This window comes from Paraburkholderia sp. DD10 (assembly GCF_049177125.1).
GTDB lineage: Bacteria > Pseudomonadota > Gammaproteobacteria > Burkholderiales > Burkholderiaceae > Paraburkholderia > Paraburkholderia terricola.
In genome coordinates, this window is the sequence record NZ_CP185393.1 from 1,375,372 (window position 1) to 1,432,454 (window position 57,083).

General features: G+C 65.0%; 48 protein-coding genes and 1 pseudogene (2 of these 49 only partly in view). 21 read left to right on the forward strand and 28 right to left on the reverse strand.

Going from position 1 to position 57,083, the window contains the following annotated elements:
• On the forward strand, positions 1-149 hold the final stretch of the coding sequence (locus tag ACOCG7_RS21570; protein WP_244744040.1) for a PGDYG domain-containing protein. It extends 289 nt beyond the left edge of the window; only the last 149 of its 438 coding nucleotides appear in the window; its start codon lies off the left edge, out of view; its stop codon occupies positions 147-149.
• A 32-nt stretch (positions 150-181) separates the two neighbouring features.
• Here the strand turns inward: ACOCG7_RS21570 and ACOCG7_RS21575 are convergent, their stop codons facing one another.
• The 8 genes from ACOCG7_RS21575 to ACOCG7_RS21610 form a co-directional block, all read right to left on the reverse strand.
• On the reverse strand, positions 182-547 hold the full coding sequence (locus ACOCG7_RS21575) for a DUF3022 domain-containing protein (protein WP_154873975.1): 366 nt from the start codon (positions 545-547) through the stop codon (positions 182-184).
• A gap of 76 nt (positions 548-623) precedes the next feature.
• The gene (locus ACOCG7_RS21580; protein WP_073431054.1) at positions 624-1,433 is read right to left on the reverse strand and encodes a YhfC family intramembrane metalloprotease; all 810 of its coding nucleotides are present in this window, start codon (positions 1,431-1,433) and stop codon (positions 624-626) included.
• Positions 1,434-1,548: 115 nt separating this feature from the next.
• Positions 1,549-2,721, reverse strand: a complete 1,173-nt coding sequence (locus ACOCG7_RS21585; RefSeq protein WP_244744039.1) for a LacI family DNA-binding transcriptional regulator — start codon at positions 2,719-2,721, stop codon at positions 1,549-1,551.
• 11 nt (positions 2,722-2,732) lie between these two features.
• Positions 2,733-3,698 (reverse strand): 2-hydroxyacid dehydrogenase, encoded by a 966-nt coding sequence (locus ACOCG7_RS21590; RefSeq protein ID WP_244744038.1) that lies wholly within the window; start codon positions 3,696-3,698, stop codon positions 2,733-2,735.
• Between the two features lie 4 nt (positions 3,699-3,702).
• Positions 3,703-4,986 (reverse strand): MFS transporter, encoded by a 1,284-nt coding sequence (locus ACOCG7_RS21595; RefSeq protein ID WP_073431051.1) that lies wholly within the window; start codon positions 4,984-4,986, stop codon positions 3,703-3,705.
• An 88-nt stretch (positions 4,987-5,074) separates the two neighbouring features.
• A complete protein-coding gene (locus ACOCG7_RS21600) occupies positions 5,075-6,073 on the reverse strand; it encodes a sugar kinase (protein WP_244744037.1) in 999 nt (332 codons plus the stop codon).
• Positions 6,074-6,565: 492 nt separating this feature from the next.
• Positions 6,566-7,339 carry a sugar phosphate isomerase/epimerase family protein gene (locus ACOCG7_RS21605; RefSeq protein ID WP_244744036.1) on the reverse strand — a complete coding sequence of 258 codons (774 nt, stop codon included), beginning with the start codon at positions 7,337-7,339 and terminating at the stop codon, positions 6,566-6,568.
• Between the two features lie 310 nt (positions 7,340-7,649).
• Complete coding sequence (locus ACOCG7_RS21610) at positions 7,650-8,552, reverse strand: LysR family transcriptional regulator (protein WP_073431049.1); 903 nt, start codon at positions 8,550-8,552, stop codon at positions 7,650-7,652.
• Positions 8,553-8,668: 116 nt separating this feature from the next.
• Between ACOCG7_RS21610 and ACOCG7_RS21615 the strand changes: the two genes are divergently transcribed.
• The 5 genes and pseudogenes from ACOCG7_RS21615 (at position 8,669) to ACOCG7_RS21635 (ending at position 14,434) form a co-directional block, all read left to right on the forward strand.
• On the forward strand, positions 8,669-9,748 hold the full coding sequence (locus ACOCG7_RS21615) for a YeiH family protein (RefSeq protein WP_244744035.1): 1,080 nt from the start codon (positions 8,669-8,671) through the stop codon (positions 9,746-9,748).
• A gap of 144 nt (positions 9,749-9,892) precedes the next feature.
• Positions 9,893-10,630 carry a glutathione S-transferase family protein gene (locus ACOCG7_RS21620; protein WP_114162552.1) on the forward strand — a complete coding sequence of 246 codons (738 nt, stop codon included), beginning with the start codon at positions 9,893-9,895 and terminating at the stop codon, positions 10,628-10,630.
• A 112-nt stretch (positions 10,631-10,742) separates the two neighbouring features.
• Positions 10,743-12,475: pseudogene (locus ACOCG7_RS21625) on the forward strand (ClcB-like voltage-gated chloride channel protein).
• Between the two features lie 127 nt (positions 12,476-12,602).
• Positions 12,603-13,949 carry a C45 family autoproteolytic acyltransferase/hydolase gene (locus tag ACOCG7_RS21630; RefSeq protein ID WP_154873985.1) on the forward strand — a complete coding sequence of 449 codons (1,347 nt, stop codon included), beginning with the start codon at positions 12,603-12,605 and terminating at the stop codon, positions 13,947-13,949.
• Positions 13,950-14,179: 230 nt separating this feature from the next.
• Positions 14,180-14,434 carry a hypothetical protein gene (locus tag ACOCG7_RS21635; protein ID WP_073431045.1) on the forward strand — a complete coding sequence of 85 codons (255 nt, stop codon included), beginning with the start codon at positions 14,180-14,182 and terminating at the stop codon, positions 14,432-14,434.
• Positions 14,435-14,471: 37 nt separating this feature from the next.
• On the opposite strand, the gene ACOCG7_RS21640 is transcribed toward ACOCG7_RS21635, so the two are convergent.
• Positions 14,472-14,687, reverse strand: a complete 216-nt coding sequence (locus ACOCG7_RS21640; protein ID WP_244744034.1) for a hypothetical protein — start codon at positions 14,685-14,687, stop codon at positions 14,472-14,474.
• Here ACOCG7_RS21640 and ACOCG7_RS21645 point away from each other — a divergent pair.
• Entirely contained in the window at positions 14,686-14,916 is a 231-nt protein-coding gene (locus tag ACOCG7_RS21645; RefSeq protein ID WP_073431044.1) for a DUF2795 domain-containing protein, read from the forward strand. The genes ACOCG7_RS21640 and ACOCG7_RS21645 overlap by 2 nt on opposite strands.
• Before the next feature lie 288 nt (positions 14,917-15,204).
• Here ACOCG7_RS21645 and ACOCG7_RS21650 read toward each other — a convergent pair whose 3' ends face one another.
• Positions 15,205-16,263, reverse strand: a complete 1,059-nt coding sequence (locus ACOCG7_RS21650; protein WP_244744033.1) for a LysR family transcriptional regulator — start codon at positions 16,261-16,263, stop codon at positions 15,205-15,207.
• A gap of 256 nt (positions 16,264-16,519) precedes the next feature.
• On the opposite strand from ACOCG7_RS21650, the gene ACOCG7_RS21655 reads away from it, so the two are divergent.
• Entirely contained in the window at positions 16,520-16,732 is a 213-nt protein-coding gene (locus tag ACOCG7_RS21655) for a hypothetical protein (protein ID WP_073431042.1), read from the forward strand.
• 52 nt (positions 16,733-16,784) lie between these two features.
• Here ACOCG7_RS21655 and ACOCG7_RS21660 read toward each other — a convergent pair whose 3' ends face one another.
• Entirely contained in the window at positions 16,785-17,402 is a 618-nt protein-coding gene (locus ACOCG7_RS21660; protein WP_073431041.1) for a TetR/AcrR family transcriptional regulator, read from the reverse strand.
• A gap of 220 nt (positions 17,403-17,622) precedes the next feature.
• Between ACOCG7_RS21660 and ACOCG7_RS21665 the strand changes: the two genes are divergently transcribed.
• The 3 genes from ACOCG7_RS21665 to ACOCG7_RS21675 are packed head-to-tail and all read left to right on the forward strand — an operon-like array spanning position 17,623 to position 23,416.
• Positions 17,623-18,777: an efflux RND transporter periplasmic adaptor subunit gene (locus tag ACOCG7_RS21665; RefSeq protein ID WP_347142925.1), complete on the forward strand. Its 1,155-nt coding sequence runs from the start codon at positions 17,623-17,625 to the stop codon at positions 18,775-18,777.
• Entirely contained in the window at positions 18,774-21,902 is a 3,129-nt protein-coding gene (locus tag ACOCG7_RS21670; RefSeq protein ID WP_244744029.1) for an efflux RND transporter permease subunit, read from the forward strand. Before ACOCG7_RS21665 ends, ACOCG7_RS21670 begins: the two co-directional genes overlap by 4 nt.
• A 2-nt stretch (positions 21,903-21,904) precedes the next feature.
• Complete coding sequence (locus ACOCG7_RS21675; protein WP_244744027.1) at positions 21,905-23,416, forward strand: efflux transporter outer membrane subunit; 1,512 nt, start codon at positions 21,905-21,907, stop codon at positions 23,414-23,416.
• Here ACOCG7_RS21675 and ACOCG7_RS21680 read toward each other — a convergent pair.
• Both ACOCG7_RS21680 and ACOCG7_RS21685 read right to left on the reverse strand, forming a co-directional pair.
• Positions 23,410-24,288, reverse strand: coding sequence for a lipid A biosynthesis lauroyl acyltransferase (locus ACOCG7_RS21680; protein ID WP_114162558.1), 879 nt, complete (start codon positions 24,286-24,288; stop codon positions 23,410-23,412). The genes ACOCG7_RS21675 and ACOCG7_RS21680 overlap by 7 nt on opposite strands.
• Positions 24,289-24,715: 427 nt before the next feature.
• On the reverse strand, positions 24,716-27,217 hold the full coding sequence (locus ACOCG7_RS21685) for a penicillin-binding protein 1A (RefSeq protein ID WP_244744025.1): 2,502 nt from the start codon (positions 27,215-27,217) through the stop codon (positions 24,716-24,718).
• A 518-nt stretch (positions 27,218-27,735) separates the two neighbouring features.
• Between ACOCG7_RS21685 and ACOCG7_RS21690 the strand changes: the two genes are divergently transcribed.
• The 3 genes from ACOCG7_RS21690 to ACOCG7_RS21700 all read left to right on the forward strand — a co-directional run bounded on the left by ACOCG7_RS21690 (position 27,736) and on the right by ACOCG7_RS21700 (position 30,758).
• On the forward strand, positions 27,736-28,374 hold the full coding sequence (locus ACOCG7_RS21690) for a hypothetical protein (RefSeq protein WP_244744023.1): 639 nt from the start codon (positions 27,736-27,738) through the stop codon (positions 28,372-28,374).
• A 441-nt stretch (positions 28,375-28,815) separates the two neighbouring features.
• Positions 28,816-29,496, forward strand: coding sequence for a PspA/IM30 family protein (locus ACOCG7_RS21695; protein ID WP_073431034.1), 681 nt, complete (start codon positions 28,816-28,818; stop codon positions 29,494-29,496).
• A gap of 65 nt (positions 29,497-29,561) precedes the next feature.
• Positions 29,562-30,758, forward strand: coding sequence for a tetratricopeptide repeat protein (locus tag ACOCG7_RS21700; RefSeq protein WP_244744021.1), 1,197 nt, complete (start codon positions 29,562-29,564; stop codon positions 30,756-30,758).
• 84 nt (positions 30,759-30,842) lie between these two features.
• Here the strand turns inward: ACOCG7_RS21700 and ACOCG7_RS21705 are convergent, their stop codons facing one another.
• Positions 30,843-31,511: a TetR family transcriptional regulator gene (locus ACOCG7_RS21705; protein ID WP_244744019.1), complete on the reverse strand. Its 669-nt coding sequence runs from the start codon at positions 31,509-31,511 to the stop codon at positions 30,843-30,845.
• A 144-nt stretch (positions 31,512-31,655) separates the two neighbouring features.
• Here ACOCG7_RS21705 and ACOCG7_RS21710 point away from each other — a divergent pair, with 144 nt between their 5' ends.
• Complete coding sequence (locus ACOCG7_RS21710) at positions 31,656-33,146, forward strand: flavin-containing monooxygenase (RefSeq protein ID WP_244744018.1); 1,491 nt, start codon at positions 31,656-31,658, stop codon at positions 33,144-33,146.
• Between the two features lie 164 nt (positions 33,147-33,310).
• Here the strand turns inward: ACOCG7_RS21710 and ACOCG7_RS21715 are convergent, their stop codons facing one another.
• Positions 33,311-33,622, reverse strand: coding sequence for a hypothetical protein (locus tag ACOCG7_RS21715; RefSeq protein ID WP_154874005.1), 312 nt, complete (start codon positions 33,620-33,622; stop codon positions 33,311-33,313).
• Here ACOCG7_RS21715 and ACOCG7_RS21720 point away from each other — a divergent pair.
• The gene (locus ACOCG7_RS21720) at positions 33,621-35,024 is read left to right on the forward strand and encodes a methyl-accepting chemotaxis protein (RefSeq protein WP_244744017.1); all 1,404 of its coding nucleotides are present in this window, start codon (positions 33,621-33,623) and stop codon (positions 35,022-35,024) included. The genes ACOCG7_RS21715 and ACOCG7_RS21720 overlap by 2 nt on opposite strands.
• A 966-nt stretch (positions 35,025-35,990) precedes the next feature.
• Here ACOCG7_RS21720 and ACOCG7_RS21725 read toward each other — a convergent pair.
• The 4 genes from ACOCG7_RS21725 to ACOCG7_RS21740 form a co-directional block, all read right to left on the reverse strand.
• Positions 35,991-36,806, reverse strand: a complete 816-nt coding sequence (locus ACOCG7_RS21725) for an ABC transporter permease subunit (RefSeq protein ID WP_114162564.1) — start codon at positions 36,804-36,806, stop codon at positions 35,991-35,993.
• Positions 36,806-37,735, reverse strand: a complete 930-nt coding sequence (locus tag ACOCG7_RS21730) for an ABC transporter permease subunit (protein ID WP_073428100.1) — start codon at positions 37,733-37,735, stop codon at positions 36,806-36,808. The genes ACOCG7_RS21725 and ACOCG7_RS21730 overlap by 1 nt, the downstream gene beginning before the upstream one ends.
• Positions 37,732-38,898 (reverse strand): ABC transporter ATP-binding protein, encoded by a 1,167-nt coding sequence (locus ACOCG7_RS21735; RefSeq protein WP_167449651.1) that lies wholly within the window; start codon positions 38,896-38,898, stop codon positions 37,732-37,734. Before ACOCG7_RS21735 ends, ACOCG7_RS21730 begins: the two co-directional genes overlap by 4 nt.
• 92 nt (positions 38,899-38,990) lie before the next feature.
• Positions 38,991-40,091: a polyamine ABC transporter substrate-binding protein gene (locus ACOCG7_RS21740; RefSeq protein WP_073428098.1), complete on the reverse strand. Its 1,101-nt coding sequence runs from the start codon at positions 40,089-40,091 to the stop codon at positions 38,991-38,993.
• 659 nt (positions 40,092-40,750) lie between these two features.
• Here ACOCG7_RS21740 and ACOCG7_RS21745 point away from each other — a divergent pair.
• From ACOCG7_RS21745 to ACOCG7_RS21755, 3 genes are all read left to right on the forward strand, one after another.
• Complete coding sequence (locus ACOCG7_RS21745; protein WP_244744016.1) at positions 40,751-42,055, forward strand: Nramp family divalent metal transporter; 1,305 nt, start codon at positions 40,751-40,753, stop codon at positions 42,053-42,055.
• A 537-nt stretch (positions 42,056-42,592) separates the two neighbouring features.
• Entirely contained in the window at positions 42,593-43,963 is a 1,371-nt protein-coding gene (locus ACOCG7_RS21750) for a phospholipase A (RefSeq protein ID WP_083083785.1), read from the forward strand.
• A gap of 71 nt (positions 43,964-44,034) precedes the next feature.
• Complete coding sequence (locus tag ACOCG7_RS21755; RefSeq protein WP_073428095.1) at positions 44,035-44,238, forward strand: DUF1289 domain-containing protein; 204 nt, start codon at positions 44,035-44,037, stop codon at positions 44,236-44,238.
• 34 nt (positions 44,239-44,272) lie between these two features.
• On the opposite strand, the gene ACOCG7_RS21760 is transcribed toward ACOCG7_RS21755, so the two are convergent.
• The 4 genes from ACOCG7_RS21760 to ACOCG7_RS21775 all read right to left on the reverse strand — a co-directional run bounded on the left by ACOCG7_RS21760 (position 44,273) and on the right by ACOCG7_RS21775 (position 49,500).
• A complete protein-coding gene (locus ACOCG7_RS21760; RefSeq protein ID WP_154873811.1) occupies positions 44,273-44,941 on the reverse strand; it encodes an OmpW/AlkL family protein in 669 nt (222 codons plus the stop codon).
• A 70-nt stretch (positions 44,942-45,011) separates the two neighbouring features.
• Positions 45,012-46,202, reverse strand: a complete 1,191-nt coding sequence (locus tag ACOCG7_RS21765; RefSeq protein WP_244744015.1) for an NAD(P)H-dependent flavin oxidoreductase — start codon at positions 46,200-46,202, stop codon at positions 45,012-45,014.
• 128 nt (positions 46,203-46,330) lie between these two features.
• Positions 46,331-47,755, reverse strand: coding sequence for an aldehyde dehydrogenase family protein (locus tag ACOCG7_RS21770; RefSeq protein WP_114162570.1), 1,425 nt, complete (start codon positions 47,753-47,755; stop codon positions 46,331-46,333).
• 152 nt (positions 47,756-47,907) lie between these two features.
• Complete coding sequence (locus ACOCG7_RS21775) at positions 47,908-49,500, reverse strand: ABC-F family ATPase (protein WP_073428091.1); 1,593 nt, start codon at positions 49,498-49,500, stop codon at positions 47,908-47,910.
• 289 nt (positions 49,501-49,789) lie between these two features.
• Between ACOCG7_RS21775 and ACOCG7_RS21780 the strand changes: the two genes are divergently transcribed.
• Positions 49,790-49,996 carry a dodecin gene (locus ACOCG7_RS21780; protein ID WP_073428090.1) on the forward strand — a complete coding sequence of 69 codons (207 nt, stop codon included), beginning with the start codon at positions 49,790-49,792 and terminating at the stop codon, positions 49,994-49,996.
• Between the two features lie 143 nt (positions 49,997-50,139).
• Here the strand turns inward: ACOCG7_RS21780 and ACOCG7_RS21785 are convergent, their stop codons facing one another.
• The 4 genes from ACOCG7_RS21785 to ACOCG7_RS21800 form a co-directional block, all read right to left on the reverse strand.
• On the reverse strand, positions 50,140-51,246 hold the full coding sequence (locus ACOCG7_RS21785) for a BMP family ABC transporter substrate-binding protein (RefSeq protein WP_244744014.1): 1,107 nt from the start codon (positions 51,244-51,246) through the stop codon (positions 50,140-50,142).
• 68 nt (positions 51,247-51,314) lie between these two features.
• A complete protein-coding gene (locus ACOCG7_RS21790; RefSeq protein WP_114162571.1) occupies positions 51,315-52,244 on the reverse strand; it encodes an ABC transporter permease in 930 nt (309 codons plus the stop codon).
• 78 nt (positions 52,245-52,322) lie between these two features.
• Positions 52,323-53,429, reverse strand: a complete 1,107-nt coding sequence (locus ACOCG7_RS21795; RefSeq protein WP_244744013.1) for an ABC transporter permease — start codon at positions 53,427-53,429, stop codon at positions 52,323-52,325.
• Between the two features lie 45 nt (positions 53,430-53,474).
• Positions 53,475-55,076 carry an ABC transporter ATP-binding protein gene (locus ACOCG7_RS21800; RefSeq protein WP_244744012.1) on the reverse strand — a complete coding sequence of 534 codons (1,602 nt, stop codon included), beginning with the start codon at positions 55,074-55,076 and terminating at the stop codon, positions 53,475-53,477.
• A 250-nt stretch (positions 55,077-55,326) separates the two neighbouring features.
• Here ACOCG7_RS21800 and ACOCG7_RS21805 point away from each other — a divergent pair, with 250 nt between their 5' ends.
• The gene (locus tag ACOCG7_RS21805; protein ID WP_073428085.1) at positions 55,327-56,259 is read left to right on the forward strand and encodes a LysR substrate-binding domain-containing protein; all 933 of its coding nucleotides are present in this window, start codon (positions 55,327-55,329) and stop codon (positions 56,257-56,259) included.
• 71 nt (positions 56,260-56,330) lie between these two features.
• Here ACOCG7_RS21805 and ACOCG7_RS21810 read toward each other — a convergent pair whose 3' ends face one another.
• A protein-coding gene (locus ACOCG7_RS21810) for an 8-oxoguanine deaminase (protein WP_244744011.1) crosses the window boundary here: on the reverse strand, positions 56,331-57,083 show its 3' portion. Its footprint extends 636 nt past the window's final position; the window shows 753 of its 1,389 coding nt (coding positions 637-1,389); its start codon lies off the right edge, out of view — the gene reads right to left on this strand; it ends in the stop codon at positions 56,331-56,333.

A 57,083-nucleotide genomic window follows, 5' to 3' on the forward strand; every position in this document is an offset into this window, starting at 1 on the left:
TGAACGAAGCGTTCTCGCTCGCCCGCTCGGCGGACGGCGGCGACGTGCTGCACGGCGTGGCCGGCGACTGGATCATGCAGTACGCGCCGGGCGACTACGGCGTCGTCCAGGCCGCGCGCTTCGCGAAGGTCTATCGGCTCGCGGATTGATTCGCTTCAGGCAAAACCGTCGGGCAAATCCGTCAGGCAAACTCGTCGCCCAGATTGACGGTGACGTCGCGCGGCACCGCCTCGCCGTTCGCATACTGCTCTTCGAGCGAGCCGATGCTCGCTTCGACATACGCGCGCAGCACCGCGAAACTGCGGCCGCGCAGCCGCGCCGGCAACGCGCGATAACGCGCCCACGCGGCCGGCGCGATCACCACGCTCATCACGATGCGGCGCGCGGCCGCGCCGAAACGCATCGCCACCCAGTGAATCGCCAGCGTCGGCGTGCCGTCCTCAGCCGCGCGCTGGATGAACTGCGTCTGCTCGGGGAACAGATCGCTGATGACGCGCGCCAATTCCTCGAACTCGGGATTCGCGCAGTCGTATTGGTAAGCTTCCATGAGATGTGCCGAAAGTGGTCTGGAGAGTCCGCGGATATCGCAAGGATGGGCCGACGGTTCAACGCGCCGGCATGGCTCATGCGGGCACCGGCGCACGCCGGAACGTCCTGAACAACAGACCCGCGACGAGCAGCGCCGCCAGCGCATAAATACCGTCCACCGCCGCGAGCGGCACGAGTTGCGCCTGGAACAGCGCGGCGGGCACGTCCACCAGCGCGTGCAGCACGATGGCGAGCGGCAGGATGCCGCGCCAGCCCGCCCGCAAGCCGCGCCACATCAGCACCGACAAGCCGATCTGGAACACCAGCGCGGCCACGCGTTCGAGCGCGAAGATGCCGGCCGTCTGCGGCGTCAGGCTTGCGAGAATCACGTGGATGCGCATCAACGAATCGGCCGGCAGGTTGCTTAGATAGCCGTCCAGTTCGCCACGGTTTTCGAGCACCGCGAACAGGATCCATTGAATCTGCACCAGCACGCCGACGAGCCACGCTTCGGCGCCGCCGTGGCCAAGGCCGTACGTGAGCGCGGTGCCGTCGCCGGCGGCCGCCGTGGAGGCCGGCTTCGCCGCGGCGCGCTTAAGCAGCAGGCGCATGCCGATGAAGCGCCCCACTTCCTCGCAGATTCCGGCAACGAGCGCGCCGTACACCACGAAGGCGAGCGGATTCGACAGGAAAGTGGCCGTCGCCTCGTTCCGATGCAGCACGTAATCGTTCAGCGCGCGCTCGATCACCATCGCGAAGAGCGCGAACACGGCGATGCCGATGATCGCATCGCGCGGCTTGAGCGCGAGCGGCCGGCGCAGACGACGGTAGATCAGGAACGGTAAAGCGGCGACCAGCAGCGTCGCGACGGCGAGGCTCGACAGGGTAAGCGGTGCAACAACCATGAGTTTCCTTGCGATGACCGGCGCGCACCCGCTGCGCGCCGCAGCCCGAATGATCGCAGATCAGCGCGGAGTCAGCGCGAAGTCAGCGCGGAGTCAGCGCGAAGTCGGCGGGAAATCAGCGCAAGGTCGAGGCGCGGACGATCAATTCGCCCGGCAAAAGGCAGTCGCGCGCACTGGTTTGAACGCCTTCGATGCGCTCGTGCAGGAACTCGACCGCGCGGTAGCCGATCTCGTAGGTAGGCTGGCGGATGGTCGTGACGCCGGTCAATTCGGCCCAGTCGGGGTCGTCGATGGAGAGGAGCGCGACGCGTGATTGCCAGGCGGCGCCGTAACGCGCCTTCAGGTGCAATGCGAGGCAGAGCGCGACCGGCGCGTTCGCGGCGAAGAGGGCGATGCGTGCGGCGTTGGTTGGGGCGTTGGTCGAGGCATTGCTTGCATCGCCAGCCGCATCGATCGCGCGGTCGAGTTCGGCGAGGCCGCGTGCGACCGCGGCGCTGTCGGCAAGATCGAGCACCAGCGTATGCCCGCGCACGCGACCATTGGCGCCTGCACGACTTACTCCGCTTACTCCACTTACTCCCGACGCACCCCAACCGCCCTCCCCTCGACCACCCACCGCACTCGCACTCCACTCGCCCTGCGCGCTCATCACCTCGCGAAACGCCGCCTCGCGCAACCGCCGCGAACTGACCTGCTCGAACGGCTGCACGACGAACCAGATCTCGTCGAAGCCGTTATCCAGCAGATGCCGCGTGCCGAGTTCGGCCGCCGCCCGGTTGTCCAGGCCGACCATATCGGCGACGAGCCCTTCCACCGAACGGTCCACCAGCACCGCCGGAATCCCGCCGCCGCCCACCGGCCGCAGCGTTTCCTCGCGCACGCCGAGCGCGTTGACGATCACGCCTTCCACCCGATAGGTAGTGAGCAGTTGCAGATAGCGCCGCTCCATCTCCACTTCGTTCGCCGCGTGGCAGATCAGCGGCATCAGGCCGAGCGCGTGACAGGCCGCCTCCGCGCCTTGCAGCACCTCGACGGTGTACGGATTGGTCAGGTCGGCGAGCAGCATGCCGATCAACCGGTTGCGGCCACGCTTGAGCCCACGCGCCATCTGGTTCGGCTGATAGTCGAGCCGTTCGATCGCCGCCTCGATGCGCGCGCGCAACTCGGGCGACAACGCGCTCATCTCGCCGTTCAGATAGCGCGAGATGCTGGTCTTGCCGGTGCCGGCTTCGCGCGCGACGTCGGTGATCGTCGCGCGGCGCGGCGTGGCGGGCGGCATCGGGTTCATTGGCGCATGGCTCACCGACGCAAGACTTCGCGATTGACGATGTTGGCGGTGAGCGTGCCGTCGAGCGCGGCGACCAGGTTTTCCGCCGCGTTGCGCGCCATCGCGTGACGCGTCTCGTGAGTCGCCGAGCCGATGTGCGGCAACGCGACCACGTTCGGCATCGTCAGCAAAGGCGAATCGGCCGGCAGCGGTTCGGTCTCGAACACGTCGAGACCGGCGCCGTGAATCGTGCCGTTGCGCAGCGCCTCGATCAACGCGTTTTCGTCGACGGTCGCGCCGCGCGAGGCGTTGATCAGAATCGCGCTGCGCTTCATCGACCCGAGTTCGGCCGCGCCGATCAGGTGCTTCGTCTCGGGCGTCAAGGGCACTTGCAGGCAGACGAAATCGGCGCTGGCAAGCAGCTCCGCCAACTCGACGCACCGCGCGCCGTACGCCTGTTCCGCCTGCGGATTCGCGCTGCGGTTCGTGTACAGCACCTTCATGCCGAAGCCGAGCGCCGCGCGCCGCGCGACCGCGCCGCCAATGCGCCCCAGCCCGACGATGCCGAGCGTCTTGCCCTGCACGTCCACGCCGAAATGCGCCGGCCCGATGCTTTGCCGCCACTGCCCGGCCTTGACCCAGTTCGCGAGTTCGACCACCCGGCGCGCCGACGCCAGAATCAGCGAGAACACGGTGTCGGCGGTCGATTCGGTCAGCACGTCCGGCGTGTGCGCGAGCACGATGCCGCGCCGCGTGAGATCGGCGACATCGAACTGGTCGAAGCCCACCGAGATGGTCGACAAGGCCGTCAGCCGGCTCGCGCCTTCGAGCATCGCCGGCGTGATCCTCACGCTGGCGCCGATGCCGCCGTCCGCGTCGCGCAGCGCGGCAACCAGCGCGTCGTGCCGCGCGGGATCGACCTGCACGACTTGCGCATGCTGTTGCAGATAGGCGAGCACGTCCTCGGGCAACGATTTCCAGGCGACGATTTTCTTCATCAGCTTATTTTCCTTGCAACGGTGTGGCGAGCGTGGGGGCCTTGGTCAGCGGCTGCGGCTTGACGGCCAGCGTCAGGATCACCGCGGCGATCAACGCCACGCTCATGAACGCATACGATGCCGCGGGCGAGCCGGTCGCGCCGTTCAGATAGCCGACCACGTACGAGCCGACGAACGAACCCAGCGCGCCCATGCTGTTGATCAGCGCCATCGCGCCGCCCGCGACGTTCTTCGGCAGCAGTTCCGGCACGATCGCGAAGAACGGGCCATAAGGCGCGTACATCGCGGCGCCGGCGATCACCAGCAGCGCGTACGACAGCCAGAAGTGCGTGGAGCCGATCGCATACGACGCCGCGAAGGCCACCGCGCCGATCAGCAAAAACGGCCACACGAACACCTTGCGGCGGTTGAGTTTATCGGATGCCCACGAAGCCGCAAGCATCGCGATCGTCGCGGCCAGATACGGCAGCGCGGACAGCCAGCCGGTTTCCACCATGCCGAGCGTCGAGCCGTTCTTCAGGATCGACGGCAGCCACAGCACGAAACCGTACACGCCGATGCTCCAGCAGAAATATTGCGCGCACAGCTTGATCACCGCCGGCGAGCGGAAAGCCTCGCCGTAATTGCGCACGGGTTTGATCGCGGCCTGCTCGGCGCGCAGCGTTTCGGCGAGATCGGCCTTCTGTTGCGCCGTGAGCCACGAGACCTGCTGCGGCTTGTCCTGCACGATGAACCACCAGCACACGGCCCATAGAATCGCCGGCACGCCTTCGGCGACGAACATGTGACGCCAGCCGAACGAATGCACCAGATAGCCGGACACCACCGACATCCACAGCACCGTCACCGGATTGCCGAGAATCAGGAAGGTGTTGGCGCGCGAGCGCTCGCGCTTCGTGAACCAGTTGCTGATGAAGATCAGCATCGCCGGCATCACGGCGGCTTCGACCACGCCGAGCATGAAGCGGATCACCATCAGCGAGGGAATGTTGCTGACCATGCCGGTCAGCGCCGCGCAGCCGCCCCACAAAACGAGGCTCCAGAACACGAGCTTCTTGACGCTGCGGCGTTCCGCGTAGATCGCGCCCGGAATCTGGAAGAAGAAATAGCCGAGGAAGAACAACGCGCCGATCAGCGACGACAGTCCCTTGCTGATGCCCAGGTCCTGGTTGATGCCGGCGGCGGCCGCGAAACCGTAGTTCGCGCGGTCGAGATAAGCGAGGCTGTAGGTGATGAAAACGATCGGCATGATCGTCCACCAACGGCGGATCGCAAGCGATGAAGTCATGAGTGTCTCCTTTGACGGCTTTCCGAAACAATGATGAACGGTTGTCATGCGGCGCCGTGCGGGCGCTCTTGTTGTTATCGAACGGCGTTCACGCGGCGTTGGCGATGCGCGGCGCGGCAGTGAGGTCGAGCGTATCGAGTTCGAGCGCGTCGAGTTCGGCGCGCGTCGGCAGGCCCTCGGAATCGCCGATCACCTGGATCGCCAGCGCGCCGATGCGATTGCCGCGCGCCACCGCTTGCGGCAGCGGCTTGCCTTCGAGCAACGCGCTGATCACGCCGACCGCGAAACCGTCGCCCGCGCCGACCGTGTCCACCACGTTCGCGACGGGTTCACAGGCGATCACGGCGGCATCGTCGGCGCTGCGGAAGTACGCGCCTTGCGCGCCGAGCTTGACGATCACGGCGCGCGCGCCGCGGTCGAGATAGAACTTCGCGATGTCCTCGGGCTGCGTGTAGCCGGTCAGGATCTCGCCCTCGCCGATGCCGGGCAGCACCCAGTCGGCCAGGGCCGCGAGCGCGTTCAAGCCTTCGACCATCGCCGCGCGCGAGGGCCACAGCGTCGGACGCAAGTTCGGGTCGAAGGAAATCGTCTTGCCGGCCGCACGCATTTCATGCGCCAGATGGAAGGCGAGTTCGCGCGAACTCGCGGAGATCGCCGGCGCGACGCCGGTCAGATGCAGATGACGGGCGGAGAGTACATATTCCGCCGCGTAGTCGTCCAGCGACAGGTGGCTCGCCGCCGATCCCTTGCGGAAGTATTCGATCGCGGGATCGCTGCCGTCGTCGGCTTTCGACTTCAGCTGGAAGCCGGTGGGGTAGCGCTCGTCGGTGGTGACGCGGCGTTGGTCGATGCCTTCCTTCGTCAGCGTGTCGCGCACGTACTGGCCGAACGAATCGTGGCCGACGCGGCTCATCCAGCCGACGTTGAAGCCGAGCCTGGCAAGACCGATCGCCACGTTCAGATCGGCGCCCGCGACGCGTTTGGTGAACCGTCCGACGCCCGCGAGCGGGCCGGTTTCGGCGGCCACGAACATGGCCATTGCTTCGCCGTAGGTGATGACGTCGAGTGCTGCGCCTGGGTTGCTCATGCTTCGCTCCTGCGGGGTTCTTTGGGTGGTGGGTCGCGGTGGTGCCGGTTTACGGGTTGCGTGTGCTGGTGCGCTTTTTTGCGTGGCCTCTTTGCGTGGGCCTCTTTGCGTGGGCCTCTTTGCGTGGGCCTCTTTGCGTGGGCTTCTTTGCGTGTGCTTCTTTGCGTGTGCTTCTTTGCGTGTGCTTCTTTGCGTGTGCTTCTTTGCGTGTGCTTCTTTACGGCGTTTGCTTCTTTACGGCGTTTGCTTCTTTACGGCGTGTGCTTCTTTACGGCGTGTGTCTCTTTACGGCGTGTGCCTCTTTACGGCGTGTGCCTCTTTACGGCGTGTGTCTCTTTACGGCGTGTGCCTCTTTACGGCGTTTGCCTCTTTACGGCGTGCGCTTCCCCGCACGCGCCTCTTTGACTCCGCTAACACTGCTCACGCCTCGCCGCCTACTTTCCGCCACGCGTCTTTTTACCTGTCGCTGCTCTCTCAGGTCCTGCTTGCCGCTCACGCGGCGGCCAGCCACGCGACGTAGTGCGCCGCGTCCGCCTCGATACGGCTCGCATCGAACGGAAATTCGATGCCGCGCGGCACGTGGCGCGGCAGGTTGTCGAGCACCGCGGCGAACTGCGCGTCGCCGGCGGCCGGAGCAGCGGGAAAGCGCCGCGCGCCTTCGCCCACCGCCGTCTTGCAATGGATGTATTCGACGTGCGCCGCAAGCGGCCCGGCCGCGTCGAGCGGCGCGACGCCGCGCCATGCCCAGTTGCCGATGTCGAAGGTCATGCCCAGCACGTCCGTATGCCCTTCACGCGCCAACGCGTCGAACAACCCGACGAATTGCGCGAGCGACCCGCCTTCGGCCAATTGCCCGTTTTCGACGACGAGCCGGACATCCGCGCAACGCATATGCTCGGCGATCACCGCGGCATTGGCCTCGGCGGCGAAACCGCCGAGTTGTAACTTGACGAAGCGCGCGCCGAGCGCGATCGCTTCTTCGACGGAGACGCGCAGCGCGTCGGCGTTCAGCTTGCCGTCCGTTGTGTAAAGCGAAGCCGGCGTCGAGTAGACCGACCACAGGCCCAGTTCGGTAATCCGCTTGCCGAGCGCGCGCAACGCGGGCGGCGCCGCGTCGGCCTCGTCGGAAAACAGTTCGCGGCGCACCTCGAAGCCCGCCGCGCCGGCTCGCCCCGTCGCCTCGGCCCATTTCAGATGGCCGCCCGCGCGGACCGCCTCCATGCCGAAAGCGCTTGCGACGATCACTACGTCAACTGCTTCTGTCATGTTGAATCCGCTCGAATTCTGCGTTGTATCAGCGCTTGGAACCGGTTCCAACGCCGTTTCGAAAAAAAGCGCCGAGGCGCTTGGACGACCGAATAGTGCGCCGTGGCCGGGGTGACGCACCATAGAGGAAATCCCCAGGGGAAGCGTGGCATGGTAAGTGTGTCGAGCGTGTCTGCTGGCGGCAAGGATGCCCGGAGCCGCCCGCCGGGATCCCACGGTCCGCAGCCTTGGCGCCGGCAACCGGTCCGCCAGTTTTGCGCTAATTCGCTTCACATCGCGCGTCGCATCGCGCGTCACATTGCACGCCACTTCACGCGCCATCCGCGAGACACAGGGCGAGAAACTGTTCGACCACCCGCGACGGCGCGCTCGCATGCGGCACGAGGATCGACAGACGCCGCGTCAGCGGCTCCGGGCTTAGCGAGAACAGACGCAACGCGCCGTTCTCATGGCGCATCGACATGGCCGAGACAAAGCCGATGCCCATGCCGGCCCGCACCGCCTCCTTCACGCCCTCGACACCGGCGATTTCCAGGGCGACCCGCATCGGCACGCCCGCGCGCGCGAACGCCCGCTCGACGACCTGCCGCACGCCCGATCCGGCCTCGCGCAAAACCAGCGGATGCGCGCCGAAATCCGCCAGTTCCGCCCGCCCGCTTTCGAGACCCGCGCCGCCCGCCTGCGCCAACGGATGCGAGCGCGGCATGATCGCGACGATCTCATCCTCACGCCAGGCGTGCACCGCGGTGTCGGGCGGCAGATCCGCGCCGACCGGCCCCTCGACCAACGCGATGTCCACCGAGCCGAGCGCGCCGACGATCTCGGTGGTGTTGCCGTCCGCGGTATGCAGCGTGACGTCCGGATGGCGGCGATGGAAGTCGGCGATCAGATACGGCAGCAGATAACTCGCCGGCGTGGTGCTCGCGCCGATCCGCAACGTGCCTTGCTCCAGGCCGCGCAAGGCGTCGCGGTATGCGTGCGCTTGCCGCCAGGTGTCGCGCAGCCGCGCGGCGTAGCTCGCCAGTTGCTCGCCGGCGGGCGTGAGGCGCACCCCGCGGCCGTCGCGCTGGTAAAGCGGTTCGCCGAATTCGTCCTGCAACTGCCGCAATTGCCCGGACACCGCCGGCTGCGACAAATGCAATGCAACAGCCGCGCGACTGATGTTGCGATGCTCGGCGACGGCGGCGAAAGTTATAAGCTGGTCGGGGGTCATGATGATACAAATATCGGTTTAGTCGATACTTTACATCCCAAATCACGATTTTTCATATCGTTATATTCAATTTAGGATTAGGGCCATTGAATCAGCCAGCCAATAAGGACTGCGCCATGACCACTGCCCATCTCATCGCTGCAACCACACCGGCCGGATCGTCCACTCGTGGCCTGCTCAACGGCATTCTTTTCGTCGCGCTTTTCGCGGCTGCCGTGACCCACATCGCGTCGATTCCGGCCATCGCCGGACTGGGGCTGAGCCCGCTGATCGTCGGCATCGTGGCGGGCGCGGTTTACGGCAACGCGCTGCGCGACGGCATGCCGGAAAGCTGGGCGGCCGGCGTCAACTTTTCGGCGCGCAAGCTTCTGCGCATCGCGGTGGCGTTCTTCGGGCTGCGCGTGAGTCTGCAGGAAATCGCTCAGGTCGGCTTGCCGGGGCTCGCGGAATCGGTACTGATCGTCGTGAGCACGCTCGTGCTCGGCACGTGGGCCGGCATGAAAATCATGAAACTCGACCGCGACACGGCATTGCTGACGGCCGCGGGCAGCGCGATCTGCGGCGCGGCCGCCGTGCTCGCCTTCGAGTCGACGTTGCAATCGAAGCCGCACAAGAGCGCGATGGCGGTGGGCAGCGTCGTGCTGTTCGGCACGCTTTCGATGTTCCTCTACCCGGCGCTGTTCAAGGCGGGCTGGCTGCATCTGGACACGGTCGGCGCGGGGCTTTTCTTCGGCGGCACCATTCACGAGGTGGCGCAAGTGGTCGGCGCGGCCAGCAACGTGAGCCCGGAAGCGACGCACATCGCCACCATCGTCAAGATGACTCGCGTGATGCTGCTGGTGCCGGTGCTGCTGATGGTCGGCATGTGGGCGAACCGCACGGCGCGCGGCGCGGCGGCGCACGACGGCAAGCACCATGCTCCGCGCAAGCTGGCGATTCCGTGGTTCGCGCTCGGCTTTCTCGCCTTCGTCGTGATCAACTCGCTGCATGTGCTGCCGGCAACCGCGACCAGCACGCTCAACACGCTCGACACCTTCGCACTGACGATGGCCATGACCGCGCTCGGCATCGAGACGCGCCTCTCGCAGATCCGTCAGGCCGGCCCGCGCGCGCTGACCACCGGTTTCATCCTGTACGTGTGGCTGACTCTGGGCGGACTGGGAATCACATGGACTGTCCAGCACCTGCTCGGCTAAGCCGCCCTCGCCTTCGAACCCACCCCGCCGCGCGCGGGGTTTCGCGCATTCTGGAGAACATCCGGCGCGCTCGCACGGCATACTGGTTGCTCACGTTACCTACTCATGCAACCCGTTCACCGCAACCCGAATGAGGATCGATCGATGAGCCTGGAACTTTACTATTGGGACGGCCTGCAAGGCCGCGGCGAATTCGTGCGGCTCGCGCTGGAAGAAGCCGGCGCCGACTACGTGGAAGTGGCGCGCGGCGAGCCCGCCGAGGGCCTCGGCACGAGCGCGATGATGGCCGTCATGAAGAGCAGGGACGAACCGTATCCGCCCTTCGCGCCGCCGTTCCTGAAGGACGGCGATCTGGTGATTTCGCAGACCGCCAACATCCTGTTCTACCTCGGCCCGCGGCTCAACCTCGCGCCTTCGGTGGAGAGCCTGCGCTACGTCGCCAACGGCCTGCAACTGACGATCGCCGACGTGGTCACCGAGGCGCACGACACGCATCACCCGCTCGCCAGCGCGCTCTATTACGAGGATCAGAAAGACGCGGCCAAGGCGCGCGCGCACGACTTCATCGACAACCGCATTCCGAAGTTCATGAATTATTTCGAGCGCGTGCTGAAGCAGAATCCGGCCGGCGATACGTTCATGGTGGGCGACGCGCTCACCTACGTCGACCTGTCGATGTTCCAGTTGATCGACGGTCTGCTATACGCGTTTCCGCGCGCGCTCAAGCGTTTCGGCGAACACTATCCGCGGCTCGCCGCGCTGCACGACGCCGTGATCGAGCGGCCGAACATCGCCGCGTATCTGCAGTCGGAACGGCGCATCGAGCATAACGAAGCGTGCATCTTCCGGCACTATCCCGAACTCGACAAGGCGGCGGCTTGACCCGCGCCGCTCTTCCCCGCTCACCCGCCGCCGCGCGCCCGCTTTCGAGAGCGGGCGCGCTGCTGTTGCCGTGCGCGTTTTTCCACTCCCTCTCACGCCCTGTCCCGCCGACGTGCTTTCGTTCCTGCTGAAGCTGCGCACCCGCGCCCAAAATCTCTTCCGTCTCTCAGAAGCCCATACGATGCTGGTCTGGTCGGTGGTGGTCGGCGTCGCCGGCGCCTTCGCGACGATCGCTTTTCGCGAGGGCATCGCGCTGCTGCAATTCGCGGTGGCCGGCAAGTCCGGCAGTTTCGTCGAAATGGCGCGCAGCCTGCCGTGGACGGTGCGGATCTGGCTGCCCGCCGCGGGCGGTCTGATCGCCGGTTTCTTTCTGCTGATCGCGCAGCGTCACGCGGACAAATGCAACCACATCGACTACATGGAAGCGGTCGCGATCGGCGACGGCGTGGTGCCGGTGAAGCTGAGCCTGTGGCGCAGCGTGTCGTCGCTGTTCACGATTTCGAGCGGCGGCTCGATCGGCCGCGAAGGACCGATGGTGCAACTGGCGGCGCTCGCCGCATCGCTGATCGGACGCTGGGTGCATTTCGATCCGGCGCGGCTGCGTCTGCTGGTGGCCTGCGGCGCGGCGGCGGGGATCACGTCCGCGTATAACGCGCCGATCGCCGGCGCGTTTTTCGTCACCGAGATCGTGCTCGGCTCGATCGCGATGGAAAGCTTCGGCCCGTGGTGGTCGCCGCCGTGGTCGCCAACATCACGATGCGCGAATTCGCCGGCTACAAGCCGCCGTACGAGATGCCGGTGTTTCCGCCGGTCACGGGCGTCGAGGTGATGCTGTTCGTCGCGCTCGGCGTGCTGTGCGGCGCGGCCGCGCCGCAGTTTCTGCGGCTGCTCGACGCGTCGAAGGCGGGCTTTCGCAAGCTGCCCTTGCCGCTGCCCGCGCGGCTCGCGCTCGGCGGCCTGGTGGTCGGCATTCTGTCGGTGTGGACGCCCGAGGTCTGGGGCAACGGCTACAGCGTGGTCAACTCGATCCTGCATTCGTCGTGGACGTGGGGCGCACTCGTCGTCGTGCTGCTGTTCAAGCTGATCGCGACGGCGGCCACCGCCGGTTCGGGCGCGATCGGCGGGGTCTTCACGCCGACGCTCTTCGTCGGCGCGGTGGTCGGCTCGCTGTTCGGCCAGGGCATGCATACGCTGTGGCCGCATGGCACGTCGGCGCCGTTCGCCTACGCGATGGTCGGCATGGGCGCGTTTCTGGCGGGCGCGACCCAGGCGCCGCTGATGGCGATCCTGATGATCTTCGAGATGACGCTCAGCTATCAGGTGGTGTTGCCGCTGATGCTGTCATGCGTGGTCGCGTATTTCGTGTCGCGCGCGATCGGCAAGACCTCGATGTACGAAATCACGCTGCGCCGCAATCAGCAGGAACAGGAACGCATCCGCCTGCGCGCCACGCAGATGCGCGAACTGATCCGCCCGGCCGAAACCGTCGTGCCGCCGAACGCGACCGTGCACGACATGACGCGCGTGTTCCTCGAATATCCGGTGAAGTATCTGTACGTCGCCAATGAGTCGGGGGCGTTTCTCGGCGTGGTCGCGTTGAAGGACATCACCTCGGATCTGCTCGACAAGCGCGATACCTCCACCAAGACCGCCGCGGATTATCTGCAACCGCATTTCGACGTGCTCACGCCCGACATGCCGCTCGGCGTCGCGTTGCAGCACTTCCTCGCGTTCCAGGGCGAACGGCTGCCGGTGATCGAAAGCGCCGCGCATCCGACGCTCGCGGGCGTGGTCTACAAGACCTCGCTGCTCGACGCTTATTTCCGCATGAATCCGGCTCGTTAGGCAGGCGCCCGCCGTGCAAAGCCCGGCGGATTCCCTACAATAAGAAAGACGCCGCGCCGAAATGCGAGCCGCGCGCGTGACGCCACGACGGGCGCATCGAGACGCCCGGCCTTCGATCGGAGCGAAGATGAGCGAACCGTCCCTCGATGCCGTGCGCCGCGACCAGGCGGGCTGGATTTTCCTGCATATCGAAGGCGAGCCCTACGACCGCGGCGAGCAGCACGGCCAGTTGCTCGCCGCCGAAATCCGCAACGCGATCCACACCGCCCGCTATCTCGCGAAGTGGGACACCGGCGAAGACTTCGACACCTTCGTCGACGCGGCGACCTCGCAGTTCGCCAACCAGCTCGACACCGAATTCAGCGACGAAATCCAGGGCATCGCCGACGGCGCGCAGTTGCCGTTCGCCGAAGTGCTGGCGTGGAATGGCTACATGGATCTGCTGCAAAGCTGGTGGCCGACGCACGCGGCGCAGCGGGAGCCGCGCCTTGGCCTCAAGCCGTGGCGCGGACGGCGCGGCCACCACTGCAGCGCGTTCATCGCGACCGGCAAGGCCACCCGCGACGGCCGCATCGTGATGGCGCACAACTCATGGGACCGCTATGCCGCGGGCGACGCGTTCAATGTGGTGTTCGACATCGTGCCGGACCGAGGCAACCGCATTCTGATGCAGGGCTTGCCCGGCTGCATCTCCAGCCTCACCGATTTCTGGATTACCGCCGCCGGGCTGATGGTGACCGAAACCACCATCTCCAACTTCGTCGGCTACAACGCGGCGGGCGCGCCGGAGTTCTATCGCTCGCGGCGCGCATCGCAGTACGCGAACAGCATCGGCGAATGGTGCGAGATGTTCGCGGTCGCCAACAACGGCGGCTACGCGAATAGCTGGTTGCTCGGCGACGTCAAGACCGGCGAGATCGCGCGTTACGAACTCGGGCTGCACTATTCCGGTTTCGAGAGCACGAAGGACGGCTTCTACAGCGGCTATAACACCGCCACCGACCTGAAGATCCGCAATCAGGAATGTCTCGGGGAAGGCGAGGACTATACCGACGTGCGCAAGAACGGCGCGCGGCGGCTGCGCTTCATGCAACTCGAGGACATGCATCGCGGCAAGATCGACGTCGAGCTGGCCAAGCAAATGATCGCCGACCATCACGACGTCTATCTCGACCGCAACGACAACCCCTGCTCGCGCACCATCTGCGGGCATCTGGAACTGGACGACGCGCGCTTCGGCGGCAGCGATCACGGACCGTTCAATCCGTGGGGCGCCAACGACGGCAAGGTCGCCGACAGCGAAATGGCGCGCGAGATGGCGTTCGCCGCGCGCTGGGGGCATCCCTGCGGGCGGCCGTTCGACGCCCAGGCGTTCATGAAACGGCATCCGCAATGGAACTGGCTGAACGGCTATATGCGCGACCGGCCGTCGTGGCCGTGGACGCGGTTCGAGGTATTGCGTGAGGGAAACTGAACGCGGAACGACCGTCCGCGACAGCCCGGTCCCTTCCTGCCATCATCCGCGCTACGCGACGGCGTTTTTATTGGCGTTCGGGGCGCGTTGCGGAATTTGACCAACTAAGATGGTAAGTGCGCGTGGCCGCGAATCGCGGCGCCGCGTGCGGCTGGCGCCCTCCTTTCGACGCGGGGACGGCACAGCGCTTGCTGACTCGTTAGCGCCGCATGAGCTTAGGAGGTCGGGTGATGAAAACCTCGACGCTGTTGATCATGGTGACGCTGTCAGCCTCGTGTTTCGCCGCGCCAGTGCATACCGCGACGGACACCAGCAACGCCGGCATCCTTGCCGAACGCGCCAATGCGGCACCTGTCGCGCCGCCGGCGCCGGATGTCGCCGCCACGGACGACAATCGTCCGGACCGATGGAAACACATCGCCTTGCCCAGGTCACGGCACCTCGGGCGCGGCTTCATCGGACGAAACGAGCGTTTGCAGACTTGATAGCGCTGGTTTGGTTGGCCGTGTTGGGTTCGCGCGTTCAGTCGGCGTTTTCGTTCGGCGTTTTCGTTCGGCCCTGAACCGGTGCGCGCCGACGAGCGCCGGTTCGCGCGACAATGGAGTCCGATGGCGCGATCAAGATGGCTCGGCGAATCGCGGTGGCGTCTGAAGAAGCGGCGGCCGGTCTTGTCCATTGCTTAGCGGCGCCATCATTCCCGTCCAGCAGCACGGCAACAACAACCAGGAGCGCTTGCATGACCGCATCGGCTATTCCCGGCGAATCAATCGATCTTCAGATCGCCGATCTTTTGAGCGAAGTCCAGTTTCCGACCAATAAGGACGCGCTGGTCGACGCCGCGCGCGAAGCCGGCGCGAGCAACGAGGTGCTGTCGATGCTCGACGGCATGCCGGAACAGGATTACGTCGACATTGCGTCGGTCACGCGGCTCCTCGGCAGCAACTACGGACCAGGGCTCGCCGGATAAGCGACGTTGGGCGGGAGCGGCTGCGGGCGCTGACGGCACGGCGCTTGGAGGGGCTTGTATGGCTGCAAGCGCGGTGACTAGCAGCACCGGACTGACCGGCACGGCTAAACGCGCGTTGGCGCACGACGCCCGCGGACCGGCACGGCCGTAAGCGCTCTGACGAGCGGCTACCCGACTGACCGGCACAGCTAAACGCGCACTGACGAACGACGCCCGGCGGACCGGCACGGCTAACGCACCCACGAGCTGCGCCGACTCACACCAACGCCCCGCCATCCCCCGCCCCCATCAAACCGCCGACGGCGCCGCCACACCTCGCGCGCGCGAAGCCTTGAGCAACGGCCGCGGCCGCACCTCTTCTCCCCGCAACGCAGACGCCGGCAGGCCGTCGTCATAATCCGGCGAACCCGCAACCGCACGCCGCGGCGCCAGCATCCGCGAACCGCGCGGGTGCTGCCCGTCCTGCTGGAAATGCTCGACGAGATGATCGATGAAGGTCCGCACCTTCGCCGGCAAGTGAAAGCGGCTCGGATACGCAATCGCGATTTCGACCGGCGGCAGACGATACGCGTCCAGCAGCGGCACGAGCCGCCCGGACGCCAGATCCCGGCCGATCAGATAGCTCGGCAGAATCGCCACGCCCATGCCCAGCAGCGCGAACTGCCGCAGCATCTCCGTATTGTTCGCGGCGATCGCGTTGGTGGGCCGCACGCGGATTTCGCCGTCCGGCCCGCTGAACACGCGCTCGTCGCCGCCCTGCTCCTGCGGCCGGCTCAAACAGGGATGTTCCAGCAGATGCTCCGGGCGCGTGGGCGTACCGTGCCGCGCCAGATAGGCGGGCGTCGCGCAGACCGTCATGTGGCCCGTGGTCAGCCGCCGCGTGACGATGCTCGCGCTGCGCATGGGCCGCGCGACTAGAATGCCGACGTCGAAACCCTCTTCGACCAGATCGACGTGACGATCCGCGAGCGTGACGTCCGGCACCACGTCGGGATAGCGCGCCGCATAGGACTGCACCACCGGCGCGAGACTATGCAGCCCGAACACCACCGGCGCGACGATGCGCAAGGTGCCGACCGGTTCGTGATTGCGCGCCACCACCATCTGCTCGACGCCGTCGAGGTCGTCGAGAATGGAACGCACGCGCTCCAGATAAGCCGCACCGGACTCGGTCAGCGCGAGCCGCCGCGTGGTGCGATTGATCAGGCGCGTGGCGAGACGCGCTTCCAGATCGGCGACATGACGGGTGACGACGGCGGTGGAAAGCTCCAGCGCGCCGGCCGCGCGGACGAAACTGCCCAGGTCGGCGACCTTGACGAACACGCGCATCGATTGCAGTTGATTCATGGGACGACTCCTGCCTCGGTAACGCCGGGCCGGCGCGACGCTGCCGCCTCTATCGACCCGTGCGGCAAGGCGCGCGCGGGTTTGCCCAACGAATCGATTGTATCGATCGAGCCTGTCCCAACCCTGACCCGTACATGACAATCCGGTCAGATTTCCGACGCGCTTGCAGCCGCGCTGCGAGGCTCGTCGCGAACTTTGAACTAGGTATAAACCCTTAGATGCTGGTAACATAGCGCCCGAAAGGAAACTAACCGCTATGCCACATCGTTTTCAGCTTTTCGAAAAAATCGCGTTTTCGCTGGTCTGCTGGTCCGCCGCGGCCTGTTCGGCCTTCATCGCCTATGAGCGCTGCCCGGACATCCGGGTCGTACTGCACGCGAGTAAGGAAGTGCTGCGCTACAGCGGTGAGTATTCGTTCATTTGCGCCACGCCGGTCGCGGACGCTTGCGCGCAATTGCCGACCAACTGATCCGCCTGATTCGTCCGGATTCGTCGCTCATTCCACACGCGGGCCGCGCGGATCACGCGTCGCGCCCGAACACCACGCGCGCGAAAAATTGCGCCAGCACCGTCTCGGCCATCTCCGCCGACACGTTTTGCGGATCGACCGTGTAGAAGAACTGCACGCCGTCGCATAAGCCCATCAGGCCCACCGCCAACCCCTCCGCGGGCAGCAGGAGCGGCGTGCCCACGCGTGCCGAAAATTCGCGGATGTACGCGCCCAGTTGTTCGAGCTTCTCGTGCATGAACGCGTTGAAGCGCAGCCGGAAGCGGCCGTCGCGCACGGCCAGCAGCTTGGCCTCCACCCACAGCAGGAAGCACTTGTTCTCGCGATGCAGATTGCTGTAGTAGCGCAGCACGCGCGCTTCCATTTCCTCGCGCGAGGCCGAGTTTTCGAAGATCGCCTGCAAGCCGGCCTGCATCGTCTCGTGATCGCGCCGCAGTAGTTCGAGAAACAATTCGCTCTTGCTGCGGAAGTTCGAATAGAACGCACCGCGCGTATAGCCCGCTGCCGCCGCAATGTCCTCGACGCTTGCCGCGACGAAGCCTTTCTTCATGAAAATCGCCTGCGCAGCGTCGAGCAGACGCTGACGCGTCTGGTCCTTGCTCTGTTCCCGTGTGAGTCGTTGCCGTTTCATGAGCGCAAGTCTAGCACCGAAAAGAATTTAAATTCATCCTCGCATTCAAATACAGGTGTGTATTAGAATGCGATTCACCATTCGAAGTCCGATGCGCATGCTGTCTGCATAAAACGACCTGCGTGTCCCCGCTGGCGGGCCCCCTGCGGCTTGCCGTGTTCGTTCGCCGTCACCAGTTGGGGTAATTGTGAAGCGTCCCGGTCCTCCCGCATCGTCAGCGATGCGCCAGCAGTCACAGCGGCTTGCCCGTTCCGCGCGTTTGCGCCGCGCAACCTTCGCGCTTGCGCTCACCGGCCTGGTCACGCTGGCCGCGTGCTCGAAAAAAGAAGCGGCCGCGCCCGTGCCGCGCCCGGTGGTCGCCGTGGCCGTGCATGCCGACGGCAAGGCCGCGCCGGCGGCGTCGTTGCCCGGCGAAGTGCAGGCGCGCTATTCGACGCCGCTGTCGTTTCGCGTCGGCGGGAAGATCATCGAGCGGCGCGTGCGCCTCGGCGACGTGGTCAAGACCGGCCAGATCGTCGCCCGGCTCGATCCAGCGGACGCGCAAAAGAGCGCGGCCAGCGCACAGGCGCAGCTCACCGCCGCGCAGCACGCTTTCACGTACGCGAAGCAGCAGCTCGAGCGCGACCAGGCGCAGGCGAAAGAAAACCTGATCGCGCCCGCGCAGCTCGAACAAACCACCAATGCCTACGCGTCCGCCGCCGCGCAGCGCGACCAGGCGGCGCAGCAGGCGGCGTTGTCGAAAGACCAGCTGCAGTACACCGCGCTCGTCGCCGATCACGCCGGCGTCATCACCGCCGAACAGGCCGACACCGGCCAGAACGTGTCCGCGGGCCAGGCCGTCTACAACCTCGCGTGGAGCGGCGACGTCGACGTGGTGTGCGACGTGCCGGAAAGCGCGCTGGCCGCGCTGGCGGTCGGGCAAACGGCCAAGGTCACGCTGGCCGCGTTGCCGGGGCGCAGCTTCACCGCGCGGGTGCGCGAACTGTCGCCCGCCGCCGATCCGCAAAGCCGCACTTATCGCGCGAGGCTCACGCTCGAGAACCCCGGCGCCGACGCGCGCCTCGGCATGACCGCCGATATCGCGATCTCCACGTCGCCGGCGAACAGCGCGGCGAATCAAGGCAGTTCCTTCGTCGTGCCGGCTACCGCGCTGTTCCACGACGGCGCCGAACCCGCGGTATGGGTCGTGCGAGCCGCGGACAACGCATTGGAACTGCGCCGCGTCACCGTCACGCGCTACAACGAGCGCACCATCGTGATCGGCGGCGGGCTCAAGGAAGGCGAACGCGTCGTGCTGCAAGGCGTGCATACGGTGAGCGCCGGCGAGAAAGTCCGGCCGATCGCGCCGCTGCATCCCGAGGACTTCGCTTCATGAGCACCACGCAAGAAGAAGGACGCTTCAATCTGTCCGCATGGGCGCTGCGCCACCAGGCGCTGGTGGTCTTCCTGATCGCGCTCTCCACCGCGTTCGGCATCCTCGCCTACACCCGGCTCGCGCAATCCGAAGACCCGCCCTTCACGTTCCGCGTGATGGTGATCCGCACCTTCTGGCCGGGCGCCACCGCGCGCCAGGTGCAGGAGCAGGTGACCGACCGCATCGGCCGCAAATTGCAGGAAACGCCCGCGATCGATTTCGTGCGCAGCTACTCGCGCCCCGGCGAATCGCTGATGTTCTTTTCGATGAAAGACTCGGCGCCGGTCAAGGACGTGCCCGAAACCTGGTATCAGGTGCGCAAGAAGGTGGGCGATATCGCGGCGACCTTGCCGCAAGGCATTCAAGGGCCGTTTTTCAACGACGAATTCGGCGACGTCTACACCAACATCTACACGCTCGAGGGCGACGGCTTTTCCGCCGCGCAACTGCACGATTACGCGGACCAGTTGCGCACCGTGCTGCTGCGCGTGCCGGGTGTCGCCAAGGTCGATTACTTCGGCGACCCGGATCAGCACATCTACATCGAAATCGCCAACACGCAACTCACGCGTCTCGGCATTTCGCCGCAGCAACTAGGCCAGGCGATCAACGCGCAAAACAGCGTCTCGCAAGCCGGCACGCTGACCACCGCCGACGACCGCGTGTTCGTGCGCCCCACCGGCCAGTTCAAGGACGTCGCCGCGCTCGCCGACACGCTGATCCGCATCAACAACCGCTCGTTCCGTCTCGGCGACATCGCCACGATCAAGCGCGGCTACGACGATCCCGTCGCCACGCAAATGCGTTCCGGCGGCAAGGCCGTGCTCGGCATCGGCGTGACGATGCAGCCGGGCGGCGACGTGATTCGCCTCGGCAAGGCGCTCGACCAGGAAACGGTCCGGCTGCGCCAACACCTGCCTGCCGGCTTGCAACTGGCCGAAGTGTCGAGCATGCCGGAGGCGGTCGCGCGCTCCGTCGACGACTTTCTCGAAGCGGTGGCCGAGGCGATCGCGATCGTGCTGGTGGTGAGCCTCATTTCATTGGGTGTGCGCACCGGCATGGTGGTCGTGATCTCGATACCGGTGGTGCTCGCCGTCACCGCGCTGTGCATGTACCTGTTCGACATCGGCCTGCACAAGGTCTCGCTCGGCACGCTGGTGCTGGCGCTGGGCCTGCTCGTCGACGACGCGATCATCGCGGTCGAAATGATGGCGGTGAAGCTCGAACAAGGCTGGAACCGCACGCGCGCGGCGGCTTACGCGTACACCAGTACCGCGTTTCCGATGCTCACCGGCACGCTTGTCACGGTGGCCGGCTTTCTGCCGATCGCATTGGCCAAGTCGAGCACCGGCGAATATACGCGCTCGATTTTCGAGGTGTCGGCGATCGCGCTGATCGCATCGTGGCTCGCGGCAGTCGTGCTGATTCCGCTGCTCGGCTATCACCTGCTGCCCGAGCGCAAGCGCCACGAACACGAAGCGGACGATCACGAGCACGACATCTACGACACGCGCTTTTATACGCGGCTGCGCGGCTGGGTCGGCTGGTGCATCGAGCGGCGCTTCATCGTGCTGACGATCACCGTCGTGCTGTTCATCGTCGCGATGGCGGGCTTCACGCTCGTGCCGCAGCAGTTCTTCCCGAGTTCGGACCGTTCCGAGTTGCTGGTGGACGTGCGCTTGCCCGAGGGCGCGTCGTTCGATGCGACGCTGCGCCAGGCCGAGCGGCTCGAAAAAACGCTCGCGGGCCGGCCGGAAATCGACCATACGGTGAACTTCGTCGGCAGCGGCGCGCCGCGTTTCTATCTGCCGCTCGATCAACAATTGCAGCAGCCGAACTTCGCGCAGTTCGTGATCACCGCGAAGTCGGTGAAGGATCGCGAGAAGCTCGCGCAGTGGCTCGAACCCGAATTGCGCGACAAATTCCCCGCGATCCGCACGCGCCTGTCGCGGCTCGAGAACGGGCCGCCGGTCGGCTATCCGGTGCAGTTCCGCGTGAGCGGCGACGACATCGCCACGGTGCGCTCGATCGCCGAGCGCGTCGCCGCGACGCTGCGCGCCAATCCCGGCACACGCGGCGTGCAGTTCGACTGGGACGAACCCGCCGAGCGCTCGGTGCGCTTCGAGGTCGATCAGAAGAAAGCGCGCGAACTCGGCGTGAGCTCGGAGGACATCTCCAGCTTCCTCGCGATGACGCTCTCCGGCTACACGGTCACGCAGTACCGTGAACGCGACAAGCTGATCAGCGTCGATCTGCGCGCACCGAAAGCCGAACGCGTCGACCCCGCGCAACTCGTCACGCTGGCGATGCCGACGCCGAACGGCCCGGTGCCGCTCGGCACGCTCGGCCATCTGCGCAACGATCTCGAATACGGCGTGATCTGGGAGCGCGACCGTCAACCGACGATCACCGTGCAGTCCGACGTCGGACCTGGCGCGCAAGGCATCGACGTCACGAACGCCGTCAACAAGGCGCTCGGCCCGATTCGCGCGACGCTGCCGGTCGGCTACCGGATCGAGGTGGGCGGCTCGGTGGAGGAAAGCGCCAAGGGCCAGACGTCGATCAACGCGCAGATGCCGATCATGATCATCGCCGTGCTCACGTTGCTGATGATCCAGTTGCAGAGTTTCTCGCGCGTGCTGATGGTGGTGCTGACCGCGCCGCTCGGTCTGATCGGCGTCGTGTTGACGCTGCTGCTGTTCGGCCAGCCGTTCGGTTTCGTCGCGACGCTCGGCGTGATCGCCATGTTCGGCATCATCATGCGCAACTCGGTGATCCTGGTCGATCAGATCGAGCAGGACATCGCCGCGGGGCATAAGCGCTTCGATGCGATCGTCGGGGCGACGGTACGGCGTTTCCGGCCGATCACGCTGACCGCGGCCGCCGCCGTGCTCGCGCTGATTCCGCTGTTGCGCTCGAACTTCTTCGGTCCGATGGCCACCGCGCTGATGGGCGGCATCACCAGCGCGACCGTCCTTACGCTGTTCTATCTGCCCGCGCTGTACGCCGCCTGGTTCCGAGTGCGCGGCGACGAACGCGAGCCGCAGGCGCCGTCCGCGTCCGATTCGGCGCATACGGGGAATTGATCATGGCTACTTTCGCAATCTCCCGATACCCGCGCATCGCCGCGCTCGCGGGCGCCGCATGCGCGCTCGCCGCCTGCTCGTTCGGACCGAGCGGCGAGCCGCCCGCGATGCCGCAACCGGCGCACTACGGCGCGCAGGCGCAGCCGACGCAAACGGCGTCCGCGCAAGGCGTCACGCAACAGTTCGTGGTCGGCGCGAAGCCGGTGCCCGAATGGTGGAAGCTGTATCGCTCGGATGCGCTGAACGCGCTGGTCGACGAAGGCTTGCGCAACAGCCCCACGCTCGCCGCCACCGACAAGAGCCTCGCCGCGGCGCGCGAGCAACTGCGCGCGCAGATCGGCAGTTCGATGCTGCCGACCATCGACGCGGGCGGTCAGGTGACCCGCAATCGCGCGCTGGCGATCCCCGAGATCGGCTCGAACACGTTTCTGTACAACATCTTCGTCGGGCAATTGCAGGCGCACTACACGCTCGATCTGTTCGGCGCGGCGCGTCTCGCCGACACCGCGCTCGCCGCGCGCGTGAACGTGCAGGCGTACCAGTTCGATGCGGCGCGCCGGGCGCTCGCCGCCAACATCGTCAGCGCCGCGATCACCAGCGCCGCGCTGCGCGCGCAGATCGACACGACCGAACGGCTCGTCACGCTCGCCAACGATCAGGCACGCGATACGCAGCGCCGCTACGTGCTGGGCGCCGTGTCCCACGCCGACCAGTTGAGCGCGCAACAGAGCGCGGCGAGTTTGTCCGCGAGCTTGCCGGGTCTGAAGCAGCAATGGCTGACCACGCGCCATGCGTTGGCGGTGCTGCTCGGCCGCACGCCGGATGCCGCGCCGGACGATCTCGATCTCGCGCAACTGAGCGTGCCCGAACAGGTGCCGGTGGTGGTGCCGTCACAGTTGTTGCGCACGCGGCCCGACATCCAGGCCGCCGACGCCGCCTTGAAGGCCGCGGCTGCCGAGGTCGGCGTGGCGACGGCGCAGATGTTCCCGAGCATTTCGCTGAGCGCATCGATGGGACAAGGCGGGTTTAGCTGGCCGGTGGCGCTGTCCGGCGCGGGAGCGATATGGAGCATCGGCGCGTCGCTGTCGCAGCCGCTGTTCCACGGCGGCGCGTTGTTTGCGCAGCGCCGCGCCGCGATGAATACCTATGACGCGACGGTCTCGCAATACAAGCAGACCGTGCTGGCCGCGTTCCAGAACGTCGCCGATACGCTCGCCGCGCTCGAGCACGACGCGCAGGCGCTGGAGGCGGCCAATAGCGCCGCGCGTTCGGCCCAGGGCGTGTTCGAGGAGACGTCGGGGCGCTATCGGCTGGGCGCGGTGCCGGTCGCGTCGACACGTTCGAGCGAGCAGCAGTTTCGTAACGCGCAACTCGATGAGATCCGCTATACGAGCGCGCGTTTGACGGATACGGCGGCCTTGTTTCAGGCGATGGGGAATCCGCCGGTCGAGGGCGGAACGGGGACTGCCGCGGCGGCATCGAATGCCGGTACAGCCACCCGCAACGCTCAGTAAACGCCCGCCTCCCCCGCCGGCCGATTCTTGAATCGCTTATGCACCCAATAATATTGGGCAGGAATCCGCCGGACCTGCGTCTCGAGAAATTCGGTGATCCGCCGTGCGTCGAGTGCGACGTCGTCCGACGGAAAATCGCTTAGCGCGTCGAAGATCGTCAGCTTGTAGCCGCGATAGTCCGGCAACACCTCCGTCACGAACGGCACCACGCGCGCATTGCTCGCACGCGCCATCCGCGAGACGGACGTCAGCGTGCAAGCCGGCACGCCGAAAAACGGCACGAACACGGAGTCGCGCAAACCGAAATCCATGTCGGCCGCCAGCATCACCGGCTTGCCCTCGCGCAACACGCGCAACGCCCGCCGCACGCTATCGCTGCGCGGAATCATCTCCGTGCCGAAGCGGGCGCGCTGGCGCTTCGCCATGGCGTCGAGCAGCAGGTTCGACATCGGCGTGTACAGCGACGCAACCGGATGCCGCGTCGAATACATCATGCAACCCGCTTCGATGCCGACGAAATGGAAACCGACGAAGATCGTCGGGTGCGCCTGCATATCGGAGAGATCGATCGCGCTTTCCACTTCGACAAGACGCGCGAGCGCGCGCGCATTGCCGAACCATTGCGGCCCGCGCTCGACATAGCTGCGGATCACATGGCAAAAGTGCGCGCGCGCAAGACGTTCGCGCGCCTCGTCGCTCATGTCGGGAAAACATAATTTCAGATTGGTATGCACGACGCGCCGGCGTGTGCTCGGAATCCGGTACAGCAACGCGCCGATACCGGTGCCGATCCGCGCGACGACGCCGTAGGGCAGAAAGGCAAAGGCGCGCAGCAGACCTGTCATCAGACCGATGAGGATTCGACTTTTCACTAGGCGGAGACCCGGTGGATGCTGGATGGCAAACAAGCCGGCCGCAGCAAATCTGCTTGTGCTAACGGACGGAGCGGCATGCGCCGCGCGTCAAAACCGGGTCTCGCGCGGCGCGTTCTGAAGATGGACGTCTCGTTCGCGGCGAGACGCAGCGGTGTTGGCGGCCAAACCGGCCAGAAATCGGTCCAGGAATGAGGCCAGGAATCGGGCGTCCCGACGGGACCCAATGGAAGCACCGCAGGCGTGATTAAAACACACCGCGCAGTGCGGGCACAAAAGCCGCTCGCCGCGCCATCATCGATGGCGTGGAAAAGCGTTGGCGAAGGACGGCGTTTTCGCAAACGCCCACCCGTTTTCCGACCAGCCTACGCGCGGGACCGTGCGGGGCCATGCGGGACCACCCGGCCCGCGCACATCCGCCACGACCTCAAGGTTTGTTCGTCTCGAACAGATCCATGATCTGCTTCTTCTCGTTCGACGAGACGTTCGGCGGCGGCACCGCCGGCGGCGTCATGCCGGCCGGTCCCACGCCGCCCAGCGCATCGCTCACGCCGGCGGTCGGATTCGCCGAATCGAGGCCGATGCTGGCGACGAAGCCGTTGCCCGGCGTCATATCCGCATAGAACAGCTCACCGTCGACGGTGGTCACGCCGGGCGGCTGCGGCGGCTCGGCTTGCGGCACGCCCCGCAGCGCGCGCTGCATGTACTCGACCCAGATCGGCAGCGCGAGTTGCGCGCCGAATTCGCGGCTGCCGAGCGTCTTCGGCTGGTCATAACCCATCCACGCCACCGCCACCAGCGATTGCTGATACCCGGCGAACCAGCCGTCCTTCGCGTCGTTGGTCGTGCCCGTCTTGCCCTGCAAGTCCGAACGATGCAGCGCGTTGGTGCCCGCGCCGGTGCCGGCGGTGGCCACCGAATGCAGCAGGCTGTTCATGATGTACGCGTTGCGCGGTTCGAGCGTGCGCGGCGCGTCGCGGCCGGCGGTCAGCGGCTGCGCTTTCGACAGCGGCTCGCCGCGCGCATCGGTCACCTCGTTGATCAGATACGGATTGATCCGGTAGCCGCCGTTCGCGAACACCGAGTACGCGCCCGCCGACTGCAACGGCGTGACGAGGCCCGCGCCGAGCGCCATCGGCAAATACGGCGGCGTCTTGTCGGCGTCGAAACCGAAACGCTGCGTGACGAAGTCTTGCGCGTACTTGGTGCCGATGAACGACAGGATGCGGATCGACACCAGGTTCTTCGACTTCTGCAACGCGAGGCGCAAGGGCATCGGGCCGTCCGGCTGATCGTCGTCCTTCGGCTCCCACGCGTCGCCGCCCGGCGTGCTCGACGGGAAGTACAACGGCGCGTCGTTGATGATCGTGGCCGGTCCCAGCCCCTTGTCGAGCGCCGCCGAATAGATGAACGGCTTGAAGCTCGAACCCGGCTGACGCCACGCCTGCGTGACGTGATTGAACTTGTTCTTGTTGAAGTCGAAGCCGCCCACCAGCGCGCGAATCGCGCCGTCCTGCGGCGTGAGCGAGACCAGCGCGCCTTCCACTTGCGGAAGCTGCGTGATCTGCCAGTTGCCTTTGTCGTCGGCAAGCACGCGCACGATCGAGCCCGGCTTGATCTTCGTGGCCGCCGCCGCGCGCGCGCTCAGCGCGCCGGCTGCGAAGCGCAGGCCGTCGCCGCTGATCGTCACCTGAGTGCCGTCCACCAGTTGCGCCTTCACCTGCTTCGGACCCGCGTCCGTCACCACAGCGGCGATGAGCTCGCCGTTGTCGGGGTGATCGGTGAGCGCGTCGTCGATCGTCTGGTCGCGGTCGTCGCCGGGCGCGGGCAGTTGCACGAAGCCTTCGGGTCCGCGATAGCCGTGGCGCCGCTCGTAATCCATCACGCCCTTGCGCACCGCGCGGTAAGCGGCGTCCTGATCGGCGGAATCGATCGTGGTGGTGACGTTCAGGCCGCGCGTATAGGTCTCGTCCTTGTACTGCGCGTACATCATCTGCCGCACCATTTCCGCGATGTACTCGGCGTGCACGCTGTATTCGTTGCCGGGGTTGCGGGTGCGAAGCTCTTCCTTCACGGCCTGGTCGTACTGCTCCCGGCTGATGTACCGCAGTTCGAGCATGCGCCGCAGAATGTATTCCTGACGGATCTTCGCGCGTTTCGGATTGACCACCGGGTTGTACGCGGACGGCGCCTTCGGCAAGCCGGCCAGCATCGCGGCCTCGGCGAGCGTGATGTCTTTCAGATCCTTGCCGAAGTACACGCGCGCGGCCGCCGCGAAACCATAGGCGCGCTCGCCCAGATAAATCTGGTTCATGTACAGCTCGAGAATCTGATCCTTCGTGAGCGCTCGCTCGATCTTGTAGGCGAGCAGCATTTCGTAGATCTTGCGCGTGTAGGTCTTCTCGCTCGACAGGAAGAAGTTGCGCGCCACCTGCATCGTGATCGTGCTCGCGCCTTGCGAGGCGCCGCCATGCGCGAGGTCGGCGAAACCGGCGCGCAGAATGCCGAGGAAGTCGACGCCGCCGTGCTCGTAGAAGCGATAGTCCTCGATCGCGAGCACCGCCTTCTTCATCTGGTCGGGAATGTCCTGGAAGCGCACGAGGCTGCGCCGTTCCTCGCCGAATTCGCCGATCAGCACGTGGTCCGCGGTGTAGACGCGCAGCGGCACTTTCGGACGATAGTCGGTCAACACGTCGAGCGACGGCAGTTGCGGACCCATCACCACCAGCGCATAGCCGACGATCAACGCGCCCACCACGGCGACGGTCGCGGCCAGACTCGCGAACCAGATCGCGATCGTCGCGCCGACGGAACGGCGGCCCGCCTCGGCGTCGCGCGAGGCGGCGTTGCGTCCTGGAGTGCGGTGGTAGGAATCCCGGTCTTCACCAGCCGGAGAGTGGGAGGAATGCGGTCGTTTGATGATTGGCATGACTGGAATAGTGGACGCATGACTGCGCGCCTGACTGCACGCGCTCCTGGCGCATGCATGGATCGTGATCGAGCGACGTGGCTAAAGGCGCATCAATGAGCACAGAGGCGCATCGAGGCCCGAACCCGGCGCGAACCGCCGCGCGGCCTGATACCCCCGGTCGGCCACACGGCGCGCCTGGGACAGTGCCCGGCGCAACGTAACAGCGCATTTTAAAGAAAGCAAGCGGAGTCGAAGCCAGATTTTTTGTAAGAATTCCCGTCGCGTGACGAGCCCTCTGTAGATTACGGCATTCATACAAATGCCTTGCGTGCCGTGTCGAAGTTATCAACAGAAAATGTTGAAAGGCCTGTGGACAAGCCCGCCCGAAACGCTACAAGCCGTTGATGTCATGGGATTTTCATGTCGCGCCCGTTACGCGTCGGTGCAACTCGTCATATGATGGACCCGGCGCATGCGAACGGCTTATGCCGAATGCACGTCTGTGCCGACCATGCCAACAAGTATGCGAGCCGACCATGAACAAGCCCAGCGAACGCATCGTCGTATTCGTCACTACCGCACAGAAACGCGCGATCAGCGCCACCGCCGCCGAACTCGGCATCAGCGTGAGCGAACTGATGCGGCGCGCGGTACTGAGCTTCGGCGCGACCAGCGAGCAGGTGAAAGCGGCCAGCATCGTCGACCGGCTCAATGCGCCACGCGCGCCGGACGCGCTCGACGCCGCGTTGCAGCGCGTCGCGCACGGCACGCGGCAAGCACGCGCGGCGCTGCCGGCGGCCTTGCAAACGCATGGCGACAGCGAAGCGGGCGCCTCGCCGGAAAACACGGCGGCAATGCAAACAGGTGCCGCGTCGACTCGCGATCCGTTGGCGGACAGCCCGTCGGCGGCGGAGCCCACACCGTTGCTGCCGGCGGACGTGTCCGCCGCGCTCGCCGCCGGCGTCGACGAGGAAGCCGCGGCAACCGCCGAAGCGGTGGCGCGTGTCGCCGCGGCAAAAGCGGCGTCCGCGAAACGCTCCGCAACACCGCAAACGCCGCAGACCGACCCGCAAACGCAGGCCCGCAGCGTGCTCAAGCGTCCACGCATCGACGGCGCTCAGAACGAGGACGATCCACTGAGCGACCCGAGTACGGAAGGCGGACGCTTCGCGTGACGCAGAGGCGCGATGCAATCGGCAAAGCCTGTTGCGCGAACATCCCGCCCCACGCATGAGGACTCGCTATGGACGCCTTGACGCCACACGTGATGCCCAGGCGAAACCTTCGCGACACCTCGACGACACGTTACCGACACACTTCTCGCGCAAGGTTTGCGCGCCCCTCTCATCGCACCCTTTAAGTCCGTTTTAAGAGACCCCGTGGTGTAATATCCGCGAGCGGCTGGATGACCGGCCGCGCGTTTTAGCGCTGCCCCGCTTCGCAAGTTCGAATCGCACCATCGAACAATTTACGGCGTCGCTATTGCAATCGGCAAGCGCGCCCCGACCTCCGGTCGGAACGCTGCGCAGCTTCACGCGCGGCGGCGTAAAGTAGCAGAGGCAAGCCGTTGAGCGCGCGGAATTATTCGGCGCTGACATCATTCTTTGGAGGTTTTCATGTCGCTTTTTGACAGCATTTCGCGCACGCTCAAAGGTCTTCTGAACGACGCGGCCGATTCCGTGCAAGACCCGTCGCGCGACTCGCGCCAGATCGTGCGCGAGCTCGACGAGAGCATCGCCAAAGCCGAGAACTCGTTGATCGAGATTCAGGCGCAAGTGGCCACGCAGCAAAGCAAGCGCGACGTTGCCGGCGACAAGGCGAAGAAGTACGAAGACGGCGCGAAGCGCGCACTGCAATCCGGCGACGAAGCGCTCGCCCGCGAAGCGCTCGGCGCGCAAGCCACGGCCGAAGCCGAACGCGATGCGCTGGCGAAGGAACTGGCCACGCTGGAGCCGTCGGTCGAGCAGTTGAAGAGCCAGATCGACGACATGCGCACCCGCCGTAACGATCTGAACGCGCGCTCGAACATTCTCCAGGCCAAGCAGCAGATCGCTCAGGCCAAGGACGTGGCGGCTACCGCGCTGGGCGGCATCGGCGGCAAGAATCTTTCCGAGGATTTTCAGAAGCTGGAAGACAAGGTCGCGTTGTCGAACGCGCGTTCCGACGCTCGCCTGAATTCGGCCGACGTGAAAAGCGGCAAGGCGCTCGACGACAAGCTCGCCGATCTGAACCGCGGTCCGTCCGTCGAGGACCGCCTCGAAGCGTTGAAGAAGCAGTTGAACACGCCGGCCCAGTAATTGCGTCGGCACTACCGTGTCGAGGTAGTCGTCAAGGAGACGGGCGCATCGCGCCCGGTCCGTCAATGAAAAAATTTCTCGCAAACGCGTTCGCCTCATTGCTGTTCGTGTCGGCCGCGGCGTTTGCCGTGCCGACGGTTCAGCAGATCGAATCCGCCATGGCGCAAGGCAACTGGCAGCAAGCCGATGCCGGCTTGAGCGAAGTGCTGCAGGCGCATCCGAACAATGCCCGCGCGCATTATCTCTACAGCCAGGTGCTCGATCGCGAAGGCCGTCATGCCGACGCGCTCGCCCAGGTCCAGCAGGCGAAAACGCTCGATCCGCAAATCCGCTTTACCGACCCGAGCCGTTTCGCGCAAACCGAAGCGCGCATTCGCAAGAATGCCGAGCGTGCCGGCGGCAATACCACCAGCCGCGCGGCGAACCCGTTCGCGCAGCAGAATGCGCCGGCCGTGCAGCAGCAGCCGGCGATGATCCCGCAAGCGCCGCAACAGCATGGTCCGGGCATCGGCATGTGGATCGGCATCGCTCTGCTGATCGGCGCAATCGCGCTGGTGCTGCGCTGGACGCTGCGGCGCGCCCGCAAACAGGACGACACGCGCGCCGACGACGATCGTCGCGTGCAACTCAAGCGCGCCACGGAAATGCTCAACACCGTGCGCTCGCTCAAGCTCGACGTGAAGCTTTCCACGGTGCAAGGTCACGAGGCGCTCGAGAAGGAAGTCGAAGCGACCGAGGATCAACTACGCGGCCTGGTCGAAACGCTGTCGAACAGCAAGAACCCGGTGCCGCCGTATCAGCTCGACGAACTCGAGCAGCGCATCGGCAGCATGCGCGCGCGTGCCGACGGCCGGCCCGATCCGTATGCCGCATCGGCATCGGCCCCGGCCGCGCAGCAGTCGCCGTATGCGCAGGAAGCCGAACGCTTCGGCAATCCGCCGCAAGCGCCGTATCCGCAGCAAGGACCGTATCAGCAACAGCCGCCGGTCGTCGTGCAGCAAGGCGGCGGCGGTTTCGGCGGCGGCATGGGCGGTCTGCTGACCGGCGTGCTGCTTGGCGAAGCGCTGAACTCCGGACGTGAGCGCGTGGTGGAACGCGAGGTGGTCGTCGACGACGAAGCGCGCCGGCGCGGCAACGACGGCGGCAATGGCGGCGGCCTCGATTTCGGCCAGGGGTCGAACGACTGGAACGATAACAGCGGCGGCGGCGTCGATCTGGGCAGCAACGACGATTCCGGCGGGTGGAACGACAACAACACCTGAGCATCGGCCATGCGGCCGTCGCGCCGACGAGGCGTTCATGAAAAACAGGCTCCTTCACGGAGCCTGTTTTTTTGCGTGAGGTTTTTATCCGCGCATCGGCGCCGCCGCCCTGCCCGGCTCTTGCTGCGCGAGCAGCACCGAGCCCGCGAACAGCCTGACAATGAAACGCTCCGCATACGCGATCAGCGCTTGCTGGCGCGCCGCATTCGCGTCGAGGTATTCCGCCGACAGGTGAAACAGTTGCAGCACGATCTGCGTGCAGACTTCGTCGACAGTCTCGCGCGCGAGCGCCGGCATCCATTCCAGTTGCACGACATCGTCCGCCATTTCCGCCGACACGTCGTGAAGGTTCGCGCGCACCGCTTCACGTAACACCGGCGACGTGCCGTGGTACTCCGCCAGCGCACTCACGAAGACCGCGCGGTTTTCCAGCGCGAACGCAAAGAACGCCGCGCATGCGCGGCGCGGCACGCTATGGGCGTCGTCGTGCGCGGCGAGCCAGCGTTCGCGCCGCAGCATGGGCCGCAAGCGGCGACTCACGGATTCGACCGCCTCGCGCGCCAGCTCGTCGAGCGTGTCGAAATGGCGATAGAACGTGTTGGGATTGAGCCCGGCCTCACGCGCCAGTTCGCGCAAGCCCAGACTCGCGAAGCTGCGGCCGCCCGCGGTCAGACGCAAGGCCGCGTCGATCAGCTTGCGCTTGCCGGCAGGCAGTTCATGGTTCTCGGACATCGCTTCAGGCGCGGATTTCATGAGCGTTCAATCAAAGGGCACGGCGCGCGTTAATACGCCGTACTCTAAACGATCTTGACGCGAAGTGTACAGTTGTCTACCCTGCGCGGTATGTCGAAGTAGACAGACTTAGACGCCTGAATTTCGCCTCGCCGGAGACCCGCCTTGACACCTGTTTCATCCGCCTCGCCGGCTTCGCCGCGCATTGCCATTGTCGGAAGCGGCTTTGCGGGCATCGGCATGGCGATCCGTTTGCTGAAGATGGGCATCACGTCGTTCACGATCTACGAGGCCGCGAGCGACATCGGCGGCACCTGGCGCGACAACACCTATCCCGGCGCGGCCTGCGATGTGCCGTCGCATCTGTATTCGTTTTCGTTCGAGCCGAATCCGGCGTGGTCGCATGCGTTCGGCGACCAGGCGGAAATTCTCGCGTACCTGAAGCACTGCGTGCGCAAGTACGGCGTCGCGCATTACGTGCGCTGCAATGCGCGAGTGGCCGCGGCGCGCTTCGATGAAGTGCGTCGGACCTGGCAAGTCGAGATCGACGCGAACGGCGCGCTCGAAAGCATCGAGGCCGATGTGGTGATCGCCGCGAGCGGCCCGCTGTCGCGCCCCGCCCTGCCGCACATCGCCGGACTCGAACGCTTCGAAGGCAAGCTGTTTCATTCGGCGCGCTGGGACCACGCGTATCCGCTCGAAGGCAAACGCGTCGCGGTGATCGGCACCGGCGCGAGCGCGATTCAGTTCGTGCCGCAAATTCAGCCGCGCGTCGCACGGCTCGAATTGTTCCAACGCACCGCGCCGTGGGTCATGCCGAAGCCCAACAAGCCGATCGGTCCGCTCGCGCAATGGCTGTTCCGGCATCTGCCGTTCACGCAGCGCTTCGTGCGCGGCGCGATCTACTGGCACCTCGAATCGCGCGCGGTCGCCTTCGTGGTCAATCCAAAGTTGATGAAGCTGCCGATGAAATTCGGCCTGAGCTATCTGGAACGACGCGTGAAGGACCCGGCGCTGCGCGCCAGGCTGACGCCGAACTACCGGCTCGGCTGCAAGCGCGTGCTGCTGTCGAGCGATTACTATCGCGCCGTTATTCAGCCGAATGTCGATGTGGTGACGACCGGCATCCGCGAAATCGTCGCGGACGGCATCGTCACGCATGACGACACGCATCATCGCGCCGATGCGATCATTTGCGGCACCGGCTTTCAGGTCAACGATGTGGGCGCACCGTTCGACGTCATCGGCATCGAGGGCGCCGACCTCGGCGCGATGTGGCTGCGCGACGGTCCCGAGGCTTACCTCGGCACCAGCATCGCAAACTTCCCGAACTTCTTCATGATCGTCGGCCCGAATACGGGGCTCGGCCATAACTCGATGATCTACATGATCGAGTCGCAAGTGCAATACATCGCCGATTGCCTGCGCGTGCTGCGCCGGCGCAAAGCCCGCACGATGAATTTGCGCCCTGACGTGCAGCGCGATTTCAATGCGCGCCTGCAACGGGAGATGCAGCACTCCGTGTGGACCAGCGGCTGCCATAGCTGGTATCAGACGAAAACCGGCAAGGTCACCGCGGTGTGGCCGGGGTTCACGTTCAGCTTCCGCAAGCGCACGCGGCGTGTGCGGCCACGCGATTATCGTTTTGCGCCTTGAATGTTGCGCGCCGGCTAGTTGCGATGCTGTCGGCCGCTGATAGCTGATCGGCCGCGCACGTCCGCCTGATCCCACGCTTTGTTGCCGAGTCCGCTTAAATCGTTTGTTCGCGCGCATGACCGCGCGAGATCTCGCACGTCCCTCGCCTGCGTTAGCCGGCCCGCTCAACCGCCCCCGAGCAGGCGCAGCAGCGCCCAGAGAAACTGGCAGAGCATCACGATCAACTGCCAGAGATGATAGAGCTGTTGCCAGCCCGACACGCGCGCGAAGGACTCGATCATGCTCGCCTGCGAAGAAAGGAAGGGAAAGAATGCGTTGCGGGTGGTTCCGCTCGACCCGCACATGATAGCGACTGCGGGATAGCCCGTATCAAGTCTTCCGAAAGCGGGCCGTAAACGCACTGAGAAGGCGCTGCATCCGCGCTGGGTGCGCACGCCAATCGACTGCGCCAACCGCGCCATCAAGGAGACGTACATGACGCGCTTCAGCTTTCGCCGGGCCGCCCGTTCGCAATCGGTCGTCGGCGATATTGCCGCGCAAGCCGGCAAACTGGGCATTGAAATCTGCGACGTATCGGGGCACGTCGAGGAAGTGGCCGCGCGCGTGCAGCACCAGGCGCAGGTGTGCCGCGCGCTGCGCGAGTCCGCTGCGCAGACGCTCGCGGGCAACCATCGCATCGCCGCGGCCGCGCGCGAAATGCGCAACGTATCCACCGAAGCCGCCACCGGCGTGCAGGAGTCGCAGCAGACGCTGGAGGCGTCGCTGGCCGACATCCACGGGCTGGTTGAAGGCGTGACGGTGATCGAAAGCCAGATCGGCGCGCTGCGCAGCGCGCTCGCGCATGTGAGCCGCGTCTCCGAGGAGATTTCGCTGATCGCGCGCCAAACTCATCTGCTGGCGCTGAACGCCGCGATCGAAGCCGCGCGCGCGGGCGAGTCCGGCAAGAGTTTCGCGGTGGTGGCCGCCGAGGTGAAGAACCTGTCGGCGAAAACCGCGCAGGCAACCGGTCAGATCGAGACGACGCTGGCGCAACTCACGCAGCAGACCGAGCAGTTGATCAGCGAAGGTTCGGTGAACACCGCGCGGGCGCACCGGGTGCGCGAAGGCACGCGCAAGATCGGCGAGGTCGTGCACGCGACGGGCGACGCCATCGCGCATCTCAACAACGAAGCCGGACAGATTGCCGCGTTGACCGGTGAGATCGAAACGCAATGCGACGGACTCGAGGCGCAGGTGCTCGAAATGGCGAGCGGCGTCGAGGATTCGAGCGAGAACTTCGTGCAGGCGAAGGACCGGCTGGGCAATCTGCTCGGCGTGTCGGAGACGTTGATCGAACTGACCGCCGCAACGGGCGTCGAGACCGCGGATACGCGTTTCATCGAAGCGGTGCAGCAGGCGGCGGCGAAGGTGAGCAAGGTGTTCGAAGCGGCTGTCGCGCGCGGCGAGATATCGATCGAGGATCTGTTCGATCAGCATTACGTGCCCATTGCGGGAAGTAATCCAGCTCAGTTCATGACGCGGTTTACCGCGTTTACCGACCGGGTTTTGCCGGCGATTCAGGAGCCCTTGCTCGAACTGGACCCACGCGTGGCGTTTTGTGCCGCTATCGACGTGCGCGGTTATCTGCCGACTCACAACCTGAAGTTTTCACAGCCACAGCGCGACGATGTGGTCTGGAATATGGCGAACTGCCGGAACCGGCGCATGTTCAATGACCGCACTGGTCTTGCTGCTGGGTCGCATACCAAGAAGTTTCTGTTGCAGACTTATCGGCGCGATATGGGGGGCGGGGAGTTTGTTTTGATGAAGGATGCTTCCGCGCCGGTTTTTGTGGGTGGGCGGCATTGGGGTGGGGTTCGGGTTGGGTATCGGGTTTGAGGTTTTTTTTTGCCTTTGCGGCGGTTGGTTGGGTTGCTTGTGGTGGTGGCTTTTCCTTGTGATCTTAGTGGTCTATTGGCGTTGCCCCTGTGCGGGGGCGGCACCTACTTTTCTTTGCCGGCCGCAAAGAAAAGTAGGCAAAAGAAAGCGGCTCACACCGCTAATTCTTAAGTGGGTCCCCTGGCTTGGAGGGGATCGTGGTGCATCTGGAATCCGTGCTCTCGCGCATTCCGCGCTGGTGACACAGCAGTCATTTTTCCGGCGGCGCTGCGCGCGCCGTCGCGGTGCTTCATTTGAACCACGGGCAGGTTTCGCGGGCAGCAGTACTTTTTCAAACCGCCTGCGCTGCATGCCAGCCGTCGCTTTACGGAACGGGCGAGTTGCTCCGTTCCTCGGTGCGCCATCAGATTACTGGCACCGTCGCGGTGCTTCATGGGAATGGCCCGCTGCGATGGACGCTCGTTGCTGCGCAAAGCCGTTTCGGTAACAACGCGACATTCCCATTTGCGTCCATCGATGCGACCGGCCGTTGGTCATATTTCGCGTAAGTGACCAAGCCGTCATTAGCTCCCCGCACTGCGTACGTCGAGAACGGGTCTGCCCCGGAAAACAATGGAAATTCTCCCGCCGTGGGAGCCGTCGGCTTCGCCTGGCCCACACGCCGAAACGGAGGGAAGAAGCACCGCGACGGCGCGCGCAGCGCCGCCGGAAAAATGACTGCTGTGTCACCAGCGCGGAATGCGCGAGAGCACCGATTCCAGATGCACCACTGCCCCCTCCAAGCCAGGGGACCCACTTAAGAATTAGCGGTGTGAGCCGCTTTCTTTTGCCTACTTTTCTTTGCGGCCGGCAAAGAAAAGTAGGTGCCGCCCCGCACAGGGGCAACGCCAATAGACCACTAAGACAACAAGGAAAGGCCACCCCCACAAGCAACCCAACCAACCGCCGCAAAGGCAAAAAAACCGGCTACCCCACTACAACCCTCTTCCTCTCCGCCCGCTGCATAAAATAATTAACCGCCACAACCCCAACAGTAACCACAGCAATAAACAAAGTAGCCAGCGCATTCATCTCAGGATTCAACCCCAGCCGAACGCGAGAAAAAACCACCAGCGGCAGCGTAGTCGACCCAGGCCCGGACAGGAATGCCGACAAAACCAGATCATCGATCGACAAGGTAAACGACAACAACCACCCCGAAACAAGCGCCTGCGAAATCAACGGCAACGTAATGGAGAAAAACACCCGCAGCGGCGTCGCCCCGAGATCCAGCGCGGCTTCTTCGAGAGAAGGATGCAACTCCCTCACACGCGACTGCACGATGATCGCCACATACGAAATACACAGCATCACATGCCCGATCCAGATCGTGAAGATGCCACGCCCCGCCGGCCACCCGAACCACTTCGCCATTTCGATGAACAGCAGCAGCAGCGAAATTCCCTGAATCACCTCGGGAATCACCAGCGGCGCATTGATCATCCCCGTGTACAGCGTAAAGCCGCGGAACCGTCCCATTCGCGCCAGCACGAAGCCCGCCCACGTGCCGATGATCACCGACGCAAACGCCGTCAGCAGCGCCACCCGCAATGACAGCCACGCCGCCGCGATCAGTTCTTCATCCTGCAGCAACGCCGCATACCAGCGCGTGGAAAAGCGCGTCCAGACCGTCACGAGTTGCGATTCGTTGAACGAATACACGATCAGACTCACGATCGGCACATACAGAAACAGAAAGCCCAGCCCCAACGCAATGAACTGCAAAACCCGGTTCGGCTTCATCAGCGCCTTTCCTCCATCGCCTTCGCCTGCGCGTACTGGAAAAACGCCATCGGCACCAATAACAGCAACACCATCGCGCACGTCACCGCGGAGGCCATCGGCCAATCGGCATTGTCGAAGAACTCATTCCACATCACGCGGCCGATCATCAGCGTATTCGCGCCGCCGAGCAATTCGGGAATCACGTACTCACCCACCGCCGGAATGAACACCAGCAGACAACCGGCGATGATGCCGTTCTTCGACAGCGGCAAGGTGATCTGCCAGAACGCTTTCCACGGCCTCGCGCCGAGGTCGTAAGCGGCTTCCAGCAAGGTCATGTCCATCTTCACCAGATGCGCGTACAGCGGCATGACGAGAAACGGCAGGTAGGAATACACCATGCCGATATACACCGCGGTATTCGTGTGATACAGCTCGATCGGCGTATGAATCACGCCGATCGACATCAGGAAGTTATTCAGTAAGCCGTTGTTCTTCAGAATGCCGATCCACGCATACACGCGAATCAGAAACGACGTCCAGAACGGCAGCATCACGGCCATCATCAGCAGATTCCGGCTCGCCGGATTCGAGCGCGCGATGTAATACGCCATCGGATAGCCGATCAGCAAACACAGCACCGTCGAAATCGCGGCGACCACCACCGAATTCACATAGGTCGCGAAATAGAGGCTATCGGTGAGCAGAAACGCGTAATGCGAGAAGTCGAGCGTGATGCGAAGCGCGCCTTCCGCGAAGTTCGTCAACTCCGTGTACGGCGGAATGCCAAGCTGCAAATCGGCGAAGCTGATCTTCACGACCAGCAGAAACGGCACCAGAAAAAACAGCAGCAGCCAGATGAACGGGCCGGCCACCACCGCGGTGCGGCCGGTCAGATTGAAGCGGCGCACCGGCCAGCTTGCGAAGGCATTGAGCGAGCGCTTCATGACGTCAGCACCACGCCGGCCGATGCGCTCCAGCGCACATACACTTCGTCGCCCCAGGTGGGCGGATCGATTTCCGTCAACGCAAGGCTCGTCACGTTCGCGATCACCGTTTTGCCGGCTTCGAGCTTCACGTGATATAGCGAATAGCCGCCCATGTAAGCGATATTCGTGACGACGCCCTTGCCCCAGTTGTACGCGCCCTCGGGCGGCTTGCGCGTGAGCGCGATGCGCTCGGGCCGCACCGAGATCGTCACCGGCATGCCGAGCGGACCGGTGATGCCGTGATTCACGTACAGCCGGCACGACAGGTCGGGCGTTTCGATGAACACGTGATCGGGCTCGTCCTCGACGGTATGGCCGTCGAACAGATTGGTCGAGCCGATGAACTCCGCCGAAAAACGGCTGTTCGGATACTCGTACACCTCATGCGGCGTGCCGAGCTGCACGATCTCGCCTTCGCTCATCACGGCGAGGCGGCTCGCCATCGTCATCGCCTCTTCCTGATCGTGCGTGACCATGATGCAGGTCACGCCCACCTTGTCGAGAATGTTGACCAGTTCGATCTGCGTGCGCTGACGGATCTGCTTGTCGAGCGCGGACATCGGCTCGTCGAGCAGCAGCAGCTTCGGCCGCTTGACGAGCGATCGAGCGAGCGCCACGCGCTGCTGTTGACCGCCGGAAAGCTGATGCGGCTTGCGCTTCGCGAAGCGGCTCATCTGCACGAGATCGAGCGCGGCCTGCACGCGATCCTTGAGCTCCGCTTTCGGCACGCCTTCCTGCTTCAGACCGAAGGCGACGTTCGTCTCCACGGTCATGTGCGGAAACAGCGCGTACGACTGGAACATCATGTTGACCGGCCGACGGTACGGCGGCAGTTGCGCGAGATCCTCGCCGTCGATCAGGATCTTGCCCGAGGTCACGCTTTCGAGGCCGGCCAGCATGCGCAGCAAGGTCGACTTGCCGCAACCGGAACTGCCGAGCAGCGCGAACAACTCGCCCTTCTTCACCGACAGGTTGACCCCCTTGACCGCCACGGTCTCGCCGAACTTCTTCACGACATCGACGATCTGGACGAAGTTATCGGCTGCGTCGCCCGTAGCGGCGTTAAGGCCCGGCGACGGCGCGGCCGACCCTGCCAGCGCGCCCGACTGGTCACTACTCATCACAATGCTTTACTCCGGCGTTTGACGAACAAAGCCCCCGGTGAACACCGAGGGCTTCATGATGATGCTTACCCGTTCATGGAAGCCGCGGGTCAGCGGCCGGACTTGAATTCAGTCCAGAGCCGCGTTTGCAGCCGCTGGACTTCCGGCGGCAGCGGCTTCAGCAGGAACAGCGTCTTGATGACGTCGGGCGGCGGATACACGGCCGGGTCGCTCGCCACGTCCTTGTCCACGTACTTGCGCGCCTCGAGGTTCGCGCTCGGGTAGTAGACGGCGTTGGTGATCGCGGCGTGAACCTGCGGCGTTTCGATGTAGTTGATCCACTCGTGCGCGGCTTCCTTGTTCTTCGCATCCTTCGGAATCGCCATCACGTCGAACCACACCGGGGCGCCGCCCTTCGGAATGTAGTACTCGATCTTGTAGGCCTTCTTCGCTTCGGCCGCGCGGTGCTTCGCGATCACCACGTCGCCCGACCAGCCGTATGCGAAGCAGACGTCGCCGCCGACCAGGTCGTTGATGTAGCCCGACGAGTTGAACTGCGTGATGTACGGACGGATCTTCTTCAGCATCGCGAGCGCGGCGCGGTAGTCGGCCGGGTTCGTGCTCATCGGATCCTTGCCGATGTAGTGCAGCGCGGCGGCGAACATCTGGTCCGGCGCGTCGAGCACGGACACGCCGCAGGCCTTCAGCTTCGAGATGTTTTCCGGCTTGAAGAGCACGTCCCAATTATCGAGCGGCACGTTCTTGCCGAGAATCTGCTGGACCTTGGTGACGTTGTAGCCGAGGCCGGTCGTGCCGTAAGCCCAGGGCACCGTGTACTTGTTGCCCGGATCGGCGCCGGCGACGAGCGCCATCAGCGAGGGGTCGAGGTACTTGAGATTCGGCAGCTTCGATTTGTCGAGCGGTGAAAAGATGCCCGCGGCGATCTGCTTGCCGGCGTAATTGCTGGTCGGCACGACGATGTCGTAGCCCGAATTGCCGGTGAGGAGCTTGGCTTGCAGCGTGTCGTCGCTGTCGTAGTTGTCGTATTTGACCTGGACGCCGCTCTGCTTGGTGAAGTTCGGAATGGTGTCCTTGGCAATGTAATCGGACCAGTTATACACGTTCAGCTGCGTATCCTTCGCAACGGCCGTCAACCACGGCGCCGCGCACAAGACCAGCGCCGCCACTTGCCCCACTACCCGTCTTTTCATTCCGTTCTCCGATCGTGGTCGGCGCGAGCCGACCGTCGCCACCCATGCCGCGGCACAGCGCACACGGCTCCCCTGAAAAATCCGAAAACTACCATCAATTATTGCGCGGTCCAAAAAAAATGCCCGCCTGTCGCGCAAACGGTACAGCGTAAGCCGCGCGCTGGAAAATTGCGCGCAATTTTAGCGGGTTATCGGCGCCTGTCCACCCGAAAAAAAGATCGACGGCGGCGGCGCGGCCTTCTCTTGCTTCGGTCGCGGCGTTCGGGGCTTGCGTCGCTCTCGTTGGAAGCGGCGGCGGAGAGACGGTTGGTGCGCCGTTTGCGCGTCGGTTGGTGCCCTGTTGCTGCGTCGGTTTGTGCGCCGTGGTGCGTCGGTTGGTGCGTCGTTCCCGCGTCGGTTCGTGCCCCGTTCCTACATCGTTCCCGCGTCGGTTCGCGCGTCGATTCCCGCGCCGTTCGTGCGCCTTTATGCGAACCGGCTAGCGTCTCGGCAAGCGCGAGCCGCCTCGCGTTCGTCGGCGCACAATAGCTGCCAGAGATCCGAACGACAACGCGCCGGCAATCCCGCGGCCGCGCCGGACCTCTCGCCGCCCCCGCGTGCCCGACCCGCCGCGGGCACGTGGCTTGCGAAGCCATGCAGTCTTTACGCTCAGGGCATCGATGAACACCAATCCATTCGCGTTGCGCCCCAATCGCCGCCCTCGTCTGCCGGATGGCGGGCCGGCACGTCCGGCGCATTGGTTTTCGTTCGTCGGCGCGGGCGCGCTGATCGCGGTCGGCTATGTCGATCCGGGCAACTGGGCGACCGCGCTCGGCGCCGGTGCGGGCTACGGCTATCGGCTGCTCGGCATGGTGCTGCTGTCGAGCCTGATGGCGATGCTGCTGCAATGGCTGTCCTCGCGCCTCGGCGTCGTGACCGGGCGCGATCTCGCGCAGGTCTGCCGCGAGCGCAACGGGCGGCGCGGCACGCTGTTCCTGTGGCTCACGAGCGAGGTCGCGATCATCGCGTGCGACGTCGCGGAGGTGGTCGGCAGCGCCGTCGCGTTGCAATTGCTGCTGGGCGTCTCGCTGACGGTCGGGATGCTGATGTCGGCGGTCTGCACGTTCGCGCTCCTCGCGCTCCAGCAGAAAGGCGGCCGCAAGCTCGAAGCGGTGATCGCGACGCTGATCGGTTTCGTCGGCCTGTGCTTCGTGGTGGAACTGGCGCTGGTCGATCCCGACTGGCACGCCGCGCTGGCCGGCACGGTGCCGAGCGCCGAGTTGCTGCGCAATGCGGGCATGGTGTGGCTGGCGGCGGGCATCGTCGGCGCGACGGTGATGCCGCACAACCTCTATCTGCACTCCGCGCTCGTCAAGCAGCACGCGCCGGGTGGCAGCGACCCCGAGATCAAGGCCGCGTTGCACGTCGTCAATATCGATACCTTCGCTTCCCTTTCGTTTGCCTTCGTGATCAACGCGGCGCTGCTGATCGTGTCGGCTGCGGTGTTCCATGCGAACGGCCATCGCGACATCACCGATCTCGCCGACGCCCACCGGCTGATCGCGCCGCTGGTCGGCACGCCCTGGGCCAGCATCCTGTTCGCGGCGGCGCTGCTTGCGTGCGGCTTGAGCGCGACCGTCACCGGCACCTTGGCCGGTCAGGCGGTGATGGAAGGCTTTCTGCGCATCCGCCTGCCGCGCTGGAAGCGCGCGCTGCTCACCCGCGCGCTGGCGATCGGACCGGCGCTCTTCGCGGTCGCGCTGTTCGGCCAGCACGGGTCGAATCAATTGCTGGTGGCAAGCCAGGTGGTGCTGAGCCTGCAGTTGCCGCTCGCGGTGGTGCCGCTGATCCGCTACACGTCGAACGCCGGGCTGATGGGCGACTGGCGCGTGCGCGGCGTGCCGCTCGTGCTGGCGTGGCTGTGCGCCACGCTGATCCTCGTGATCAACGGCACGCTGCTGTGGCAGTTGGCGTTCGGAGAATGAAGCGGGGTGATGGTGTGGGTGATGAAGCTTGGCTGGAAAGCTTGGCTTTGAAGCAGGGCTGTGAAGCCGGCTATGAAGCCGGGCCATGAAGTCGGCTGTGAAGTCGGGCTGTGAAGTCGGGTTGCGAAGCCGGGCCATGAAGCCGGCTAAGAAGTCGCGCTATGAAGTCGGGTTGTGAAGCCAAGCTACGAAGCCGCGCTATGAAACCGGCCTCTGAAGCCGCGCTACGAAGCCACGCCCCAAGGCTCGACCATCAACCAACCCACGCGACCTTTTCGCGCCCCCGGCTCCGGATGAAGTAAATTGGCGAGCATCGCCTGAGTATTTCGCCATAATCGGCGACGCCGCCCTCGGCCCGCGCCCCGCCGGCCAGGGCCTCAAGCTCGCGGCAGCGGCCGCGCATCGCGCCGCTGCTTTTTGTGCCACGTTCGCGCCCTCGCGCTTCCGCGCGTGCGTTCCGGCGTGCCGGTGCCCTGTCGCGATTCGACATCCGCCGCGCCGTTTCGCCCGCTGCTCTTGCTCCCTGGACGACAGCCCATGCGTTTCGCCGTTTCGCTCAATCGCCTCGCCCGTCTCAAGTCACCTCGAACTCGCCGTGCCAGCGCGCGCACGTCAAGCCGCACATCAAGCCGCACGTCACCCTTCGCGCCGCTGTTTCCGTTCCTCGCCATCGTCGTCATTGCCGCAACCGCGGCCACGCCGCGCGAGGCCCGGGCGACCGTCGCCATGCTGCAGCCGGCGCGCGTGGCCGCCGCCACCGAGCCGTTGCAGATCACGCTGCTCTATTCCGCCGACGACGCCAAACCCCTCACCGTCACCGTGCCGCCGACGATCCGCGTGAGACTGAACGGCGCCGAACGATCGCCGCAACCGCTCGACTTGCAGCGCGAAGCGGGCGTGCCCGACACGCTGCGCCTGCGCCCCGGCCAGTTCCGCAAGGTCCGTTTCTCCGCGCCGTGGCCCGAGTGGGCGCGCGGCGAAGTGCGGATCGATCCGGTCGGCTTCGACGCTTCGCCGGCGCTCGTCGCAATCAACCGCGGGCCGCAACAGATCGCGATCGCCCAGGCCGAACGCACGGAAAGCCAGGCGAGCACCCCGGCGCAAGCCGCGGCCACCGCGGCGGCGGTCGACGGCCCGACCGGCGACGCGATGTCGCCGCCCGGCGACTCGCTCGCCACGCCCGGACGCGGCGTGCTCGCCCACGTCTCCTACTACGACCCGATGTACATCGCCGCCGGCCACAACGGCGACACGAACGCGCGGCTGCAATTCAGCTTCAAATACCGCCTCATGATGCCCGACGACCTGCGCTCGAAAGCCTTTCTCGACAACGTCTATTTCGCCTATACGCAGACCTCGATCTGGAACCTGTCCGCCGACTCGCGGCCGTTCCGCGATACGACTTATAGTCCGCAATTCTTCTACTACGTGCCGGACACGGGCTGGCGCAGTTCGTGGTTCACGCGCATGGGGTTCGCCGCGGGGCTGAGCCACGAATCGAACGGCAAAGGCGGCGCGGACTCGCGCAGCATCAACATGCCTTTTATCCGGCCGACGTGGGAATTCGGCGATCTGACGGGCAATCACCTGAGCGTCTCGCCGAAAATCTATTACTACCTCGGCAAGAGCAGCAACCCCGACATCGCCGACTATCGCGGCTACGTCGACCTGCTGGTCAAATACGGCAGCCCGGACGGCTGGCAACTCGCGACCACGCTGCGCAAGGGCACCAGGCACTGGTACGGCAGCATCGACACGCAATTCACCTATCCGCTCGCCAAACTGCTGGGCAGCGCGTGGGGCGGCTATCTGTGGGTCGGCTATTTCAACGGTTATGGCGAGGATCTGCTGGATTACAACAACCGCCAGCACTGGATGGCGCGCATCGGCTACAGCATCGCGCGCTGAAAGCGGGGCAAGGGGCGCGCGCCGCATCGTTTAACATAGCGGAACTTCGCTTCTTCGCCCCAAGGTTTCCGATGGCTTCGAATCTCCACGACCTACCCGACAGCCCCTGCATCGGCGTCTGCTCCACGCTCTTCGACGAGGTGTGCAAAGGCTGCGGCCGCACCGCCACCGAGGTCTCCAACTGGGTGTTTCTGAGCGACGAGGAAAAGCGCGCGGTGTGGGTGCGGATCGAGCAGGACGGCACCGCCATGCGCTTTCAGAACGACAAGCTGTAGTCCCTCTCCCTCTTCCTCATCCTCGCGGCGGCGCTCAGAACCGCATGCCGACACCCAACCCCACGATCACCGGATCGATGCTCAGGCGGCCAAGCGACTGACCGCCGAGCGACGCATCCGTATGCATCCAGATCTTCTTGATGTCCGCGTTGACGAACAGCGACCTGGTCACCTGCACGTCCACGCCCGCCTGCAACGCGGGGCCGAAGCTGTGATTGGTGACCGAGATCGGCTGGCCGCCCACGTTCGCGCCGTTGTTATAGAACAGCGTGTAGTTGATGCCCGCGCCGACATAGGGGCGAATGCGCCCGGCATGGTTGAAGTGATATTGCAGCAGCAGCGTGGGCGGCAACACGTTCACGCCGCCGAGATTGCCGAGGCTCGACGTCAGTTGATGGCGCGACGTGGCGAGAATCAGCTCGACGCCGAGATAATCGCGGATCATGTAAGTCAGATCCAGTTCCGGCACGATCGCGTTGTTCACGCCCACGTTGAGCGCCGACAGCGATTGCGTGGTGTCCACGTTCGGCATGATGCTGATCGCGCGCAAACGCACCAGCACGTCGCCGGCGTGAATGCCGCTGATCGGATCGTCGCCCGCGGCCTGCGCCTGCGGCGCGAGAAGGCCCGCGCATAACAGGCTCGCCGCGATGGCGGCGGCCTTGATCCTCAGCCCGAGAACGTTTCTGTACGAGTGCTTCATGTGATTCCCCTCTTGTTGGTGTGGACATGGGGATTGTCGAAGCTCTCGTCAGCCCCTACATTGACCGGTATCAACCCAGGAAAAACGCCCAGCGCCCTGCGACCGACGGTCGCGTTGCGCCGGTCAGCAGCAGTTCGATCAGATCGTGCACGCTGCGAATGGCCGAGCCGAACGGCAAAGCCTCGCGGCCGCGGAAGAACAGGCCGTTGGCGACGTCGCCGCGCAATGCCGCGGCGAGCCGCGTGTCGATGCAGAAGTGGCCGAACTTCTCGATACCGTCGCGCCAGCCGCACACGCTCAGGCATTCGAGCGCGGTCGGACAGGCATGTTTGAGCGCGCCGACCTTCTCGCGGATCTTCGTTTCCTGGCGCAGATAGCGCACCAGCCACGGCGTTTTCACGGCACGCGCGGGCAGCCCCGTCACGCTGACGAATTCGACGATGTCCTCGGGCGCGGCTTCGGCCAGCACGCGCTTGAAGTTCGGATGCGCGTCGCCTTCCTCGGTGACGGCGAACGGCGTGCCGAGTTGCACGCCGTTCGCCCCGGCGTCGAGCAGTTCGCGCACCGCTTCATGACTATTGATGCCGCCCGCGACGATCAGCGGTACGTCGTCACGCTTCAGGCCGAGCGAGGTAAAGACCGTCTCGAGTTCCTCGAGAACGCGCGCGAAGTCAAAGCGTCGATCGTGCATGTCGGCAAGATGGGTGACGCCGAGATGGCCGCCTGCGTGCGCCGGATGTTCGATCACCACGGCGTCGGGCAAGCGGCCTTTTTTCATCCACTTCTTCAGCACGAGCGCGACGCCGCGGCTATCCGAGAGAATCGGAATCAGCGCGATGTCGTGGCCCTGGGTCATATCCGGCAAATCGAGCGGCAGACCCGCGCCCATGACGATCGCGTGCGCGCCGCTCTCGCACGCGACGCGCACGTAGTCCGCCTGCGCGCTGACTGCCTTCATCACGTTCACGGCGATCATGCCGCGGCCTTCGCTGAGTGCCTTCGCGGCATGAATCTCGCGGGCCAGCGCGGTCAGATTCGCCTGCTCCAGAGTCGCCCGGTCCGGCGACTGAGCGCAGCGTTCGAGCAAGTCGGGATGGTGATGGCGCAAGTCGATGCTGGCGATGGTGCCGAGCGCGCCCTCGCGGGCAACGCTGCCGGCAAGGCGATGGGCGGAGATACCGACGCCCATGCCGCCCTGCACGATAGGCAGTAACGAGCGGCCGCGGATGACGAGCGGTGAAAAGGAATGAGAAGTGAGCATGGCGCCCCGAGCGGTGACTATCGAAACGCAAATAATCGACCGTCGGGTGCGGCTTGCGTTGCGCTGGATCAACGAGCCTGTTCGCGACTTCAGCGCTTGTGATGCCTAGTTGACGCCGGTCATGCGGATCACAACTTGAATTGCATGGATTTGAACTCGAGGTATTCGTCGAGTCCATAGACGCCGTTCTCGCGCCCAAACCCCGACTGCTTGAAACCGCCGAACGGCGCGGCCATATTCCACGCTCCGCCGTTGATGTCGACCTGGCCTGTGCGAATGCGCCGCGCGACGCCGGCCGCGCGCTCGTCGCTGCCGGCCCATACCGCGCCGCCGAGTCCATAGGGTGAGTCATTGGCGATTCGCACGGCTTCTTCCTCGTCCTTGTACGTGAGGATCGAGAGCACCGGGCCGAAGATTTCCTCCTGCGCGATCGTCGCCTTCGGATGCACGCGGCCGAATACCGTCGGCTTCACGAAGAAGCCCCTGGATAAACCATCCGGCAGGCCCGTCCCGCCGGTCACGAGTTCAGCGCCCTCCTCGACGCCCTTCGCGATGTATTGCTGCACACGCGACTGCTGGAGCGCCGAAGCCAACGGTCCGAGCCGGGTCGTCTCGTTGCGCGGATCGCCGGCGACGTACGCCTCGGCGGCCTGCTTCGCGAGCGCGCGCGCTTCGTCGTAGCGCGCCTCGGGCACCAGCATGCGCGTGTGGGCGGAGCAGGTTTGCCCGGAGTTCAGGAAGCATGCGTCGACGGTGCCCTTCACCGCCGCCGCGAAATTCGCATCGTCGAGAATGACCGAGGCCGATTTGCCGCCGAGTTCGAGCGCGACGCGCTTGACCGTCGCCGACGCCAGCTCGGACACCCGCTTGCCGGCGCGTGTCGAGCCGGTGAACGACACCATGTCGACCGACGGATGGCTCGCGAGCACCTCGCCCACCACCGGTCCGTAACCGCTCACCAGATTGAACACGCCGGCCGGCAAGCCGGCTTCGTGGATCGCCTCGGCGAGCACGAACGCATTCAACGGCGCGACCTCCGACGGCTTCAGCACCACCGTGCAGCCCGCGGCGAGCGCCGCGGCGACCTTCAGCGTGATCTGGTTGAGCGGATAGTTCCACGGCGTGATCGCCGCCACCACGCCGACCGGCTCGCGCACCACCAGCGAATTGCCGACGCGCTCCTCGAACTGGAACTCCGCTGCGAGCTTCGCGTAGGCACCCCAGTTGTAGATCGGGCTGCCCACCTGAATCGCGCGCGCGAGTTTCAACGGCATGCCGACTTCGCCGGCGATCAGCGCGGCCAGTTCGTCGGTGCGCGCCTTCAGGTTCGCTGCGATCTTGCGCAGATAGTCGCCGCGTTCGGCGGGCGGCGTCGCGGCCCAGGCGTCGAAGGCGACGCGCGCGGCGGCAATCGCGTTTTCCGCATCGGCTTCGATGCCTTCCGGGATGCGGCCCATGACCTCCTCGGTGCCCGAGTCGATCACGTCGATCGTGCCGGTGCCGCACGGCGCGATCCATTTGCCGTCGATATAGAGCTTGTCGTAGGTCTTCATGATGGTCCGTCCGTGGCTCGGGATTGATCTTTCCATTCTAGTCAGCGCCACGATGCCTGACTGTGCGCAATCTTCGGGCCATGAAAAAAGCCCGCTTCGAGGAAGCGGGCCTGGCGGTGTCACATGACGCCTGGGCGAGAGGCTCGAAAACCTTACTGCACGCCCTGGCTCAACAGGAAATCTTCATAGTTGCCGCCAAAGTCGTTCAGCGTGCCGTTGGTCTTCACTTCGATGATGCGATTCGCGAGTCCGCTCACGAACTCCCGGTCGTGGGAGACGAAAATCAGCGTGCCTTCGAACTTGTCGAGCGCGATTTGCAGCGATTCGATCGACTCCATGTCCATGTGGTTGGTCGGCTCGTCCATCAGCAGCACGTTGTGGCGGCCCAGCATCAGCTTGCCCCAGATCATGCGGCCCTTCTCGCCGCCCGACAGCACCTTCACCGACTTGCGGATATCGTCCGCATTGAACAGCAGCCGGCCGAGCGTGCCGCGCACCATCTGCTCGTCGTCGCCTTCCTTGCGGTATGTGTCGATCCAGTCCATCAGCGTGACGTCGTCGGGAAATTCCTCGTAGGTATCCTGCGGCATGTAGCCGACGTTCGCGTTCTCGGCCCACTTCACGGTGCCGTGGTCGAGTTGCAGCTTGCCGAGCAACGCGCGCAGCAGCGTGGTCTTGCCGGCGCCGTTCTCGCCGATGATCGCGATCCGCTCGCCCGGCTGCACGCTGATGCTGAAGTCGTTGAAGATGGTGCGCTCGTACTTCTTCGTGATGCGCTCGGCGACCACCGCGATGTTGTGCAGCTTCTTCTCGTACTCGAAGCGGATGAACGGGTTCTGCCGCGACGACGGCTTGAATTCCTCGATCTTGATCTTGTCGATCATCTTCAGACGGCTGGTGGCCTGGCGCGCCTTCGACTTGTTGGCCGAGAAGCGGCGCACGAAGTCCTGCAGATCGGCCACGCGTTCCTTCGCCTTCGCGTTGGCGTTCTGCTGACGCTCGCGCGCCTGCGTGCTCGCCAGCATGTAGTCGTCGTAATTGCCCGGATAGACCTTCAGCGTGCCGTAATCCATATCCGCCATGTGCGTGCAGACCTGGTTCAGGAAGTGGCGATCGTGCGAGATGATGATCATCGTCGAGTTGTACTGGTTCAGCACGTCTTCCAGCCAACGGATCGAGTTGATGTCCAGGTTGTTGGTCGGCTCATCCAGCAGCAGCACGTCCGGCTTCGAGAACAGCGCCTGCGCGAGCAGCACGCGCAGTTTCCAGCCCGGCGCCACGTTGCTCATCGGGCCGTTGTGGTCTTCGATCGCGATGCCGATGCCGAGCAGCAGTTCACCCGCGCGCGCCTCGGCCGTATAGCCGTCGTACTCGGCGAACTTCGCTTCGAGTTCGGCGGCGTGCATGTAGTCGTCGTCGGTGGCGTCGGGGTTCGCGTAGATCGCGTCGCGCTCGGTCATCGCGGCCCACATTTCGGTGTGGCCCATCATCACGACGTCGAGCACGCGCACGTCTTCATAGGCGAACTGGTCCTGGCGCAATTTACCGAGGCGCACGTTCGGCTCGAGCATCACGTTGCCCGAGCTCGGCTCCAGATCGCCACCCAGAATCTTCATGAAGGTGGATTTACCGCAGCCGTTCGCACCGATCAGGCCATAGCGGTTCCCTTCCCCGAATTTGACCGAGATGTTCTCGAAGAGGGGCTTTGGCCCGAATTGCATGGTGATATTGGCGGTAGACAGCACGGCGCGTCCCTTTGAATGTGATATCGGCGAAAAACCGCATATTTTAGCAGGTTATCGCGAATTTAACCTGCGCGCGCGGCCTGCGGCCGGCTTCAGCGCCGCGCGGCGCGGGCCGCGCGTCCACGAAGGCGTGGCGACTGGCCCGCCTGGCCTCGCGTTCGCCACCCGCCCCATTTATCGGGTACGCGACGTGCGACAACGCTCGTTCGAACGGCGAACGGTGCCGGCGGCGCGCGCGATCCGTTGCCTATACTTTTTGGACACCCACGAAGAGGAAAGGAGGAAGTTCATGTCAGACCACGTCTACAAGCAGATCGAACTCACGGGTTCGTCGACCAAATCGATCGACGACGCCATCAGCACCGCGATCGCCCGAGCGTCGAAAACCTTGCGCAATCTGCACTGGTTCGAAGTCACGGAAACGCGGGGCCAGATCGAGGACGACAAAGTCGCTTACTGGCAGGTGACCATCAAGGTCGGCTTGCGTATCGAGTAACGCGGCGTTGCGCTTGCCTGCTACGCAAAACCCGAAGCGCCGAAACGAAAAAAGCTGCGTCCGCCTTGGACGCAGCTCCTTGCACAGCGTGCTAAAAGCGCTTGCCCGCCGATCACCACGCGCTTCAGCCGCAAGCCCCGAGCTTATTTCGGCAGCGAGCCGTCCACGCCTTCCACATACCAGTTCAGACGTTGCAGTTCGGGATCGGTCAGCGTCTTGCCGGCCGGCACCTTCACCGCGCCCGCCTGATCCTTGATCGGGCCCGCGAACACGTCCCACTTGCCGCCCGCCAGTTCGTCGCGCTTCGCGGCGACCTTCTTCTGCGCGTCGGCCGGCAGCGCCGACGTGTTCAGGTCTTCGAGATCCACGGCCTTGTGCGGAATCCCCCACCATACCGGATCGTTCTTCCACTTGCCGTCCAGCACCTGCTGGATCGCCGCGTTGTAATACACGCCCCAGTGCGCGACCACCGAACCGAGGTGCGCGTCGGGGCCGAACTTCTTCATGTTCGAATCCCAGCCGAACGCGTGCACGTGCTTGGCCGATGCGGTCGCGAGCGTGGCGCTCGAATCGGTGTTTTGCAGCAGCACGTCGGCGCCCTGGCCGATCAGCGTTTCAGCGGCCTGCTTCTCCTTGCCCGGATCGAACCAGCTATTGATCCAGATGACCTTGGTATGCACCTTCGGATTCACCGAGCGCGCGCCGAGCGTGTACGCGTTGATGTTGCGGATCACCTCGGGAATCGGCACCGAGGCGACGAAGCCGAGCGTGTTGGTCTTCGTCACGTAGCCCGCGGCGACGCCGGCCAGATACGCGCCCTGATACATGCGCACGTCGTAGGTGCCGAAGTTCGGCGCCTTCTTGTAGCCGGTTGCGTGCAGGAACACGGTGTCGGGAAAATCTTTCGCGACCTTGAGTTCGAAGTCCTGGTAGCCGAAGCTCGAACCGATGATGATCTTGTTGCCCTTGTTCGCCAGATCGCGGAACACGCGCTCGGAGTCGGCCGATTCGGGCACGTTCTCGATGCGGGTGATCTTGACCTTGCCGCCGAACTTCGCTTCGGCTTCCTTCGAGCCCTGATCGTGCGCGAAGGTCCAGCCGGCATCGCCCGGATTGCCCAGGTAGACGAACGCGACGCCCGGCGGCTCCGCAGCCTGCGCGCTTTGCGCGAGCGGCGCGCTCAACGCCGCCCCCAGCGCCAGCGACGCCGCGCCCCCTGCGAAAGCGGTCAGCAGATTGCTTCTCTTCATGTTTTCTCCTGTCGTGTCTGTCGAATGTGAGTGTGTCGAATCAATGAAACGTGCGCATGGCCGCGCAATCAGCCCGCCGAGAAAAACGGCCTGCCGAGCGATGCTGGCGCATTCAGGCGAATGGTGTTCGGGTTGCGCGAAATCAGCACCAGCACGACGACCGTCGCGACGTACGGCAGCATCGCGAGGAATTGCGTCGGCACGGGCACGCCGATCGCCTGCGCGTAAAACTGCAGGCCCGTCACGGCGCCGAACAGCAGCGCGCCGATCAACAGACGACCCGGCCGCCACGTCGCGAACACCACCAGCGCGAGCGCGATCCAGCCGCGGCCCGAGGTGAGCTGTTCCTGCCACAAATGCAGATTGACGATCGAGTAATAGCCGCCCGCGAGTCCCGCCATGCCGCCGCCGAAGGCCACCGCGCCGTAGCGCACGCCGACCACCGGAAAGCCGACCGAATGCGCGACTTGCGGCGATTCGCCGACCGAGCGCAACACGAGGCCCGCGCGCGTGCGATAGAGGAACCAGCCGATCACGGCGAACATCAGGAACGCGAGATAGTCGAGCGGCGTGAGGCTGAAGAACGCGGGACCGATGACCGGAATCTTCGAGAGGCCGGGAATGGTCCATGTTCCGATCGTCTCGCGCACGGCGGCCGACGTGTACGGCTTGCCGACATAGGCGGACAGGCCGATGCCGAAGATCGTCAGCGACAAGCCGGTGGCGACCTGGTTGGCAAGCATCGTGAGCGTGAGGAACGCGAACAGCAGCGACATCGCGAGACCCGCGCCGATCGCGGCGAGCACGCCGAGCCACGGGTTGCCGGTGATCGCGGTGACCGCGTAGCCGGTCACCGCGCCCATCAGCATCATGCCTTCGACACCGAGGTTCAGAACGCCCGACTTCTCGGCGACGAGTTCGCCCGCGCCCGCGAACATCAGCGGAATCGCGGCGGTGACGGCGCTCGAGGTGAGCGCGCTGGCTTGTTGAATATCCATGAGATCCGGCGTGAAAAATCAGTGAGCCAATGAGTCAGCCGATCAGCGAGCCAATCGGCGAATGAGCGAGTGAGCCGATCAGTGAACCTGCGGCGCCAGCGAACGGCGGCGCACGCGGTAGTTCACGAACAGGTCGGCGCCCAGCAGGCAGAACAGCAGAAGCCCCTGGAACACGCCGGAGAGCGCCTGCGGCAACTGCATCGAGGTCTGCACCGCTTCGCCGCCGAGGTACAGCAGCGCCATCAGCAGGCTCGCGAGCACGATGCCGAGCGGATGCAGCCGTCCGACGAACACGACGATGATCGCGGTGAAGCCATAGCCCGGCGACCACGTGGCCTGCAACTGGCCGATCGGGCCGGAAATCTCGCCCATGCCGGCGAGGCCCGCGAGGCCGCCGCTGATGAGCAGCGACGTCCAGATGGTTTTCTTGTCGGAGAAACCGGCGTAGCGCGCGGCGAGCGGCGCGAGACCGCCGACGTTCATCCGGTAGCCCGCGAAGCTCTTGCGCATGAACAGCCACACGAGCGGAATCGCGATCAGCGTGACGAACAGCGACGCGTTCAGACGCGTGCCGCGCAGCCATTTCCAGTGCCAGTCGCCGGAAAAGGTTGGATACAGCGCGTCGCCGCTGAACATTTCGGAGAGCGGGAAATTCATGCCTTGCGGATCGCGCCACGGGCCGCTCACCAGATAGATCAGCAATTGCGTCGCCACATACGTGAGCATCAGGCTGACCAGAATCTCGTTGGTGTTGAAGCGGCTTTTCAGCAGCGCGGGAATGGCGGCCCACGCCATGCCGCCGAGCACGCCGGCCGCCATCATGGTCGGCAGAATCCACCAGCCGGTGGCCTGATCGAAATAGATCGCGACGCCGCTCGCGGCGATGCCGCCCAGCAGCATCTGCCCTTCCGCGCCGATGTTCCAGACGTTGGCGCGATAGCCGATCGCGAGGCCGAGGCCGATCAGGCACAGCGGCGACGCTTTCAGCAGCAGTTCGGACCAGCCGTTCACGCTGGCAAGCGGCTCGATGAAAAACGCGTGCATTGCCTGCAGCGGATCACGGCCGACGAGGCCGAAGATCAGAAAGCCGATCGCGAGCGTGAGCAACGCGGCGATCAGCGGCACGGCAAGCTGCATCGCGCGCGAGGGCGTGGTGCGTGCTTCGAGTCGATACGGAAGAATCATGGGTAGCGTGTCGTTATGTTGGGGTTCTGGCGCTGCCGATCCGCTTCAGGCGTGCGCCGGCTGTTCCGCCGAAGGCGCCGCGCCCTCGCGGTCGCCGAACAGGCCCGCCATCCAGCGGCCGATTTCCTCGGCGTTGGTCGCGCCGGTGGCGCGCACCGGCGAGAGCTTGCCGCGCGCGAGCACCGCGATGCGGTCGCAGATGTCGAACAGTTCCTCCAGTTCCTCGGAGATCACCAGGATCGCCACGCCACGCGCCGACAAATCCAGCAACTGCTGACGAATGAACGCCGCCGCGCCGACGTCGACGCCCCAGGTCGGCTGCGCGACCACCAGCACCTTGGGAGACTGCAATATCTCGCGGCCCATGATGTATTTCTGCAGATTGCCGCCGGAGAGACTTTGCGCCAACGCTTCCGAACCGCCGCAGCGCACGTCGAAGGCTTGGATGCAGCGCCTCGCGAACGCGCGCATCGCGCCCGCCTTGATCCAGCCGGAGTTCACCATCTGCTGCCGATGCGCGGTGAGCAGCGCGTTCTCCGACAGCGTCATCGCCGGCACCGCGCCGCGGCCCAGCCGCTCTTCCGGCACGAAGCCGAAGCCGAGCGCGCGCCGCGCGCCCGCGCCGAGCCGCCCCGCCGCCTTGCCGCAAATCGTGACCGCATCGGCGCGCACACCGCGCTTTTCGCCCGAGAGCGCCGACAGCAATTCGGCCTGCCCGTTGCCCGACACGCCCGCGATGCCGAATATCTCGCCGGCATGCACGCCGAACGACACGTTCTCGAGCGAGGTGCCGAACGGATCGTCGCTTGTCACCGACAACCGTTGCACGTCGAGCAGCACCGCGCCCGGCTTGTGCTCACGACGCGTGTAATCCGGCAGCGAATGACCGACCATCAACTGCGCGAGCGACGCATGCGTTTCCTCTTTCGGCTTCACGTGACCGGTCACGCGGCCGCCGCGCATCACGGTGGCGGTGTCGCACAGTTCCTGGATTTCGTCGAGCTTATGGCTGATGTAGAGAATGCTGCAGCCTTCGGCGGCGAGACGCCGCAGCGTCTCGAACAGCTTGCGCACCGCTTGCGGCGTGAGCACCGAAGTCGGTTCGTCCATGATCAGCAGGCGCGGGTTCTGCAACAGACAGCGCACGATCTCCACGCGTTGCCGCTCGCCCACCGTCAGGCTATGCACGTGACGCTGCGGGTCGATGTCGAGGCCGTAATCGGCGGAGACTTCGCGGATGCGTTTGGACAGCGTCTTCAGGTCGAAGGGCTCGTCGAGCGCGAGCGCGATGTTTTCGCCGACCGTGAGCGTCTCGAACAGCGAAAAGTGCTGGAACACCATGCCGATGCCGAGCTTGCGCGCGGCCGCCGGGCTCGCGATCTCGACCGCCTCGCCTTCCCAGCGAATCTCGCCGGCGTCGGGCCGCACCGCGCCGTAGATGATCTTCATCAGCGTGCTCTTGCCGGCGCCGTTTTCGCCGAGCACCGCATGGATTTCACCCGGCGCGACGATCAACGTGACATCGTCGTTGGCGCGCACGGCCGGGTACTGTTTGGTGATGCCCTCGAGCACCAGCCGGGGGGCCGCCTGTTCCGGCGTCGTTGCCGGCTGCGCGGCGGCGCCGTCGCTATAAGAAGAGTCGCTCATGTGTTTCCGTAGTACGTCGGTGACTGCCGGTTACAACGCGTCCGCCCGCCTTGCCGGCAGACGATCCGTCACCACAACCGGATGACGATACCTAATTCGACCCACTCAGTCGAGCCTTCAAAATTCCCGCAAACCCGCGCCACTGCTTGCTTTGCGGGTATGCCACCCTTGACGCGGTTTTTCGTCCATATTAAAACGCATATACCCACACGCCCATTCGATCAGCCAGAACATATATTTCGGAGAAGTCATGAGCCAGCAACGCGAGGCGATCGATACCTATCTACTACGCGTCTTGCACACCCTCTTGATGGAGCGCAGCGTGACACGCGCCGCCGTCAAGCTGAATCAATCGCAACCCGCCATCAGCGCCGCGCTGCGCCGTTTGCGCGACATCACCGGCGACCCGCTGCTGGTGCGCGGCAAATCCGGCATGGTGCCGACCGAATACGGCCTGCGCCTGCTCGAACCGGTGCAGAACGCGCTGCGCGAAATCGAGCGCATCAAGTTCCAGCAGCACAACTTCGATCCGGCGACCTCGATCCGCTGCTATCGCATCGGCTGCCCGGACTACCTGAACGTGCTGTTCGTGCCGACGGTGGTCGAACGTTTTCGCCAGGCCGCGCCGAACGCGACGCTCGAATTCCATTCGCTCGGCCCCGCCTTCGACTATGAACTCGCGCTCGAGGACGGCAAGCTCGACATCGTGGTCGGCAACTGGCCCGAGCCGCCGGAGCAATTGCATCTGTCGAATCTGTTCGTCGATCAGATCGTCTGCCTGATGAGCAACGCGCATCCGTTCGCCAAACGCGGCGGGCTCACGCTCGACCAGTACCTCAATGCACCGCATCTCGCGCCGACTCCGTATTCGGTGGGCCAGCGCGGCGCGATCGACGTGCATCTCGCGCGTGAGCGCCTGAAGCGTCACGTGGTCGTCACGTTGCCGTACTTCAACCTGGCGCCGTATGTGCTCATCAAGTCCGATCTGATCTTCACGACAACGCGCCTCTTTGCCGACTACTACGCGAAGTTCCTGCCGCTCACCGTGGTGCCCGCCCCGCTCGATTTCCCGCCGATGCAGTACTACCAGTTGTGGCACGAACGCGTGCACTACTCCGACGAAGTACGCTGGCTGCGCGGTCTGGTCGCCGAGGCGACCCGGACGTTGATCGACAAGCCCTGAAACCCTGGCGCTCCGCTATCGGCATCCAGGCTGCATGCATGTCGATAGCATCGCTTGCCGTTCTTGCGGTTTTACGCCGCCGCCTCGTAAAGCGTCCGCGCCAAGCGGTTGTGCCGCTCGATGACCGGTCCGAGTTCCAGCGTCGTCAACCGTCCGTCCTTCACGACTACCCTGCCCCCGATCACGCTGTAGCTCACCTGCGACGGCGCGCAGAACACCAGCGCCGCGACCGGATCGTGCAACGCGCCCGCGAAGAGCGGCTGACGCAGATCGAACGACACGAAGTCCGCCGCCATGCCCGGCGCCAAGGCGCCGATGTCGTCGCGACCGAGCACCTGCGCGCCGCCGAGCGTCGCGATTTCCAGGGCTTCGCGCGCGGTCATCGCATCCGGGCCGAAACCGACTCGCTGCAACAGCAGCGCCTGACGCACTTCCGCGATCATCTGCGCGCCGTCGTTCGATGCCGAACCGTCGACGCCCAATCCCACCGGCACGCCGGCAAGACGCATCCGCTTGACCGGCGCGATGCCCGACGCGAGCCGCATGTTCGAGCACGGACAGTGCGCGACGCCCGTGCCGGTCCGCGCGAACAGTTCGATGCCGGCTTCGTCGAGTTGCACGCAGTGCGCATGCCAAACGTCATGGCCGACCCAGCCGAGGTCTTCCGCATATTCGGCCGGCGTCATGCCGAACTTCTCGCGGCTGTACGCGACATCGTTGACGTTTTCCGCGAGATGCGTGTGCAGCGACACGCCGTATTGCCTTGCCATGACCGCCGATTCGCGCATCAGATCGCGGCTCACCGAAAACGGCGAGCATGGCGC

Coding starts and splice junctions, on each gene's coding strand:
- ACOCG7_RS21655 (WP_073431042.1), top strand. CDS start 16,520: ATGCCACATCGTTTTCAGCTTTTCGAAAAAATCGCGTTTTCGCTGGTC.
- ACOCG7_RS21740 (WP_073428098.1), bottom strand. CDS start 40,091: ATGAAAAGACGGGTAGTGGGGCAAGTGGCGGCGCTGGTCTTGTGCGCG.
- ACOCG7_RS21755 (WP_073428095.1), top strand. CDS start 44,035: ATGGCTTCGAATCTCCACGACCTACCCGACAGCCCCTGCATCGGCGTC.
- ACOCG7_RS21660 (WP_073431041.1), bottom strand. CDS start 17,402: ATGAAACGGCAACGACTCACACGGGAACAGAGCAAGGACCAGACGCGT.
- ACOCG7_RS21650 (WP_244744033.1), bottom strand. CDS start 16,263: ATGAATCAACTGCAATCGATGCGCGTGTTCGTCAAGGTCGCCGACCTG.
- ACOCG7_RS21765 (WP_244744015.1), bottom strand. CDS start 46,202: ATGCTCACTTCTCATTCCTTTTCACCGCTCGTCATCCGCGGCCGCTCG.
- ACOCG7_RS21690 (WP_244744023.1), top strand. CDS start 27,736: ATGAACAAGCCCAGCGAACGCATCGTCGTATTCGTCACTACCGCACAG.
- ACOCG7_RS21675 (WP_244744027.1), top strand. CDS start 21,905: ATGGCTACTTTCGCAATCTCCCGATACCCGCGCATCGCCGCGCTCGCG.
- ACOCG7_RS21615 (WP_244744035.1), top strand. CDS start 8,669: ATGACCACTGCCCATCTCATCGCTGCAACCACACCGGCCGGATCGTCC.
- ACOCG7_RS21790 (WP_114162571.1), bottom strand. CDS start 52,244: ATGGATATTCAACAAGCCAGCGCGCTCACCTCGAGCGCCGTCACCGCC.
- ACOCG7_RS21805 (WP_073428085.1), top strand. CDS start 55,327: ATGAGCCAGCAACGCGAGGCGATCGATACCTATCTACTACGCGTCTTG.
- ACOCG7_RS21780 (WP_073428090.1), top strand. CDS start 49,790: ATGTCAGACCACGTCTACAAGCAGATCGAACTCACGGGTTCGTCGACC.
- ACOCG7_RS21670 (WP_244744029.1), top strand. CDS start 18,774: ATGAGCACCACGCAAGAAGAAGGACGCTTCAATCTGTCCGCATGGGCG.
- ACOCG7_RS21705 (WP_244744019.1), bottom strand. CDS start 31,511: ATGAAATCCGCGCCTGAAGCGATGTCCGAGAACCATGAACTGCCTGCC.
- ACOCG7_RS21595 (WP_073431051.1), bottom strand. CDS start 4,986: ATGACTTCATCGCTTGCGATCCGCCGTTGGTGGACGATCATGCCGATC.
- ACOCG7_RS21645 (WP_073431044.1), top strand. CDS start 14,686: ATGACCGCATCGGCTATTCCCGGCGAATCAATCGATCTTCAGATCGCC.
- ACOCG7_RS21770 (WP_114162570.1), bottom strand. CDS start 47,755: ATGAAGACCTACGACAAGCTCTATATCGACGGCAAATGGATCGCGCCG.
- ACOCG7_RS21635 (WP_073431045.1), top strand. CDS start 14,180: ATGAAAACCTCGACGCTGTTGATCATGGTGACGCTGTCAGCCTCGTGT.
- ACOCG7_RS21590 (WP_244744038.1), bottom strand. CDS start 3,698: ATGAAGAAAATCGTCGCCTGGAAATCGTTGCCCGAGGACGTGCTCGCC.
- ACOCG7_RS21715 (WP_154874005.1), bottom strand. CDS start 33,622: ATGTACGTCTCCTTGATGGCGCGGTTGGCGCAGTCGATTGGCGTGCGC.
- ACOCG7_RS21685 (WP_244744025.1), bottom strand. CDS start 27,217: ATGCCAATCATCAAACGACCGCATTCCTCCCACTCTCCGGCTGGTGAA.
- ACOCG7_RS21795 (WP_244744013.1), bottom strand. CDS start 53,429: ATGATTCTTCCGTATCGACTCGAAGCACGCACCACGCCCTCGCGCGCG.
- ACOCG7_RS21760 (WP_154873811.1), bottom strand. CDS start 44,941: ATGAAGCACTCGTACAGAAACGTTCTCGGGCTGAGGATCAAGGCCGCC.
- ACOCG7_RS21640 (WP_244744034.1), bottom strand. CDS start 14,687: ATGCAAGCGCTCCTGGTTGTTGTTGCCGTGCTGCTGGACGGGAATGAT.
- ACOCG7_RS21785 (WP_244744014.1), bottom strand. CDS start 51,246: ATGAAGAGAAGCAATCTGCTGACCGCTTTCGCAGGGGGCGCGGCGTCG.
- ACOCG7_RS21610 (WP_073431049.1), bottom strand. CDS start 8,552: ATGACCCCCGACCAGCTTATAACTTTCGCCGCCGTCGCCGAGCATCGC.
- ACOCG7_RS21575 (WP_154873975.1), bottom strand. CDS start 547: ATGGAAGCTTACCAATACGACTGCGCGAATCCCGAGTTCGAGGAATTG.
- ACOCG7_RS21585 (WP_244744039.1), bottom strand. CDS start 2,721: ATGAACCCGATGCCGCCCGCCACGCCGCGCCGCGCGACGATCACCGAC.
- ACOCG7_RS21700 (WP_244744021.1), top strand. CDS start 29,562: ATGAAAAAATTTCTCGCAAACGCGTTCGCCTCATTGCTGTTCGTGTCG.
- ACOCG7_RS21695 (WP_073431034.1), top strand. CDS start 28,816: ATGTCGCTTTTTGACAGCATTTCGCGCACGCTCAAAGGTCTTCTGAAC.
- ACOCG7_RS21800 (WP_244744012.1), bottom strand. CDS start 55,076: ATGAGCGACTCTTCTTATAGCGACGGCGCCGCCGCGCAGCCGGCAACG.
- ACOCG7_RS21600 (WP_244744037.1), bottom strand. CDS start 6,073: ATGAGCAACCCAGGCGCAGCACTCGACGTCATCACCTACGGCGAAGCA.
- ACOCG7_RS21580 (WP_073431054.1), bottom strand. CDS start 1,433: ATGGTTGTTGCACCGCTTACCCTGTCGAGCCTCGCCGTCGCGACGCTG.
- ACOCG7_RS21630 (WP_154873985.1), top strand. CDS start 12,603: ATGAGCGAACCGTCCCTCGATGCCGTGCGCCGCGACCAGGCGGGCTGG.
- ACOCG7_RS21620 (WP_114162552.1), top strand. CDS start 9,893: ATGAGCCTGGAACTTTACTATTGGGACGGCCTGCAAGGCCGCGGCGAA.
- ACOCG7_RS21720 (WP_244744017.1), top strand. CDS start 33,621: ATGACGCGCTTCAGCTTTCGCCGGGCCGCCCGTTCGCAATCGGTCGTC.
- ACOCG7_RS21745 (WP_244744016.1), top strand. CDS start 40,751: ATGAACACCAATCCATTCGCGTTGCGCCCCAATCGCCGCCCTCGTCTG.
- ACOCG7_RS21605 (WP_244744036.1), bottom strand. CDS start 7,339: ATGACAGAAGCAGTTGACGTAGTGATCGTCGCAAGCGCTTTCGGCATG.
- ACOCG7_RS21730 (WP_073428100.1), bottom strand. CDS start 37,735: ATGAAGCGCTCGCTCAATGCCTTCGCAAGCTGGCCGGTGCGCCGCTTC.
- ACOCG7_RS21725 (WP_114162564.1), bottom strand. CDS start 36,806: ATGAAGCCGAACCGGGTTTTGCAGTTCATTGCGTTGGGGCTGGGCTTT.
- ACOCG7_RS21750 (WP_083083785.1), top strand. CDS start 42,593: ATGCGTTTCGCCGTTTCGCTCAATCGCCTCGCCCGTCTCAAGTCACCT.
- ACOCG7_RS21735 (WP_167449651.1), bottom strand. CDS start 38,898: ATGAGTAGTGACCAGTCGGGCGCGCTGGCAGGGTCGGCCGCGCCGTCG.
- ACOCG7_RS21665 (WP_347142925.1), top strand. CDS start 17,623: ATGCGCCAGCAGTCACAGCGGCTTGCCCGTTCCGCGCGTTTGCGCCGC.